The sequence below is a fragment of the Cohnella sp. GbtcB17 genome, from assembly GCF_019091135.1.
In the GTDB taxonomy this organism is placed as follows: Bacteria; Bacillota; Bacilli; order Paenibacillales; family Paenibacillaceae; genus Cohnella.
Genome location: NZ_JAGXJW010000043.1, coordinates 1 through 56,925, shown reverse-complemented (window position 1 = coordinate 56,925; position 56,925 = coordinate 1). Strand labels below are relative to the sequence as shown.

Here is a 56,925-nt window from a genome sequence, read left to right as displayed (position 1 = left end):
CACGGCGTAACGGAGAGCCGACACGCTGAAAATCGGAGCTCCGTGCGCACGGGCGAGCGCCTCGATCTCGGCAGCATCCCGCACGGAAATGGCCAGCGGCTTGTCGATAAAGACGGGTTTGCCGTAAGGCACGATACGCCCGAACAGCTCCGTGCGCGCCCGGCCGTCGATCGACAGCAGCATCAGCGCGTCGCAGGATGCCGCAACCTCCTCCGGCGACGTTGCGCGAACGACGCCATGCTCGGTCTCGAGCCGTCCCATGATCGTCTCGACGCGCGACGCGCTGAGCGGAAAATCCGGCGAACCGCCCGGCCATGCGGTCACGATGCGGTAACCGGGCACATGCAGCGGGTAATTCGGATCGTTCAGCAGTCCGGCGAACGTCGTCGCATGGGAAGAATCGGTACCGATCAGCCCGATCGTTCGAAGCTTCACTTGGCGCCGCCCCCTTCCGCAGGGGCGTCCGACGCCAGCGGGCCTTCCTCGAGCCTGCGCGCCGCGATGCCCGCGAGCAGCGCCGCGCCGAGCGGCAGGCAAGCTTCGTTCAGCTCGAAGCGGGGATGGTGCAGGCCGAACGCTTGCTCGGCATGTTCGGCCGGGCCCGAGCCCAGCCAGAAAAAGCAGCCGGGCACATGCTTCAGGTACTCGGAAAAATCCTCGCCGGCAAGCGTCGGGGCCGCTTCCAGCCTTCGGCCCGGCCCCGCCACCGCGTCGATCGCCTCTCCGACACGGCGGGCCGCTTCCGGATGGTTCACGAGCACCTGCATTTGGCGAATATAGTTCACGCTCGCGCGGCAGCGGTAGCCGTCCGCGATCCGCGTCACGATCCGTTCGATGCCTTCGGGCAAGCGATCCCGCACGACGGGATCGAACGCCCGGACGGTGCCGGTCATGCTGCATACGGACGGAATGACGTTGTTCGCGTCTCCGCCGCGGATGCTGCCGATCGTCACAACGACCGGATCGAACGGCGACGTCTCGCGGGAGACAAGGCTCTGCAGCGACATGACGATTGCGCTCGCGCATACAATCGGATCGATGCCCTGATCTGGAATGGCGCCATGTGCGCCCTTGCCCACGACCTCGATCTCGATGCGGTCGACCGAGCCCATCAGCGGTCCCGGTCGGACGGACGCAAGGCCTGCCGACAGCGTCGGCAGATTGTGCAGGCCGTAAATCTCGTCGACACCGTCCAGCACGCCTTCGCGTATCATCGCCTTGGCGCCTTCGTTGATCTCTTCCGCCGATTGAAAAATGAGCCTGACCGTACCCTTAAGCGACGATCGGTTCTGGACCAGCAGCTCTGCTGCTCCGAGCAGCATCGCCGTGGGCGCGTCATGGCCGCAGGCATGCATCGCACCGGGACGCCCGGAGGCGAACGGCAAGCCGGTCTCTTCGGCGATCGGCAGCGCGCCCATGTCGGCGCGAAGCGCAATCGTCGGACCCGCGGCAGCGCCGACAATATCGGCGACGACCCCGTGTCCGCCGAAGCCCGTGCGGCACGTCAAGCCGAGCCGGGTCAGCCGATCGGCGACAAGACGCGCCGTCTCGCGTTCCTCGAAGCTGAGCTCGGGAAAGCGATGCAGCTGCCGTCTGACGGCGATCAGGTCATCGCCCAGTAGCGCGGCCCTGTCGCTCCAAGCGACCGCGCTCCCGCTCATGAGCGGCCGCCTTTCTTGCGAAGGTCGCTCAAGATCGCTTTGCCCGTAGGCGTCTGGGCAAGGCCGCCCTTCGCCGTTTCCCGGTGCGCCTCTGGCATAGCTGCGCCGATGTCCTTCATGACACCGATGACTTCGTCCGACGGGATGACGCTGCGCACGCCGGCGAGCGCCATATCGGCCGCCGCGAGCGCCGTCACCGCACCGAAGCCGTTGCGCACGATGCAGGGGATCTCGACGAGACCGCCGACCGGATCGCAGATCAGGCCGAGCGAGTTTTTGAGCGCGAGTCCGACCGCGTGGACGGCCTGCTCCGGCGTGCCGCCGCGCAGCTCCGTCAGCGCACCGGCAGCCATGCCGACCGCCGAGCCGACTTCGGCCTGGCAGCCGCCCTCGGCCCCGGAGATGAACGACTGGTTGGCGATGACGTAGCCGATGGCGCCGGCCGCGAACAGCGCTTCGACCATCCGCTCGTCGGTCCAGCCGAAGCGCTCCTGCGTGCTGACGAACACGCCCGGAATGATGCCGCACGAGCCGGCGGTCGGCGTCGCGATGATGCGGCCCATCGAGGCGTTAACCTCGGACACGCCGAGCGCGTAAGCCAGCGCTGCGCTCGCTTCGCCGCCGAGCGCAGTCTCCCCGTGCTCGCGGTACGCCATCACCCGCTTCGCGTCTCCGCCCGTCAGTCCGCTCCGCGACTTCGTCTCCTCCGTCGTGCCTTTGCGCACCGCTTCCTTCATGATCTGATAGTAGCCGGCCATCTGGCCGAATACCGCTTCCTCCGTTTGATCCGACTCCCGGACCTGCTCCTCGATCATGTAGCGTCCGATCGTCATATTCGCTGCCCGGCATTGCGCCGACAGCTCCGCGAGCGTGGCGAATCTCATGCTAGCTCCTCCTCCTCATTCAGATCGATGAGGCGAACCCGCTCGACCTGCGGGAGCGCCTGAAGCTCGCGCCTCACCTCCGGCGGCACTGCCTGGTCCATCTCCATGACGGTCAAGGCACGGCCGCTTCTGCTCTGGCGGTCCACCTCCATCGCCCTGATGTTCAGGTCGACCCGCCCGACGATCAAAGCCATCGCGGCGACGGTGCCCGCCATATCCTGGTGATTGACGAGCAGCGTCGGGCAGTCCGCTCCGAACCTGACGTCGAAGCCGTCCACGTTCACGATCTCGACGTTGCCTCCGCCGATCGAGCATCCGATCATCGTCGTTTCCCGTTCTCCCTTGCGCAGCGCGAACCGAACCGTATTCGGATGGCCGCCGGGCCGAAGCTCCGTGCCGAACCGCAGCCGCATGCCGGCCGCCTCGGCCAGCGCGATCGACTCGCGAATCCGCACGTCGTCCGGCGCACAGCCGAGGAGGCCGGCGGTCACGGCAAGATCGGTGCCGTGACCGCTATACGTTTCCGCGAACGAACCCGAAAAAATAATTTCCGCTTCGTCCGGCTGGCCCCCGAGCGCCTGGCGCGCCGCAAGCCCAAGCCTCGCGGCGCCAGCCGTATGCGAGCTGGAGGGGCCGATCATGCTCGGGCCCATAATGGAAAATACGTCTTTAAAGCGCATGCCCGCCCCTCTCCCTTCGCACGATAAATCGGCAAATTAACGTTCCTGCAGCCATTCTTCCAGATGCGCCGCGACGAAGTCGTCGTCGTTCAGATCCGGATATTGCGCGTACACGCGGTCGATCTCCTCGGATTGGCCCGACGACAGCTCCTCGTGCGGATTGAGGCACCAGGTTCCCTCCAGCAAGCCTTGGCGGCGCAGCACCTCATGGATACCCGGAATGCAGCCTGCGAATTGGTGCGACGGATCGAAGAAAGCGGCATTGGAATCGGTCATCTGAATGTTGCGGACGAGCCATTCCTTCGAGATCGCAGGCTCTCTTCTTGCCGTCTTGATCTCTTCGAGCAGCGCGACCGCCTTCTGGGTCCATACCGCCCAGTGGCCGAGCAAGCCGCCGACGACCGGCTTCTCGACCGTCTGACCGTCGATCGTAAAGCGGTACGTCGTGAACAGGTCCGCGACGATATTGTCGTCGTTGCCGGTGTAGAGCGCGATCTCGTCCCTGCGGGACGAGTGGCAGACGGCGCGGGCGACGTCCAGCGTCTGGTACCGGTTGAACGGCGCCATCTTGATCGCGACGACATTCGGAATGTCGGCGAACGCGCGCCAAAATTCGTAGGTAAAAATTCGTCCGCCGACCGAAGGCTGCAGGTAGAAGCCGATGACCGGCATCACAGCGGCAACCTGCCTCGTTCGCTCGAGCAGCGCTTCCTCCGTCAGCTGTCCGAGTCCGCCCATGCTGAGCAGCACCGCATCGTAGCCCAGCTTAAGCGCCGTCGCCGTCTCTCCGAGCGCCTGCTCTACAGGACCGCACACGCCTGCGACCTTGATGAACGGACGGGACGGCGCGGCCTTGTCGACCTCCTCCGCGGCCATGCGCAGCACGGTCTCGTACAGATTGTGCTCGGGATCGCGAATCTCGAACTGCGTCGAATGAACGCCGACGGCGACGCCGCCCGCGCCTGAAGCGATGTAATAGCGCGTCAGCGCCCGCTGACGCCGCTCGTCGAGCTTGCGGTCTGCGTTCAGCGCAAGCGGGTGCGCGGGAATAACCAGGCCGTCCTGCAGCGCCGCGTTCAGCGCGTCCGGCAAATATACGGTCGCCATCAGAATTTCCCCTTTCGTTCCTGGAAGTGCGTCGGCTTGTTCCAAGTCGCGCCGCCCTGCAGCACCCATTCCGCCGTCCAATCGATCATCTGCAGCAACGAGACGCTCGGATAACCGAACAGCTGATGGGACTTCGAAGCGTTGTTCAGCAGCGCCGTCTCGGATTCCTTGCCCTCGAACGTCGCTTCCTTGCCGATGCGCTTGGACAGCTGGCCTGCCGCCCATCTGATCGACATCGTCTCCGGTCCGGTCACGTTCAGAAGCGCCGGCGGACTCGAAGCGATGGAAAGGCTCTTCAAGGCCATCGCGTTGGCGTCGCCTTGCCAGATGACGTTCGCATAGCCGGTCGTCAGGTCGATCGGACGCTCTTCGTTGATTGCCCGCGCCAGCTCCAGCAGCACGCCGTACCGCATGTCTATCGCGTAGTTGAGTCTGAACATCGTCATCGGCGTGCCGTACTTATGCGAGTGATACTCGAAAATCCGCTCTCTGCCGAGCGTCGATTGAGCGTATTCGCCGAGCGGCTCCGGCGCGACGGATTCGTCCGCGCCCCCGCCGCCGACCGGCACGAACGGATAAATGTTGCCCGAAGAAAAGACGACGATTCGCGAATCCTTGTATTTTTCGGCGACGCGCCCGGGCAAGTAAGTATTCATCGCCCAGGTGAAGTGCTCGCGGCCCGTCGTGCCGAACTTGTTGCCCGCCATATAAATGACGTTCGCGGCATGCGGCAGCGCCTTCAGCGCTTCATCGTCGAGCAGCTCGCACGAGATCGTCTCGACCCCTGCGTCCTCCAGCTCCTGCCGCGTCTCGCTGCTGCTGAAGCGGGATACGCCGATGACGCGCTTGTTAAGTCCCCCGGCCCGTACGGCATTGGCGGCGAGCCTGGCCAGGCTCGGGCCCATTTTGCCGCCGACGCCGAGCACGACGATATCCCCGTCGATCGCCGACAGCGTCTTGACAAGCGCCTCCGACGGTTCGGCCAGCTTTGCTTCCAGTTGTTCGATCGTATGCATGAGACCAGTCTCCTCTCGACTTGTACCTGATCCCATCATACGTGCGATCGTTATATAAAGACAGGTCCATTTATCGTCTTTAAATAAACGCTAAAATGGTTCGGTTGCCGAAGCTGACAAAAGCGCGGTTATAAATAATGGTCCGCCAAAAAGGAGAAACGATAGACCTGGCGCGGTCTGCCCTTCGGCATCTTTTCCATGCCGGCGATGCCGACCAACCCTGCGTCCGCCCATTGGAGCAGCAGACGATGCGCGCTGCGAACCGTCACGTTCAGCATCGCCGCCAGCTCGTGAACCTGGTAGTCGTATTTGCCGTGGCGAGACATGTAGGCGAGCAGCTTGCTCAAATAGGCGCCCGTCATTCCCGCCTCCTCGGCCCGGCGCAGCAGCTGCGGATCGAGCGGTGCCATGATCGACGCGACCGGGTCGGCCATCTCCAGCGGCCCGATGAGCGTTCGATCCTCGCGCACGATAAAGCAGGCATTGCCTCCCGCGGCGACCGATTTGCGAAGCGCGCTTCGCGCGTTCGAGCCGGCCTCGCTGGCCGTGGCGCCGAAGCCGATGCCGATGCTGAGCGAGAGTCCGTAGGACAAATTTGCGTCCTTGGCGAGCGGGATCGTCTTGTAGCCGCCCGTTTCCCGTTCGAAAATGCCGCGGGTGGTGAAAAACAAATATTCGTCGCCGCCGACGGACGTTAAATATCCGTCCAGCGATTCGACGTAATCGAGCACCATCCGGTGAATGTCCAGCTTCAGCTTTTGAATCTCGTGCTCGCTCGCGCTACGCTGGACGAGCTTGCCGAATTCGTCGACCGTGACCATGCCGACGACGATCTGCGACTCCTTGCCTTTGCGGGACTCGGTCGACAGCAGCGCGCGCTCGAGCGTGACGATGATGTCCTCGTCCGAAGGCAGCAGCAGCGCATGCGGAATGTCCGATCGCGCCAACTCTTCCGCGACCCGCTCCACGCCGGTGAAGGTGAATACGCAATCGTGCGCGGCGGCCACCTTGCGATGGTGGGCGACGAGCTTGTCCGGCGAAGCGTACGAAGGGCCTTCATAGACGGCAACCGTCAACTCATCGAGCGACAGGTCACGCAGCGTACGCACCGCCATCGTCCGGGTCAGCGAATCGACGGACAGGACGGCCTCCGGCCCGAGCCGCCCCGCGCGCTGCGCTTCGAACAGCGCTCTGTACAGGCCCGCTCCCGTCAGCGGAACGTGATGCACCGGCACGGCCACCGGCTTCTTCTCCTTAAGCAGCCGCTGCGGCGCAGGACCGGACAGCAGCAGCACCTCAACCTCGTCCTCAAGCGCCGCTGCGGCGTCGGGCGCCTCCCGTTCCTGTCCGACCACCCGAACGACCGGCTCGAACGATGGGAACGCATTCAAAACTCTTAATACTCGCGAAACGACCGTCTCGGTCCCCACGACCCCGATCTTGATGTGCATTGCGGTATTCCTCCTGTGTGAAAAAAGACCCCCGAAGCGGCGCTGTCGGGAGTCCGTGGTTGTTGTTGGCCGGCCAATCGAACTTAGTACGCTCTTGCGAATACGACCGTATGCGCAGCGGGCTTGCCGCAGCACAGGCACGTTGTCTTCGTCGTCTGCGGCTCGAACGGAATGTTGCGGCTCGTCGCGCCGGTCTCTTCCTTCACCTTGCTCTCGCAAGCGTCGTCGCCGCACCAGCCGGCATAGGCGAAGCCGCGCTTCTCCTCGAAAGCGGCCTTGAGCTGGTCGAGCGTCTCGACGTCGAACAGATGCGACTCGCGGAATTCGAGCGCGCGTTCGTACATCTGCGCGTGCACCTCATCGAGCATCTCGGCGACGGAAGCCGCCAGGTTATCGAGCGGCACCTGCTTTTTGTCGCCCGTCACGCGGGAGACGAGCACGCAGACGCCGTTTTCCAGGTCGCGCGGCCCGAGCTCGAGGCGAATCGGGATGCCGCGCATCTCGTATTCGTTGAACTTCCAGCCCGGCGACACGTCGGAGCGATCGTCCACGCGGACGCGGATGCCGGCTTGTTTAAGCTCGGCGAACAGCTCGTCCGTCTTGGCGATGACCGTCTCGCGCGTCTTGGGCGGGCCGATCGGAATCATGATGACCTGGGTCGGCGCCACCTTCGGCGGCAGAACGAGGCCGCGGTCGTCGCCGTGAACCATGATCAGCGCGCCGATCAGTCGCGTGCTCACGCCCCAGGAGGTGGTGTGGCAATATTCCTGCGTGTTTTCCCGGCTCAAATACTTGATGTCGAACGCCACCGCGAACTTCGTCCCGAGATAATGCGAGGTGCCTGCCTGCACGGCGCGGCCGTCCTTCATCATCGCCTCGATCGAATACGTGTCGACGGCGCCCGCGAAGCGCTCCGAAGGCGTCTTCTGGCCCTTGATGACCGGAATCGCCAGCATTCTCTCCACGAAGTCCGTATAGACGTCGAGCATCTGCATCGTCTCGCGGCGGGCGTCCGCCTCGTCCTCGTGCGCCGTATGCCCTTCCTGCCACAGAAATTCGCTCGTCCGCAGGAACGGCATCGTCCGCTTCTCCCAGCGGAAAACGTTCGCCCATTGGTTGATAAGCAGCGGCAAATCGCGGTACGAATTAATCCACTTGGCGTACATATGTCCGAACATCGTCTCCGACGTCGGCCGTACGGCCAGCCGCTCCTCCAAAATCTCGCCGCCCGCTTCCGTCACCATCGGCAGCTCCGGATTAAAGCCTTCGACATGCTCCTTTTCCTTCTGGAAAAAGCTCTCCGGAATGAGAAGCGGGAAGTATGCGTTGCGGTGGCCGGTCTCCTTGAAGCGACGGTCGAGATCGCGCTGGATGTTCTCCCACAGCTCGTAGCCTTCCGGGCGGAACACGATGCAGCCGCGCACCGGCGAATAATCCATGAGCTCGGCCTTTTTGATGACGTCGATATACCAGCGGCTGAAGTCCTCGGCCTGCGGCGTTATTTCCGTTACGAATCCTTTATCCTTGGACATAAGCTCCCCTACCCCTGACAACCTGATATTTAGCCTTTAACCAACCTGAGTATATCGTTGTACGTGACGACGACCATGAGCAGCATCAAGGCGGCGAAGCCGATAAAGTGCACGAGGCTCTCGCGGTTCGGATCGACCGGGCGTCCGCGGATCGCCTCGATGCCGATGAACAGCAGGCGGCTGCCGTCGAGCGCCGGAATCGGCAGCAGGTTAAAGATGCCGAGGTAGAGGCTGAGGATCGCGCCCCACCACGTCAGCTGCGTGACGCCCTGCTTGGCGATCTCGACGGTTACCTGCGCCGTTCCGACCGGTCCGTTGAGCTCTTCGAGCTTGACCTCGCCGAAGATGATCTTGCGGAAGCCGTCGAAAATTTTCTTCGTACTGTCCACCATCGCATGGCCCGCGAGCGAAAACGTCTCCCCGAAGCCCGGGTGGCGCATCTCCGGCGCCATGACGATGCCGACCTTGCCCGTATCCGCGTTCGGCGTTACCGTTAATTTCACTTCTTGCCCGTCCCGGTTCACGATCCATTCCATCGGCTTGCCGGCGCTGCCCGTGATTGCCTGGGACAGCTTCTGGCTGTCTCCTTCGACGGCGATGCCGTTAACGGAGACGACCAGATCGCCCTTTTGAAGGCCGGCAGCTTTGGCCGCGCCGTCGGCGGTCACTTCGTTAATAAAAATTTTCGTATTCGGTTCGACCGCGACGCCGTACGATTGGAAAAAGACGGCGAACAGCACAAATGCCAAAATAAAGTTCATCAGCGGTCCGGCGAAAATGGTCATCGCCTTCTTGCCGGTCGATGCGCTGCCGAACTGACGGTCCAGCGGCGCGATCTGCGTGTCTCTGCCTTTGGCAACGATCAGCGCCTGCGGGTGTACGTCGAACCGCTGCACGTCGCCGTCCACGTCGAGCGTCAGGTACAGATGACGCTCGAGATCGAGCGCGGTCACTTCGCCCCGCAAAATCTGGGTGCGCTCGTCAAGCCGATCCAAGTAGATGCGGGTGATCTTGTCGTCCTTGACTCGGACGCCTACCGTATGCCCCGCTTGCACGTCGACGACCTCCGGATCTTCGCCCGCCATCCGCACGAAGCCACCGATCGGGAGCAGGCGCAGCGTGAACCGGCTCTCCCCGCGCTTGATCGAGAACAGCTTCGGGCCGAACCCGATCGCAAACTCCCGCACGAGCACCCCGGCCCGCTTGGCAAAATAAAAGTGTCCGAACTCGTGTATCGAGACGAGCACGAAAAAGACGAGAACCGTTAAAAAAACAACCTGTACCATCTCCATGCAAGCAACCCTCCGTCCGCCTAACGGCTGTCCTTAGATTAACATTATTCGCCGAGGCGATACAAGAGAATACGGGCGCCAAGAAAGGTCGGTTGCTACCTGCGCCACCGAGCCGCCGCTTCCCGCGCCCGACCGTCCGCGAATGCAATCTCCTCAAGATCGGGATCCGCGGTCGCCTCGTGCGCCGCAAGTGCCGATGCGATGATGTCCTCGATCGCGAGAAACGGAATCTCGCGATTCAAGAAGCGCGCCACGGCGACTTCGTTCGCCGCGTTGAAGACGGTCGGCGCGATCCCTCCGGCTCTCCCCGCCTCGTAGGCCATCTTCAGGCAAGGATACCGCGCGAAGTCCATGTCTTTAAAATGCAGCGTGCCCGCGCGAAGCAGATCGAGCGGAGACGCGGGCGACGGACGGCGCTCCGGGTAGGTGAGCGCGTACTGGATCGGCACGCGCATGTCGGGATTGCCGAGCTGCGCCATGACGCTCGTATCGACGAATTCGACCATCGAATGCACGATGCTCTCCGGATGCAGCATGACGTCGATCCGGTCGTACGGAAGATCGAACAGCCAGTGCGCCTCGATCACCTCGAGCCCTTTGTTCGCCATCGTCGCCGAGTCGATCGTAATCTTCGCGCCCATCGACCAGTTCGGATGCTTCAGCGCATCCTCCACCGTCACGCCGGCCAGCTCGTCCCGGCCACGGTCGCGAAAGCTTCCGCCCGAAGCGGTAATGACCAGCCGCCGGATCGTGCCCCGATCTTCACCGTTCAGGCACTGAAAAAGCGCGGAATGCTCGCTGTCGATCGGAAGCAGCGGCACGCCGCGCGCCGCCGCTCTGCCCATAACGATGTGACCGGCCGTGACCAGCGTCTCTTTATTCGCCAGGCCGATCGTCGCGCCGGCATCGATCGCCGCCAGCGTCGACTTTAAGCCAAGGCTGCCGAGGAGCGCGCAGACGACATAGTCCGCATCGACGCCTGCCGCGGCTTCGATCAAGCCTTCTTCGCCCCAGACGAGCTTCGTGCCGGCAGGCAGGTGCGCCTTGATCTTGTCGGCCAGCGCCTTCGAGCCGATCGAGACGAGCTTCGGCCGGAAGCGATGCGCTTGTTCGAGCAACTGCTCGCAGCGCGTTCCGGCGGCCAGGCTGACGACCTCGTAGGCGTCCGGATCCCGCGAGACGACGTCCAGCGTCTGGGTCCCGATCGAGCCGGTGCTGCCGAGCACCGCTACTTTCTTTTTCAAGCCGTTCCCTCCGTTATGTATGGCTAGGATGCATGAATTAAATGAGCCCGAGCAGATGGACGAGCGGAAACACGATGAGCCAGCTGTCCGTGCGATCGAGCACGCCGCCGTGTCCGGGCAGCAGGCTGCCGGAGTCCTTCACGCCGCGAAGCCGCTTGTAGGCGGATTGGATCAAATCGCCGAGCTGTCCGGCAACCGCCGCGGCGAGCGCGACCGCAAGCGCGGTTCCGAAATCGACCCAGTCCGGCCATACGAAGGCAAACACGAGCGATACGAGCAACGCGATAACGAGGCCGCCCAGCGCTCCCTCGACCGTCTTGTTCGGACTGATCGACGGCCACAGCTTCGTCCTGCCGATCGCCTTGCCGACAAAGTAAGCGCCGGCGTCCGAAGCCCAAATGCAAAAAAAGACGAGCAGCGGCCAGAACATGCCGTGCGGCATCTCGCGGGTCAGCGCCATGTAGCGAAAGCCGAGTCCGATATAAAAAGCGCCGACGAACAACAGCGCCGATTGATCGAGCGTAATCTTGTTTTTGCTGAAAACGGTCGCCGCCAGCAGCGCGAACATAAGCGCCCAAGAGACCGCCTCGGCACTCGGCGTCGTCCAGCCGAACGGCAGGCGCGGCAAGGCAAGCACGAGCGTCGCCGCGAAGCCGCAGAGCACGTCCAGACGGCTCGCCGGCAGCTTGTTGAGCTTGACGAATTCATGATAACCGATAAGCGCGAGCGCAGCGAGCATAAGCGAATAGTACCAGCCGCCCAGTCCAAGCAAAGCCAGAAACGCGGCGCCGGCGACCACGCCCGTCACGATCCGTTGCCCCATCGCCTTAGATCCCTCCGTAGCGGCGCGCGCGCCGTTGATACTCGCGAATCGCCTCGTGAAAATGCGCTTCGGAAAATTCCGGCCAATACACGTCCGTAAACCAAAACTCGCTGTAGGCCAGCTGCCAGAGCATAAAATTGCTGAGCCGAAGCTCGCCGCTGGTGCGTATGAGCAAATCCGGGTCCGGAAGCTCTCCGCTGAGCAGAGACTGCTGGAACGTCTGCTCGTCGATCTCATCCGGCGTCAGCTCGCCTGCCGCGGCGCGTTTCGCGATCGTTCTGGCCGCCTCCACGATCTCCATCCGGCTCCCGTAGTTCAGCGCGAAGTTCAGGACGAGCCCGGTGTTGTCGGCCGTCCGACGAACCGCCTCTTCGATCGCGTCAAGCGTGAAGTCCGGCAGCAGATCGCGGACGCCCATCATTTTGACCTGCACGTTGTTGCGGATCAGATCCTCGAGCTCGATCGACAGAAACTCCTGCGGAAGCTTCATCAGAAAATCGACTTCGGCTTTGGGCCGCTTCCAATTTTCCGTCGAAAACGCGTACATCGTCAAAAATTCCACGCCGAGACGGTCCGCGGCCTGGGTGATGCGCTTGACGGCTTTCATACCGCTATGGTGTCCCGCCACTCGCGGCAGTCCGCGGGCTTTGGCCCAGCGTCCGTTGCCGGCCATGATGATGGCCACGTGCCGGGGAATTCGGCCTTCCTTCAGCAAATCTTCGGACATCTCGGACTGCGAGCTTCCCGCTCGCCCTTGCCCGCCGTCCTCCCGTTTGCCGAACAGACCGCCTAAGAATCGATTGCTCATGGCTGTTCCCCCTGGATTTAGCGACCATTAAATAGCCCCACCGAGTGGGGCTGCGCGTCTGGGCTTGACAGAAGTTCATAGGGGAGGATCCCCAAAATTCAAACGAACCCCACCTTTCGGAGGGGCCGGTCGAAAACTTAAACTTCCATGATCTCTTTTTCTTTGGCGGCCAATATTTTGTCCACCTCGGCGACGAAACGGTCCGTCGATTTCTGGATATCGTCCTGATGGCGGCGGGATTCGTCTTCGGAGATCTCGCCTTTTTCCTTCTTCTTGATGTCGTCGTTCGCGTCGCGGCGAATGTTGCGGATGGCAACTTTCGCTTCTTCGCCGAATTTTTTGGTCGACTTGACGAGGTCCGCGCGGCGCTCTTCGGTCAACGGCGGGATGTTCAGCCGAATGATCGTGCCGTCGTTCGCCGGGGTCAGCCCGACGTCCGACTTGAGTATCGCTTTTTCGATCGCGGCCAGCGCCGACTTGTCCCACGGCTGAATGATCAGCGTGCGGGAATCCGGCGTGTTGATCGTGCCGAGCTGGTTAACCGGCGTGAGCGCGCCGTAGTACTCTGCTTGCACGCGGTCGAGCATCGCTGCGGATGCGCGTCCGGCACGCAGCGTAGACAAGTCGCGGCGCAGGGCGGCCAGCGCTTTTTCCATCCGTTCTTCGGCGTTCTTCTTGATCGTTTGAGGCACTTAGTTCACGCTCCCCTTGACGATTGTTCCGATTTTCTCGCCCAGCACCGCGCGCTTGATGTTGCCCGGCTCGGTAATCGCGAAGACGAGAAGCGGAATGTTGTTGTCCATGCACAGCGAGGACGCCGTCGAATCCATGACGCCCAAATTTTTGTTAAGTACGTCGAGATACGTCAGCTGCTCGTACTTCTCCGCCGTCGGGTCCTTGAACGGATCGGCGCTGTAGACGCCGTCGACTTTGTTTTTGGCCATCAAGATGACTTCGGCTTCGATCTCCGCGGCCCGCAGCGCGGCCGTCGTATCGGTCGAGAAAAACGGGTTGCCCGTGCCCGATGCGAAAATGACGACGCGGCCCTTCTCCAGATGTCGAATCGCCCGGCGGCGAATGTACGGCTCTGCGATTTGCTGCATGGCAATGGAGGATTGTACGCGAGTCGGCACATCGATCTGTTCCAGCGCGTCCTGCAAGGCAAGCGAATTCATCACTGTCGCCAGCATTCCCATGTAGTCGGCCGTCGCGCGATCAATGCCCTTCTGGCTGCCCGAGATGCCGCGCCAGATGTTGCCGCCTCCGCATACGATGGCGACTTCTACGCCAAGCGCCACGACTTCCTTGATTTGTTCGGCGATCGAGACGATCGTCGTTGCGTCGATCCCGTAACCGGTCGATCCGGACAACGACTCTCCGCTTACCTTCAACACCACGCGTTTGTAGACGGGTCGATTCAACGTTAGTACCTCCACCTGGTCGATTTCTGTGCGGGAAGCGCGCTTCCCGGCGAACCTGATCGTTAAGCGCTCTTTAAAAAAGGGAACACCGCGTGTCCCCCTGACATTCCGATTAAACTTTGACTTGCGCCATAACTTCTTCGACGAAGTTGTCTTGCTTCTTCTCGAGACCTTCGCCGAGCTCGAAGCGAACGAAGCGGCGGATCGAGATTTGCTCGCCGATCGTGGAGATCTTCTCGTTGAGCAGCGTTTGGATCGTCTTGTCCGGATCTTTAACGAACGCTTGCTCAAGCAGTACGTTTTCTTCGTAGTACTTGTTCAGACGGCCTTCGACGATCTTTTCGACGATCTTCTCCGGCTTGCCTTCGTTCAGCGCCTGGTTGCGAAGAATCTCGGCTTCCTTGTCCAGGTCGGCTTGTTGAACTTCTTCGCGGCGAACGACCAGCGGGTTGGCAGCTGCGATATGCATCGCGATGTCGCGCACCAGTTCCTTGAACTGATCGGTCATGGCGACGAAGTCGGTCTCGCAGTTGACTTCGACGAGCACGCCGATGCGGCCTGCGCCGTGGATGTAAGATTCTACGCGGCCCTCGGTAGCGACGCGGTCGCCCTTCTTCGCCGCTGCGGCAAGACCCTTCTCGCGGAGCAGGTCGGCTGCCTTCGCGATGTCGCCGCCGGCTTCCTCAAGCGCCTTTTTGCAATCCAACATGCCCGCTCCCGTTCTTTCGCGGAGCGCTTTTACGTCTGCTGCGTTAACTGCCATGGGATTCCCTCCTGGTATGTGGCCGCCGGACGCTTGTCGCGCGGACGGCTGTCGATTGGTTTATGTTTTTTCAAAAAAAGGGCGGTGAGAAGGTTCTCTTCTGACCACCCTTGAGCTCGCATTGCTGTAAAAACGGCTGGCTTAGGCGGTCGTTTCTTCGCCTTGGCGGGATTCGACGATGGCGTCGGCCATCTTGCTCGTCAGCAGCTTAACGGCGCGGATCGCGTCGTCGTTGCCGGGAATGACGTAGTCGATCTCGTCCGGATCGCAGTTCGTGTCGACGATGCCGACGATGGGGATACCCAGCTTGCGCGCTTCGGCAACGGCGATGCGCTCCTTGCGCGGGTCGATGATGAACAGCGCGTCAGGCAGTCTGCGCATATGCTTGATGCCGCCGAGGAACTTCTCGAGGCGCTCTTTTTCCTTGCGAAGGATGATGACTTCCTTCTTCGGCAACACTTCGAACGTGCCGTCCTGCTCCCACTTGTCGAGCTGGTGCAGACGATCCGTACGCTTTTGAATCGTGGAGAAGTTGGTCAGCGTGCCGCCGAGCCAACGTTGGTTGATGTAGAACTGGCCGCTGCGCTCCGCTTCTTCCTTGACGGAATCCTGCGCTTGCTTCTTCGTGCCGACGAACAGCATCGTGCCGCCTTGCTCGCCGAGCTGGCGAACGAAGTTGTACGCTTCGTCGACTTTCTTGACCGTCTTTTGCAGGTCGATGATGTAGATGCCGTTCCGTTCGGTAAAGATGTACTTGTCCATCTTCGGGTTCCAGCGACGCGTTTGGTGACCGAAGTGTACGCCAGCTTCGAGAAGCTGCTTCATCGAAATAACTGCCATTTTAACTTGCACCTCCGTATGGTTTTGGATCGTGAATCTCCTCCGCCGGTTCGCGCTTCCCGCCAGAACTTCGCGTTTGCGAAGCACCGCTGACGGAATTGAACGGCGTGCGTTTTTTCACACCGTTTAACAATATAACATACGGATGGCCGGCTTGCAACACAAGCCGGCCATCCGTTCGGCCGCCGCCTTGCGGGCAGGCGCGGCCGTCTTATTTGTTTTTGTCACGAAGCAGCTCCGCGACGATCTCGTCGTACGTTGCTTGTCCTTCGAACACGCTCAGGCCGACCCGCATTTTGCCGCTGTATGGCTTGGCTGCCTTGATAAAGGCCGCTTTGTCCCGAATGACGCCGAGCGCCTTCAGGCCGGTCGCGACCTTCTCAAGCGAATCGCCGGCCGCGACGTAAAGCCCGAGCCGCTCTTTGACGGCGGGCGCCGTCTCGGCAGGCGCGGGTGATGCGGATGCGCTCGGCGCAGGCGTGCTTGAAGGCGAAGACACGCTCGATGGCGCAGGTGTGTCGCCGGTAGCTTGCCCGGACTTCGCGGCCGCGGCAGCCAGCGCATCCTCCTTGGCCTTCGCGGCCGCCGCATCGAGCTGCGCCTGCGTATACATCGGCTCGCTCAGTTTGTACATCGCGAAGCCCTTTCCTTCGGCCTGCTTCTGAAGCTGGTCGACCGTGAGCTCTACGGGCATCGTCGTGCCTTCGCTTAAATCTTGTCCGTAATTCATCAGTTGCAGCAAGGCCGAGCCGGCCATCAGGCCGACGCCGAGGCCGACCAGCAGCGCGCGGCGCGTGTTCATGGCCGGTTCGCCTCCCGCTTGGCGAGCTGCAAAATAAGCTGCACTTCGCCCTTGTTCATGTTCATCGCCTTCGCGATTTGCTCCACCGAACGTCCCCGCTCGTGCAGCTCAAGCAGCTCCGCATAGCGATCGCGGATGGCTGCCGGCCTGCCGGTCGCGCCGTCGCCGTTGTCCGCCGACGCTTCGATAGCGGCCGCTTTGCCGCTGTGAAGCGAGCCGTCGCCCGCGCCCGCACTCCCCGCTGCCGAAGCCTTGCCTGCTTGCGCAGGGAGGGCGCTCTCCGCCTGCGAGGAAGAATTCGCCACGTCCGCGTAGCCGCCTCCGGGCGAATCCGTCTTGGTCCCGTTATCCGGTGCCTCCTGTCGCAGCGCTGCGGAAGCGGACCGCGCCGTCAGTCCCTGCCCCGCGATCTCTTTCGCCGCGGCAAGCTCATCTCGACCGAAGGCGTCCGCCCTTCTGAATGCGGCAGCATCCTCCATCTGTCGCTCGAGCTCCCGAATGCGCCGGCCGAGACGGCTCACCGTATCGTCCTGCTCCCGCTTGAAGGCCGCCACCGCGTCCACAAGCTCGCGATTTTCCGTCTCCAGGTCTTCGAGCAGCCGGTCATACGCTTCTTCGTTGACGATCGAGGCTGCCTGCGCCTTCGGTTCGGGCTTTAGCCAGCCGTAACCCGCGATCGCGGCCCCGGCGATTACGAGCGTAACCCACGGATCCATTTCCATGCACTCTCACTTTCGATGCTATAGCGACAGGTCGATATGATGTCCTTTGTAAGGGTGTTCGGCCGTATGCGTCTCGTTCGGCTCGTGCTCGCCCGCCCGCTTTTTTTTCGCGGAAGCTCGCCTTTGGCGGCTTTCCTTCGGATCATCTTCGTCCGAGATCGACTTATGCCCGGTGCCCTCCGACTTGGCGTTGCGCTTGGCGTCGCGCTCGGCCAGCTTCTGGGCCTGCGCGCCGAGCGCGGCCTGGTCGACAGCCTGACGAAGCTGCTGGGAAGCCTGCAGGGGCGTTAATTCGATCGAACGGGGAATCGAGGTTTGCACGTCGAGCGGCTTGTAGCTCATGGCCGTTCGCCTCCTATCGCATTATAGCAGCGTCGCCATCGCGATCTCGCCGTCTTCGTAGCGGAAGGTTACTCGCTTGGCGCTGTCCTTGACAAAACGCGTGTAGCGTCCGATGACGATTTTCGTGCCGCCGTAAACCGTATGTAAAACGTTAACCTTCGCCTGATCCGTATCCTCGAGCGTGCGTTCGATCTCGAGAATATTCGCCTTGGCGGCCTTTAGCTCCTCGGTCACCTGTCTGCGCGTCGAGTTCAGCTTGATCCGCATCGCCAACCGATCGGCGGACAGCTGACCCGCCGCGGCGAGCTGATCCAATAGCACAAGCGCCTTTTCCGTCTTATCCAAATTTTCGGACATTTGACGCACTTGCTGCCTGAGATCCGTCAGCTCCTGCCGCAGCTCGGGCTTAAGCCCCACCTCGATGGAGGTGACCGTGGACATCGAATTGCCGATCGTGCGCGCTACGACGAGGTCTCCGGCCTGGAGCAGGCCGCCGACGATCAAGCCTTTGGCGCCTTCGCAGCGAATGCTCCGAACCGCCCGGACGTTCGAATGCATGATGCTCTGCGATACGAGTACGTCCTGTCCCGCCGTCACGTTGCTCTCCTGCACGAACGAGCACTTGACGTCTACCCCGGCTTTGACGTGGCCTTTGCCCGAGCCGATGATGCCGCCGGAAATCTCGATCGAGCCGTCCGACTCCATTTCCGCGCCTTCCACGCCTCCGGTGACCCGAATATCGCCCGATGCGCGGACGCGAAATCCGGTCAGCACGTTGCCGCGAATGACGACGGTGCCCACGAAGTCGATGTTGCCCGTATGATAATCGACGTCGCCGTTGATTTCGAAGACGGGAAAAACGTTCAGCTTTTCCTTGTCCGTCCACGTGACGAGTCCGTCCATCGCCGCATACATGGCCGTCTTGTCCGGATTAACGACGACGTTTTTCCCCACCTTAAAGTTCGCTTCCTTGCCTTCCTTGGGCGCGACCGTTTCTCCCGTCACCGTCGTTCCCGCCGTGCCGGGGAGCGGAGGCACCCGCGTCGCGATCAGCTGGCCCGTCTTGACGTTGGCGAGCTGCCTCATCTCCCTGTAATCGACGCTGCCGTCTTCGCGCTCCGCCGGCCTCTTCCGCTCCTGATCCTCGAACAACACTTTGACGTAGCCATTGACGCCCGGCGTCGGCTGCAGACCGACCGCAACGACATTGTCGGTATAAAAATACGCTTGCGGATTTTCGGCGATTTGAGCCAGCAGCTCCTGCCGAATGCCGTAGCGGACGCCTGCGGACGCGAGCAGCGCCTCAAGCTGCAAGACGGTCGCCCCTTTCGCGTCCTCGATCGGCTTAATCATCAGACTGGCCGTCATGCGGTCTTCCGAAATTTTGACCTGGAAGAGCTGATCGATCGCAAACGCCTCTTTCCCCTGCATAATAAATCCTCCTCTCCGGTTTCATTTTTGGAGCAATTGGTCTCTTTGCTTGCCGAGAGCGCCGCGCAGCCGCAGGATCGCTTTGGAATGAAGCTGCGAGATCCGGGAAGGCGACAAGGACATCACCTCGGCGATCTCGCTAAGGGACAGATCCTCGTAGTAAAACAGCGAGACGACCGTTCGCTCCTTCGGCGTGAGCTTGTCGATGCCGGCCGCGAGAGAGTCTCGCAAATACGTTTCGTGCACCTTGGACTCCGGGCTCTGCGCCTTGTCGTCCACGAGCAGCGACATGCGCGTCTCGGCGTCCTCCTCGCGAATGGGCTCTTCGAGCGAACCGATCGTCGCGACGGCGACCTCCTGAAGCATTTGCTGGAATTCTCTGTCCGTTATATTTAAATAGCTGCATATCTCTTCGTCGGTGGCGGAGCGCAAGTTCCGCTGCTCGAGGACGGCGTATGCATCTTCCATTTTTTTCGCTTTGTCCCGGACGGACCGCGGCACCCAATCGCCCTGCCGAAGCCCGTCGATGATCGATCCGCGAATGCGCCAGGAAGCGTACGTTTCGAACTGCAGCCCCCGCAGATGATCGAATTTTTCGATTGCGTCGATCAGACCCATCGAACCGTTGCTGACCAGATCGTCCTTGGATACGTTTTTGGGCAATCCGGCCGCCATGCGGCTGGATACGTAATCGACGAGCGGAATGTACTTTTCGATCAAGTCTTTTTTAGCTTCGGTGTCGCCTTCCTCTTTCCAGCGGCACCACAGGTCGTAATGGGACAGCTTTGAACTTTTGGGTTCTGCCATCGCTGCATCACCTTCCTTAATCGTCGTTCAGGCGCCGGATCGCCTGTGCGACTTGTTCCGGATTCGGGTCGTCGATCGACACGAGCCTTGGGGGCTTAAGCGGCTCGAAGCCGGCAGATTGCGGCTCTTCGCTGCCCGTCCATTGCTCCCGCATAAGCCGGGAGAGAGATTCGTCGTCTTCGGTAGGCGTCGTCACGTCCAAAACGATTCCTCGCTCCTCTTCCGCTCGCTCCTTGTCTCCGCCAAGCGTCTTGGCGGGCTGCAGCAGCTGCTGAAGAACGATGCGGGCGAACAGGCCGAGCAAGCCGAACGCAAGGAAGGCGTACAGGCCCCGCACGAGCGAAGTGAGCGGCGGATTGCTGGACGATGAGATCAAGAACACCAGGACGGCTCCGAAAATTGCGAACCCCAAATTCCATCGCCATGGCACGCTCATTTTAAATCTCCTTTACCCCATTCTGCACGCTGCGGATCGTCAAGATTCCGCTTGCGCTGCTGAATTCGATCGTTCTGCCGAAATTGCCTCCCGTATCCTCTGCGACGACGGGAATGTCGTACGCCGCGAGCGCCAGCTTCGTCGACTCCACATTGCGCGGGCCGATGCGCATGCTGTCGCTGCCGCTGGCGAACGCGAACATCTGCGCGCCTCCGGCCAGCTTCGCCACGAGCCTTCTCACATTGGCGCCGCCGGCTTTGAGCCTGGACAGCAGTTCGGGAACGGCCGTATCCGCGTACTTCGCGATATTGAGCTGTCCTTCCCGCGCGATCTCCGAGCTCGGAAGCATAATGTGCGCCATCCCCGCGATGCCGAGGGCCGCGTCGTGCAGCGTCAGTCCGACGCAGGAGCCGAGTCCGGTCGTCTTGAGCGAATCTCCGCCCGAGGCGACGTTCAAGTCCGCCATTCCGATTTTCACGATAATGACTTCTTTCATTAGATAGGCACTCCTAGCGCGCGGAACAAGCGCTCGAACGATTCGGGATCGGGAATAAAGAAAAAGTGGCCCTCCGCCCGCCGATCGTCCTCCAAAAATGTCGTATCGATGAGCAGCGCTTCGTCGCCCATCGTGCCGAATTGAACGAGCCCGTAGCTTAAGATAGCGCCCGCCATATCGACGGCGATCGCCGGGACGGTCGGCGACAGCGGCAAGCCCGTCAAATCCGCGAGCGACGACAGGTACGAGCCGGCCAAAATATTGCCGATCTCGCTCAGGGCGGACAGCTCCATCTCCGAATACTCGGGGCCCTCCGACAGCTCGAAATGCAATAGACCCTGAAGCAGCGCGCGCGCCTGATTCTGGCTCATCAGAAAAAACATGTTGCCCGGCGCCTCGCCTTCCACGCGAAGGAAAATGGCGACGACGACCTCCTCGCCGCCGCCGACGCGGTCGGCGATATCCTCAAAAGGAATGAAGCTTACTTTGGGGACGGCCATGTCGACCGGCCTGTCGAGCAAGCGGGAAAGCGCGGTGGCCGCATGTCCCGCCCCGATGTTGCCGACCTCGCGCAGCACGTCCATTTTGAACTCGGCGTTGTGGCTGAACAGTTCCATGCCGTCAGGCTCCGAATTGTTCGAGCTGGATAATCTCCGATCGGTTAAGAACTTCGGACAGATTCAGCAGAATCAGCAGCCTGCTCTCGCCGAACTTTGCCACACCGCTCAAATATTTGGCTTTGATGCCGCCGACGACTTCAGGCGGATTCTCCACCATATCCGTGTTCAGATCGATGACGTCGTTCGCCGAATCGACGATAAATCCGACCTCGAGCTCGTTCGCCGCGACAATGATGATTCGCGAGTTTTCCGTCGGCTCGGATTCGGGAAGTCCGAACCGGCTGCGCAGGTCGATGACCGGCACGACGACGCCGCGCAGGTTGATGACGCCTTTTACGAAGGCCGGCGTCTTCGGGACGCGGGTAACCGGCGTCATGCGCTCGATCGTCCGCACATGGTCGACCTCGATGCCGTATTCTTCGTGAGCGAGCGTAAACACGATAACCTTGAAATCTTCTGCCATGACAGCATCCTCCTCGAATAGGAACGATTATTTGATAAGTGCGTTCGGATCTACGATGAGCGCCACTTGACCATCGCCCAAAATCGTCGCGCCCGAGATGACGTCCAGGTTCGTGAGATACTTGCCGAGCGTCTTGAGTACGATCTCGCTTTGTCCGATCAGCTCGTCGACGAGCACGGCGGCAAGCTTTTCGCCTTTGCGAATAACGAGCATCTCCGTCTCCTGCTCGTTCTCCTCCGTGTAGTCGGGCGAATCCAGCACGGCCGCCAGCGACAGTACCGGAACGATTGAATTGCGGTATTCGATGACCTTCGATCCGTGCAAGTCGCGAATCGCGCTGCGCTTGACGATACCCGTCTCGACGATAGAAGACAGCGGAATCGCGAACTTTTCCGAACCGAGCTTGACCAGCATGGCCGTAATGATCGACAGCGTGAGCGGCAGCTGAATCGACCACTTCGAGCCTTGTCCCGACTTGGACGTGACCGATACGACGCCGCCGAGCGACTCGATCTTCGACTTGACGACGTCGAGGCCGACGCCGCGCCCCGAGATGTCCGAGATTTTGTCCGCCGTGCTGAAGCCCGGCGCGAACAGCAGCATGTTGATCTCGTCGTCGCTCAGCTTTTTGGCTTCCTCCGGCGAGACGATGCCCTTCTTGACGGCGATGTCGAGCACCTTCGGCTGGTTGATGCCCCGTCCGTCGTCCTCGATCTCGATGAACACGTGGTTGCCGCTGTGGAACGCCCTAAGGTTAACGACGCCCGTCTCAGGCTTGCCCGCCTCGCGGCGTCCTTCGATCGTCTCGACGCCGTGGTCGACGGAATTGCGGATCAGGTGCACGAGCGGATCGCCGATCTCGTCGATGACCGTTCGGTCGAGCTCGGTCTCGGCGCCGGTGATGACCAGGTCCAGCTTTTTGCCGAGCGACTTGGCCAGATCCCGCACCATCCGCGGGAACCGGTTGAACACGCTGTCCACCGGCACCATGCGCAGCTTCAGCACGATGTTTTGCAGATCGCTGCTCACGCGCGCCATATGTTCGACCGTCTCGGTCAGATCGTTGCGGCGCACTTCGCTTGCGAGCTGCTCGAGCCTGACGCGGTCGATGAGCAGCTCGCTGAACAAATTCATGAGCGAATCGAGCCGCTCGATGTCGACGCGGATCGTTTTGTTCGCCACGGGCGCTGCAGCGGGCGCTCTTGCAGGCGGTGCGTCGGCCGCAGCCGGCTTATTTGGCTTGTCCGTGGTGGCCGACGCAGGAGAAGGCGCCGCAGCCGTAGCCGCTACTTGCTGAACGGCCTCCTGGATTTGCTGCTCTGAGGCGCGCGACTCGTCAAGCTCGCTTAAGCTCTCGAGGTCGAGCGGAACGATGCTTACCGATTCAAGCTCGGAAATTTTGTCGAGCGTGTCCTGCAGCTCTTGCTGCGGAATGCGAGAAATATAATATACGGAAAATTGATGGCCGAACTGCTCCTGCTCGATGTCCTGCACAGACGGATGCGACTTGACGAGCTCGCCGTTGCGATCGAGCGCGTCAAACACCATGTAAGCGCGGACGCCCTTCAGCAGGCAATCCTCGCGTATGACCACTTCGATATGGAAAGCGGGGCTGCCGTTTTCGATCGACTGTCTAAGCACGGATAGTTGATATTGGTCGAGCAGCAAATGCGTCGCGACCATCGCAAGCTCGGAGGCGCCAGGTGCGGCAGCCGCTTGTCCGGCGGCTGCGGGCGCGGCCGGCTCGCCCTTGACAATCTGCTTGAGCTGGGAGACAAGCTCCTTGACGTCCGCGCTTCCGGTGCCGCCGCCTACGACGTCCTGAACCATGCCTTCAAGCGAGTCGAGGCATTTGAAAAGCGTATCGAAAATATGGCCGTTCATTTTCAGCTTGTCGTTGCGCACCAAGTCGAGCACGTTTTCCATCTCGTGCGTGAGCGAGGCCAGATCCTCGAAGCCCATCGAGGCGGACATGCCTTTAAGCGTATGGGCGGACCGGAAGATAATCTGAACGATGCTGATATCTTCCGGCTGCTGCTCGAGACGCAGCATGTTTTCGTTAAGCGACTGCAGATGCTCGTTCGCTTCGTCGATAAAAATGGACAAGTACTGATTCATTTCCACTGGGCGTCACCTCCTGAATGGCACATCTGCATTAAAGCTGCTTCGCTTTCGGCTTTTCGACCGATCTGACCAGCTCGGGCGCGATGCGCTGCAGCGGCAGCGCCGTCTGCGCCGCGCCGTTTTCCATCGCCGAGCGCGGCATGCCGTACACGACGCATGTTTCCTCCGCTTCGGCGATGAGCGTCGCCGCTCCATCCTCTCGCAGCGCCTTCATGGCCTTCGCCCCGTCGCTGCCCATGCCGGTCATGAGAACCGCATGGCGCCTCAGCTCCCGCCGTCCGACGAGCGAGCCGAACATGACGTCGACCGACGGCCGGTGGCCGCTGACCGGGTCCTCTTCGGTAAGACTGATCCTGTAGCCGCCGGCTTCCTTGATCAGTTTCAGATGCTTGCCTCCAGGCGCAAGGTATGCTTGTCCGGGCAGCACCCGATCGCCGTCCGCCGCCTCGCGTACCTCGATCGCAGAGCAAGAATCGAGACGCTGCGCAAGCGAGTGCGTGAACTTCGGCGGCATATGCTGCACGATCAGAATCGGTGCCGGAAACGAAGCGGGAATCGACGACAGCACTTCATGCAGCGCCCGCGGACCGCCCGTCGACGTACCGATCGCTACGATATCGGTGAACGAATCGGTTTGGCGCGGCGGCGCGGCGGAAGCCGTCTTCGGCAGCGTGTCCGGCTGGGACGCTTTGGACGCTTGCTCCGACGGCAGCCGCTTGGTCGGCTTGGACGCCTCCCCCGCTTTTTCGCTCTGCGCAGGTGCGGCTTTTCCGGCCGCCTCCGGTTTGTGAAGCAGTCGTTTTTTTACTTCGTCCTGGCTCGCCGATGAAGATAACGGCGGACGCGGTGGCGCAGTCTTCCTCGCCGGCAGCAGCTCCTGCAGAGGCTTGCCCGGCATGCTGGACCGATCGATGGCGGCAGCCGTTTCCTGCCGGGCGGCCGTCTCGTTCGCAGGGCGGCGCGCGGACTCAACGCCCTCGCGCCTTGCCGAGGATGCCGGCGGCCTGGGGTCAAGGATGTGAGACGGCGAAAGCGCCGCTGCCTCGTTCCCGGGCGGCGACGGCTCCGGCGGTTCGGTCTTGGCCTGCCGCTGCGCCGGCGGCTCGGCCATCGCCTGCTGCTGCGCGGCCTCTTCCTTGTCGGCCTTTTCGGAAGCAGCCTCGGCATCGGCCAGCATGACCGTCGCTTCGGCGTTTTCCTCGGTCATTCGCCTTAATCTTAGCTCTCCGGAAGTCAGCAGCTCTTTAACGATATGCAATTTTTCGATCAACGTCTCGCCCATGTACGATACATCAAGCTTTAGAGCGCCGTCCGGCTTGCGCACGAAATCGAACGCGCCGTATTGGAGCGCGCGGATCGTGTCCCGCGTTCCCCGGTCCGTCACCGCCGACATCATGATGACCGGCGTAGGGCATTCGGACATGATCCGCTTGAGCGCCTCCAGCCCGTTTACCTCCGGCATCTCGAGGTCCATGACCGCGATATCCGGCCTCAGCTTGCGCACCTGCTTCAAGGCGTCGGCCCCGTCGGCAGCCGTCCCTACGACCTCGAATGCGGCGTCGCCGGCCACCAGGTCTCCGACCAATTTCCTCATGAAAGGGGAATCGTCAACGACCAGCACCGTAAATGCCTTCATCCTTTCCCGTCCCCTTTCGCTCTTGTCGTTCGGTCCGTCAGCTCCACAGCTTGCGAACGCGCTGGAGGAAGCCTTTGATGCTCGTTTGAACGGATGTTTTTCGGCTTTCGTTTAAATATTCGGCGGCAATGCCGTCAATTCCTTTGGACGCAGGACAATCGGGGTATAAATATGACAACGCCGTCTGTTTTTTGACGGCTTTCGACACATGCGCATCGTCCGGAACGAAGCCGAGCAGCGGGACTTCTAGCGACAAGTAGGTTCTCGCGACCTGCCGAATGTTATCGGAGGTCTGAAGTCCCTCCCGGTCGTCGCCGACCCGATTGACCACCAGCCGGAACTGGGCCTCTTGTCCCATCGTCTTCACCATTTTCATGAGGGCGTACGCATCGGTGATGGAAGTCGGCTCGGGCGTCGTCACGACGATCGTTTCGTCGGCCGCCTGGATGAACCGAAGCGTTTCCTTGGACAGTCCTGCGCCCGTATCGAACAGGACGTAATCGACTTCGCCGTACAGCTTGGCGATCTCCGAGGCGAAATACTCGAGCTCCTCGTCGCTCAGCCGGATCAAATCCTTGAAGCCGGAGCCGCCTGCGATGAACCGCAGTCCCCCGGGGCCTTCCTGAATGATTTCCCAGATCGACTTGTCCCGCTTCAATAAATGAAACAGGCTGTATGCCGCCGGCGTGCCAAGCAGCACGTCGATGTTCCCCATCCCGATGTCGGCGTCGAATAGCAATACGCTATGGCCTCTTTTTTGCAGCGCCAGCGCGAAGTTCAAGCTGAAGTTCGATTTTCCGACGCCTCCTTTGCCGCTCGTCACCGTCAAAATCCGCGTTTGCTTCGCCTCGTCCGCTTCGCGCGACAGAACCATATGCCGGAGCGCCTCCGCCTGATCAAGCATGGGCCTGCGCTCCTTCCAGCAGCTTGTCCGCCAGCCATGCCGGATCGAACGACCGGATGTCGTCCGGAACCGTCTGTCCGAACGTCACGTATGGAATGCTGAATCCGAACTCGCGCACCAGATTCAGAATCGCCCCATACGAATCCGTCTCGTCCATCTTCGTGAGCAGCAGGCGGGATACGCCGTACTTGACGAATTGGGCGGACACCTGCCTCATGTCCTGGTATTTATGAGTCAGGCTGAGGACAAGGATTTTCTCCGCCTCTTGACCCGGCGACAGCAAGCTGTTCACTTCGGAAACGTACAGCTCATTGCGGTAGTTTCTTCCCGCCGTGTCCATCAGCAGCAGATCTCTGTCCTCCAGCTTTTTGTAGGCTCTGGCGAGCTCCGATGGCGAAAAGACGACCTCGAGCGGCACATTTAAAATGTCCGCGTACGTACGCAGCTGATCGACCGCGGCGATTCTGTACGTATCGGCCGTGATGAATCCGACGGCGCGCCGCCGCGACAGCGCTAGCTCCGCTCCCAGCATGGCGACCACCGTCGACTAGCCCACGCCGGTCGGGCCGACGAAATGCACGATGCGCGTATCCGGCGCGATGCCGGCATCCTTGGCGGGCGCGAGCCAAGCTTGAAGCAGCTCGCGCGCCTCCTCGTTAGCGATCCGGTCGAGCTCGGCGTCGCCGGCATCCCCTTCCTCTTCTTCACGCGCTTTCAGCTTAGCAGTTAAAGCGCCGGCGAATTCCTCGATGTGCGCCGGCTCCACGCCTTGCTGTGCAAGCAGGCGGCTTAAGCGCAGCACGGGCTCGGGCATGCGCTGCGGGGCCGGCTCGCGGACCGATTGCTGGCGAAGAAGATCCTTCATCGCCCTAAGTTCAGCCAGCAGCTCCGCCGTTTCGCCAGTCGCGACCGGCGGCGAGGTTGCTTGTGACGCTTGCGCTTGTGTTTGAGTCTGAGTCTGCAATTGCGTTTGCGGTATATCGCCAGCCGCAGGCTGATCGCTTCGGGCATCCAGCTCGGCATCGTATGCGATACGATCTGTCGCAACACGGGCGCGCGCAGACGCGAGCGCGCGGCTCATCGCTTCGTCGAAGCTCGCTTGCGACGTTGAACGCGACTCCAACAGCGCTTCTGGCCGGAGGGATCGGCCTGCGTCTTCGCCGGCTTCGCGACTGAATCCGTTCGGACGGCCAGCCGGAGGCTGCGAATCCGTATTCGCTGCGGGACCTCCGGAGGCAGCGCCTCCATACTTTTGCCGAATGGCGCTCGCGGGGAGCGGCTGAGCTGCAGGTTCGGTGACGCCGCGGTCCGTTTCCCGATCCAATGCCGGTTCAATGGCGGCCGGCGCGACCGGCTGCTTTTTGTCGGGCTCCGGCTGCTGACGCAAGATCGGCTTTGCCGAAGGACGCGCTTGCGGTTTGGCGGACTCGTCGACTGCGGCGATCACTTCCATCCGTTTTTTGCGGAACATGCCAAGAAACCCGCCGGTGCGGATTTCTTTGGTGTTCAGGATGACGGCATCGGAGCCGAGCTCGCTTCGGATTTGCTGGACGGCCTGCGGCAGATCGTCGACCAAGTAACGTTTTACCTTCATGCGTTCACCACCCCGACGCTTTGTACTTCGATATTCGGTTCAAGCTCGCTGTAGGAGAGCACGGGAATGTCTTGCAGACTGCGTTCGATCAGCTGGCGCATGTACATCCGAATGTTCGGAGACGTGAGAATAATCGGCTGCTGTCCGGCTTGCAGCGTCTTGTTGATCTGCTCGCTGAGCCGGTTGTATATCGCCTGCGTCGACGAAGGTTCCATCGCCAGATAGCTGCCCTGCTCCGATTGCTGAACGGATTCGGCGATCCTTTTTTCGACGCCCGGGCTGATCGTAATGACCCGCAGCGGTTCGCTTGGATTGGCGTATTGCTGGGTGATTTGCCTGGACAGCGCTTGTCTGACGTACTCGGTCAGCACGTCCGGATCCTTCGTGTACTTGCCGTAGTCGGCAAGCGTTTCGAAGATCGTGACGAGATCCCGAATCGAAATTTTTTCCTTCAGCAGCTTCGCGAGCACCTTCTGAATGTCCCCGATCGTGAGGATATTCGGCACGAGCTCTTCCACGAGCGTCGCATAGCTCTCCCGCACGCTGTCGACGAGCGACTTCGTCTCCTGACGACCGAGCAGCTCGTGCGCATAACGCTTGATAACCTCGGTCAGATGCGTCGCGACGACCGACGGCGGATCGACGACGGTATAGCCGGACAGCTCCGCGCGCTCCTTCGTCGCTTCGTCGATCCAGAGCGCCGGCAGTCCGAACGCCGGCTCCTTGGTCGCGATGCCCGTGATCGAATCGTCCTCGAAGCCGGGGCTCATGGCCAGATAATGATGCAGCAGCAGCTCGCCGCGCGCCACCGTATTGCCTTTCATTTTGATGACGTATTCGTTCGGCTTCAGTTGGATGTTGTCCCGAATCCGGATGACCGGCACGATGAGCCCAAGCTCAAGCGCGCACTGACGCCGGATCAGAATAATCCGGTCGAGCAGATCCCCTCCCTGCGACGTATCCGCGAGCGGAATGAGACCGTAGCCGAACTCGAATTCGATCGGGTCGACCTGCAGCAGACTGATGACGCTCTCCGGGCTGCGCACTTCCTCGATTTCCTTTTCCTCGACGAGCTGCTCTTCGGCTTTTTGACGCTTCGCGACGTTCAGCTGCATACGGTAGCCGGCAATGACGAGGATGACCGCGTACGGAAGCGTGGCAATCGGGCCGATCGGAGTTGCGATGCCAAGCAGCACGATTGTACCGGCGACGATATACAGCAGCTTCGGATAACGGAACAGCTGCTTGGTGAGATCCTCCGCCATGTTGCCTTCGGAAGCCGCGCGGGTGACAATGATGCCTGTCGCGGTACTGATGAGCAGCGCCGGGATCTGGCTGACGAGTCCATCGCCGATGCTGAGAATCGAATACGTGCTGAGCGCCTCGTTGATGCTCATGCCGTGTACGGCCATTCCGATGATAAAGCCGCCGATCAAGTTGATCGTTACGATGATGATGCTGGCGATCGCGTCGCCCTTGACGATCTTGCTCGCGCCGTCCATCGCTCCGTAAAAGTCGGCTTCATTTTGGATTTTTTCGCGCCGTTCTTTAGCCTGCGTCTCGCTGATCATGCCGGCGTTGAGGTCGGCGTCGATACTCATTTGCTTGCCGGGCATCGCGTCCAGCGTAAAGCGCGCCGCTACTTCCGCTACGCGCTCGGAGCCTTTGGTGATGACGATAAACTGCACGACAACGAGAATGAGAAAGACGATAAATCCGATCGCGAGCTGTCCGCCGGCGACAAAGCTGCCGAACGTGGCGACGACCTTCCCCGCTTCGTGCTCCGACAAAATGAGGCGCGTCGTCGAAACGTTAAGCGCCAACCTGAACAAAGTCGTAATCAGCAGAAGCGTCGGAAATATCGAAAAGTGCAGCGCATCGGTCGTATTCATCGCGATCAGGATGATCATGAGCGCCGCCGAAATATTGACGATCAGCAGCAAATCGAGCAAATGCGTCGGGATCGGGACGACCATCATCAGGACAATGCCGATGATGCCGACCAAAATGCTAATGTCCCGAATTTTCACCGGTCTTCCCCTCCCGCATATTTATATTTACTTAACCTTGGCCATCGACTAAACATGACGTCGGCCTTTAAGTCTATATACGTAAGCCAGCACTTCTGCTACCGCCTGGAACAAATCCGCGGGAACCGCGTCCCCGATGTCTGTTCGCTGGTATAGCGCGCGCGCGAGCGGCTTGTTTTCCATCGTCATGACGCCATTTTCTTTGGCGATCTGCCGAATCCGGAGCGCCATGTAGTCCTGGCCTTTTGCGATCACTCGCGGCGCGTCCATTTTGGATGCATCGTATTGGAGCGCGACCGCGAAGTGCGTCGGGTTCGTGATGATGACGTCGGCCTTCGGCACTTCCTGCATCATCCGCATCAGCGCCAGTCGACGCTGCTTCTCTTTGATCTTGCCTTTGATGAGCGGATCGCCGTCCGCGTTCTTGTGCTCGTCCTTGATATCCTGTTTGCTCATCTTAAGACTCTTGTCGTGCTCGTATTTGTGATAGTAATAATCTCCGATCGCCAGTACAAACAACGTAATGCCGACCAGCAACCCGAGTCTCACCGTCAAACTCGCCGCATATGAAAACATTTCTGCTACGGGTACATATGCAAGCGACATGATCTTGTCGTGCTCCGCCCAGATCGTAATATAAACGATTGTGCCGACCGCCAACAGCTTCAATGAACTCTTTAGGAATTCGATGATCGAACGAAGCCCGAATAAATTTTTAAGGCCGTTAAGCGGATTAAGCTTGCCGAACTTGGGCTGCAAAGGCTGCAGCGTGAACAGCCAGCCGATCTGCGCATAATTCGTGCCAAGCGCGATGATGATCGTAACGATAAGAATCGGTGCCAGAATCAACAGCAATTGCAATACGTAGTTAGCGAACAAGCCCATGACATTGGCGTCGGTCACTTCCATCGACAGCTGTCTTCTGAAAATATCGCCGAACAAAGCGAACACGCGCTCATGAAAAAACGGCCCTAACGCCATCAGGATGCTAACGGTCCCGACTAATATAATCGAACTGGCGAGCTCGGCGCTTTTGGCGACCTGCCCCTTTTGCCTCGCATCGTTATATTTTTTCGGCGTCCCTTTTTCCGTTTTTTCTCCGGCAAAAAGCTGCAAATTCATCCGCAAACGATTGGCAGTCAACGATTTCTCTCCCCTTCGCGGCGGTGCCTGGCATTTTTAACCGGATCAAGTGGCCTTCATGATCACGAACATCTTCTCTAGTGCATTAAACATGCGGTCGAACACGATCTGGAACAGCGTGCTGAATCCCGGCATCAACAAAATTAATAGTGCGAACCCTATTAAAAGTTTGATCGGAACGCCGATAACAAACACATTGTACTGCGGTGCCGTTCGCGCCAACAGTCCGAGTCCGATGTCAGTAATAAACATGGCGACGACCAAGGGAGCGGCAACTTGAAGCGACAGCATGAACGTATCCGCGAACGTACGAACCAAAAATTCGGTTAAACGTCCTTCGTAAACGGTCTGAAACATGCGGTTGTCGAGCGGGAGCCATTTATAGCTGTTCATGATCGCGCCAAGCAAATAATGGTGACCGTTCATCGACAGAAACACCAGCATCATCAGCATGAACTTCAGATTGCCGAACAGCGGTGCCGAGACGCCCGATATCGGATCGAGGATATTCGCCATGCCAAGTCCGATCTGCATATCGATAAAGGTGCCGGCCGTTTGAATTAGACTGAAAAACAGCGAAGCTGTATATCCGATGAACAGACCTGCTATAATCTCCTTCAGCACAGCTAAAATGTACGTGGCGTCGGTCGGTACCGGATTATCGAAGCCAACGGTCAAAAATACAAGCAGAGCCAGAAACACGCTTATTCCTGCCTTGAAGGGGCGTGGCAGCGAACGAGACGAAAAGATCGGCGCCACGACAACAAAGGAAGAAATTCGACAAAGAACGAGCATGTAGGCAGGCAAAAGCTGCATCACTTGATCGGTCGTCATATCAGCCGATGTAGCTCGACAGATTGCCGAGCAAATGTGTCGTGAAGTCAACCATCGTGTTTAACATCCAAGGACCGAACACCAGAATGGCTACAAACACGGCGACGATCTTGGGTATGAATGCAAGCGTCTGTTCCTGGATCTGCGTCGTCGCCTGAAAAATGCTGACGAGCAGGCCCACGACCAGACCGATGACCAGCATAGGCGCGCTCACTTTAAGGACGGTGAACAGCGCTTGTCCGGCCAACCCGATTACAAATTCCGCGCTCACTATCAATCTCCCCCTCTTGCTTCGTCAAGTTTGAAAACTCGTCAAGAGCGATTTGACGATCAGATACCATCCGTCCACGAGCACGAACAGCGGGATCTTGAACGGCAGTGAGATCATGACGGGGGGCAGCATCATCATCCCGTTGGCCATCAGCGTACTGGCGACGTCCATCTCGATTACGAGGAAGGGAATAAAGATCTTCAATCCCATTTGAAACGCGGTCTTGAGTTCGCTGATCGCATAGGCGGGCACGAGCACCGTGATCGGAATATCCTGATAGGATGCCGGCTTCGCCGTCTTGGTGTAGTTCAAAAACAACAGCAGGTCCTTCTCGCGCGTATGCTTGTACATAAAAGCCTTCATCGGCACCGAAGCCTTCTCGAGAGCGACCGTCTGGGTAATCTCGCCTTTGAGATAAGGCTGTACCGCCTGTTCGTTCACCTGCGAGATCGTAGGAGCCATAATAAAAAAGGTCAAAAACAACGCAAGGCCGATCAGCACCTGATTGGGCGGCGTCGTCTGCGTGCCGAGCGAGGTGCGGACGAAGCCCAGCACGATGACGATTCGAGTAAAGCTCGTCATCAGCACGAGAATCGAAGGCGCCAGGCTGAGCACGGACAACATCAACAGCAGCGACAACGACGAAGCGCCTACGGGTTGGCTGCCGTCGCCGACCGAGATGTCGATGATCGGCTCGGCATAAACGGACGAAGCCGCCGCCAGCAGCGCGCCGGCGCTCACAACGAAACTAAATATAAATTTGCGCTTCATGGCTCTTCCGTCCGATCCGCTGGCCGGCTGTCCGACAGCAGGCGATCGACCTGCTGCTTGCGCTCGGACAGCTGACGCAGGCGTTTTTCCAACGTTTGTTCAAAGCTGCTCTCATCGGTTCCGCCCTCGGTGACGCCGGAGGATCCGGCATGTCCGTTCTTGCGGTTCATCCATTTCTTGAGCCATGGCGGAACCGGAGATTTGGCGGACGCATCGGCATGATCATATTGGGCGATAAGCGCCGCCACGACGTCGGGGTCGGTGATAGACTCCAGCAGCTGTACATTTTCCCCTACGCCCAGCACGTAGATGCGATTGTTCCACTCTACGATCTGCATCGATTTGTTCGTGCCAAGCGTCAATCCGCCGAGCGAGCGCATCGATCGGTTGATCCACCACCCGCGATTGCGTCTGCCGACGAATCGAAGCAGCATCACGATACCGCCGATCATGAGCAGCAGCACGAGCAGCACCCACAACATGTCCCAAGATGAAGTCATGCCGTTCGTTTGCCGATCAACCCAGCGTTTTTTTGATCGCTTCGATAACGCGGTCCGCTTGGAAAGGTTTTACGATAAAATCTTTGGCGCCCGCTTGGATCGCGTCGATGACCATCGCTTGCTGACCCATTGCGGAGCACATGATGACTTTGGCGTTGGAATCCATCTTGCGAATTTCCTTCAGCGCCGCGATCCCGTCCATTTCGGGCATCGTAATGTCCATCGTGATGAGGTCCGGGGACAATTCCTTGAATTTTTCGATCGCCTGCGATCCGTCTTGCGCCTCGCCGACGACCTCATAGCCGTTTTTCGTCAAGATGTCTCGGATCATCATACGCATGAATGCTGCGTCGTCCACGACCAAAATACGATTTGCCATAACGATTTCCTCCCAGAATACTGATTATTGGATTTTTTGAACGCGATCCCACTGACTGACGATGTCCGTCACCCGAACGCCGAAGTTTTCGTCGATGACGACGACTTCGCCTTTGGCGATGAGCTTGTTGTTGACCAGAATATCCACCGGCTCGCCGGCCAGCTTGTCCAGCTCGATGATCGAGCCTTGGGACAGCTCCAGAATATCCTTAATTTGTTTGTGCGTCCGGCCCAACTCTACTGTGACTCGCAGCGGTATGTCAAGCAAAAGATTCAAGTTGGTCTCATCCGCATGCGCGCCGCCGCCCGCGGGGAACCCCGCAAATTGTACGGGCTGCACGTTGACGTTGCGTCCGGCCGGTCCGCCAAGCGTTTGCGGCTGCTGCGGCGGCATGGCGTATGGCGGCTGCGCGTACTGCGGTTGAGCGTACTGCGGCTGCGCATACATCGGCTGCTGCGGCGGATAGCCCGGAGGCGGATAGGCGCCCGGAGGCGGGTAGTCGTACGCAGGCTGAGCCGGCTGCTGCGGCGCTGCAGCTTGCGGAGGCGGTGCGTACTGCGGCGCTTGCTGGGGCGGCGCGCTAGCTGCGCTAGGCTGCGGCGCAGGCGCTTGCGCTGCCTGAGCTGGCGCAGTAGCCGGAGCCGGCGATTCGTCGATGCTGCCGATCAAGGAGTGCACAAGCTCCTTGGCGAACGTTACCGTCAGCAGCTGCATAATGGTCGAATCGATCAAGTCGCCGATTTTCAGACGGAACGAGATTTTCACGAACACTTCGTCGGGCGGTATTTTTTCGATGCCGGTGTTTTTTTGTACGTCCATCACGTCGACCGCCGGCGGCGAGATGTTAACGAAGCGATTGAAAATCGTAGACATCGACGTCGCCGACGAGCCCATCATCTGATTCATCGCTTCCTGAACGGCGCTGATATGAATCTCGTTCAGCTCTTCCGTTTGCACGTTGCCTTCGCCGCCAAGCATCAGGTCGGCGATGACCTGGGCATCGTGCGTCTTAATGACAAGCGAGTTAATGCCTTCGAAGCCGTCTACATAATCCACGTGAACGGCCACATGCGGTCTTGGAAACTCGCTGACGAATTTGTCCCGGGAGATCATGGACACTTTGGGCGTCGTAATATCGACCTTCCTGCTCAGCAGCGTCGATAATGCGGTCGCTGCGCTGCCGAACGTGATGTTGCCGATCTCCCCGAGCGCGTCCTGTTCCAGCGGTGTGAGGAAGTCGTCGATATGCATCTCCGCCTTGGCGGCGGGCGCTTCTTCCTGATCGCCGGCGGACTGTCTCAGCAGGGCGTCAATCTCCTCCTGGGACAAGTAATCCTTACTCGTCATGGGCTTCTTCCACTCCTTCGTCGATGATCTCGAGGATCTGGACCGCGATCTTGTCTCGAACCGTGCCAGGACTGCCGATGTACTTCAGCTTGTCCCCGACTTTGATATCCAGGCCGCTGTCGACGCTCTTGCCGAGCGTAATGACATCGCCGACGCCAAGATTCAAAAACTCGTGGATCGAGATTTGAGAGGTTCCGAGCTCCGCCGTGATCGGCAGCTTCGCTTTCGTGACCCGCTGCTCCAACTGTTTAAACTCTTCGGGTGCGCGCGATTTCTTTTGCGATACGAACCAGTGATGTACCGAAAGCTTGGACATGATCGGCTCGATAACGACATGCGGTATGCACAAATTGATCATGCCCGTCGTATCGCCGATCTTGGTGCTGAGCGAGATCAAAGCGATGGTCTCGTTCGGGGAGACGATCTGCATGAACTGCGGGTTCGTCTCCAGCGCCTCTAGCCTCGGCTCGATATCGATGACGGTTTTCCAAGCTTCCTGCAGCGTCTCGAGCGCGCGGCTGAATATTTTCTCCATGATGATGTTCTCGATCTCCGTCAAGCTGCCGATCTTGGTCGGCGCAGTCCCCGTACCGCCCAGCAGCCTGTCTAGCATGGCGAATGCGACATTGGGGTGTACCTCCAGCACCATTCGTCCCTCGAGCGGCTCCGCTTCGAAAATGTTCAATATCGTCATCTTCGGAATGGATCGGATGAATTCGTCGTAAGGCAGCTGTTCGACCTGCACGACATTGATCTGAACGAACGTCCGCAGCTGAGCCGAAAAATAGGTCGTCAAAAACCTCGCAAAGTTTTCATGGATACGCGTCAAGCTTCGGATGTGGTCTTTGGAGAATCGCGTCGCACGTTTAAAATCGTACGCTCTGACCTTCTTCTGGGTATCTTCCTTGCGCAGCTCCTCCGCGTCCATCTCGCCTGAGGACAGCGCGGCCAGCAAGGCGTCGATCTCGTTTTGCGACAGAACGTCAACCAATGTTGTTCACCCCTTTCCCGTATCCGGCTCGACTCACAGCTCTTGCATTAAAAAGTTCGTAATACCGATCTTGACGACTTTGCCTTTGGTAAGCACCGGGTTGATCTCGTTCAAAAGCTCCGCCACCAGCTCGTCCTTGCCCTTCGTGCCCTGCATGTCGTCCGGCGTCGTATTCCAGAGCGCACGATTGATGATGGGCTTGATGACGCTCTCTTTGATCTCGTCGAATTCGGCTTTAGCTTTGGCGTTGTCTAGCTGAAAGGTAAACCCGAAGATGACGATGAAGTTCGTGTCGGACAGATTCGTTTTTATATCGTTTAAATCGGATGTGACCTTGCTCCGTTCTTCCGCGGAGAGCGCTTCGGCCTCTACGTGCTTCACGCTCTCCTGCACCGCCGCTTCCGTGTCGCCGGCGTCTTTCTTGCCGAAGAAGGTGGACCAGGAATAGAGCCCGGCAATCACTATTAACGTGATCGCCAGAAGCAGAGATACAAGCCAAGGCAACATTTTTTTCATGAAGAAGCTCCCTCCGTTTGCGTATCGGACGGACTCGTGAGCGCAGCCATGATGCCAATGCTTCTCAAGTAATGGCGAACGGAGCGGATCACATCCGAACTATTTTCGACGACGATGTATTTTTTGCCGGTCGTCAGCGTGACCAGCGTATCCGGCGTCTGCTCGATCGACTCGATCAACAGCGCATTGATAAAAAATTGCGTGCCGTTAAGCCGCGTGACGGCGATCATGGGAATCCCTCCGTGATTGGGGAGGGATTCCCCCTCCCGCGGTCATTCTAGCCGTGCGTAAATTCATATGAATCCGAATATTAAAGATTAACGCTTCAGGTTGACGACTTCTTCGAGGATCGAGTCGGACGTCGTGATGATGCGCGAGTTCGCCTGGAATCCGCGGTGCGCGACGATCATTTCCGTAAATTCGCTGGTCAGGTCCACGTTGGACATTTCCAGTTGTCCGGCGACGATCGTGCCCGTTCCTCGTTCTGCGTCCTGCGCAGCGCCAAGGTTCAGCTCGCCTTCCGGATTCGCGTTCGGCGTGACGCGGTACAGATTGCCGCCGATCTTCTCCAGGCCGCTCGGATTGACGACCTTGGCGACGCCGATCTGAATGCCTGTGTCCGTCTGGTTGCCGTCCTGGTCGATCGAGACGATGCTGCCGTTCTGCGAGATAGAGAACGAGGTTACGCCCTCATCCAGCGTGATCGGAGCGTCTCCGTCGGCGGATACGACGAACATGCCGTCGCCGTTAACCAATTGACGGTTCGCATCAAGCGTGAAGTTGCCCGCGCGCGTCAGATAAGTCGCATCGGAGTCGCCGCTCGGCTTGACTGCGAAAAATCCGTCGCCGTCGATCCGCAGGTCGGTCGGCACGTTTGTGGTCATCGCGCTTCCCGCCGTATGGATGTTGTCGATCGAAGCGACCGAGACGCCAAGGCCGATCTGCTTGGCGTTAACGCCGCCCGACGTTCCCTCGACCGGCGACGTGACGCCCGACATCGACTGGCTCAGGATGTCCTTGAACATCACGCGGCCCGCCTTGAAGCCGACCGTATTGACATTCGCAATGTTGTTGCCGATAACGTCGAGCTTGGTTTGGAATCCCCGCATGCCGGATACGCCCGAATACATGGAACGCAACATTAATCTTCACTCTCCATTTAAGTTTCCTTGGCAGACGAACCGCTTCCGTCATTCCACGGTTCAGGCCTCCTCGGGAGGTCCGGCCTTTATCTGCTTGGCTATTTTACGAAGACGGCGCTATCGATGTTGGTGAACACGTGCTGCTGCATCGATTTGTCGTCCATGGCCGTTACGACGGTGCGGCTCGGTACGTTAACGATCATCGCCACGTTCCGGTATAGCACGAGCGAGTCTTTGGCGCCCTTCGCGGACGCTTGATCCACGGCCGTTGCGATCGCGCTAAGCTGTTCGGGACCGAGCTTGATGCCCCGCTGGGACAGGCGCTGCTCGGCGTGATGGCTGAATTTCAGCGTTTCCGCCGCAAGCATCGTTTTAAAAGCATTGCCGCCGCTCGGCTTCGTTTCTTCAGCGTTGTGCAACCTTTGATGCGTCACAGCCGTCAAAGGAACGACGGATCTGCTCGGGTGTCCGACGTTCAGACCGGACAGCGGATCACTCACCAGTCTCCGCCTCGCCCTCCTGCGCGGCGATCGTCACGGACGTTAAGTCCTTTATCGCCACTTCGTCTTTACCGATAACGGCGAACTGGTCTCCGTTTTTCATTTTGATCGAATCGACGATGCCCGATTTCGTTACCGTTGCGCCGTCGTTCGTCTTGCCGAGCCATTCGACCTGTCTGCCGATGAGATTCGAGGCGAGCGCCGCGGACTGGCTCAGGCTATGCAACTCGGTAGCCATGTTCATCGTCTGTTCTAGCGAGGAGAAGGTCGCCATTTGCGCAATGAAGTCCTTGTCCTGCATCGGCTGCATCGGATCTTGATTTTGGAGCTGCGTCAGCAGGATTTTCATGAACTGATCCTTGCCCAGCTCCGCTCCCGCGCCGGTTGGTTCCGTTTTATTGTAGGTCGAATAGTTCGACCACACCGTTTTCGAGATCGTCGCCATCTTGTTGGGTCACCTCCCTGGTTCGCTTTAAGCCTTGACGTTAAGGGAACCGCCGAAGCCAGCTTCTCTTAATGTGGCGGATCGCTCAAGCTCTTCTTCGAATTCCTCCAACGTCTCCACGCCGTCCCGCGAACGCTTGGCTTCGCCGCCGCCCTGGGAGTTCTGTCTTCGCTGCTCCTGGTTCATGAACGAAGGGCTTTCCGCGGTCGGCTGCTGCTGCTGAACGACCTCGACCCGCTCTACCTGGATGCCTTGATTCTGGAGCGTCCCTCTAAGCTGGGCCATTTGGTTCTCGAGCAATTCCTTGGCGGCTTCATTGTGAGCAACGAACTGTGCGTTCAGGACGCCGTTCTGAATCGTCAGGCGGATCTGGACTTCGCCGAGATGCTCCGGATGCAAATTGATGTTTGCTTCGGAGATGCCGTTTCCGCTTGTCAGCTTAAACTGCTTGACAAGGAACTTGTCCATCTGTTCCGCGAACTGGCTGGCCGGCACCGTAACCTGCGCCTGCTGCTTCGCGCCGCTAGCTCCATCCGGTTGTACGCCTGTATCCGAGGCGATCGGCTGCCAATTAAGCGTGACCGGTTGCTCCGCCGTTTCTGCGGCTGCGTCAACAACCGTCGCTTGTTCGGTAGATAAGACACCGCCTTGGGCCGCCGAAGCTTGCAGGTTCCAATAGACGACCGGCTCCTTAAAAACCGGGAAGGATCGTTTAACCTCGTTCTGCGAGGCTCCGGCATCCGCCTTGTTAGCGTTCGGTTCGGCGGACTGGACGGCAGTCGATCCTTGCGTCGATCCGACGGACTTGCGATCGGTTTTGTTAATGGGAAGAACTGGCTGCTCTGTTTGCAAAACTTGCTGAATTCCCGCTCCGGCTTCAGCTGCCGCAGCCGTCGAGAGCTGACCGTTCTGCAGCATCGTTCGCAGCGTTTGGATGACGTCGCGCAGCGCTGGCATGATGACAGAAGCTTGAGCCTGCTCTGCGAGCGGCGCATTCGTCGCGGCTCCGCTATGCCCTTCATCGGACGCAGCATTCCCCGCAGCCGCTTGCCCCGCATTTTGCTGCAGCATCGATTGCAGGCTGGCCAGCAGTTCCGCCATTTTTTGAAGCAGCGAATCAGATGGCTGAATCTCCTGCTCAACCTGGGAGAGCTTGTTCTCCAATCCGTTAAGCAGCTGAGAAAGCTCGTTTTCCCCATCCGTTGCATTTTCGCTATCGGCATTTGCGGGAGATGCGCCAAGCACGGCCGTCAACATACCGAGCAAGCCGGCCATCGGATTGGACGGAGCATTTTCCGTGCTGCCGGCCGTTACGGCCGAATCGATCTTTTGCACAAGCACGCCTTGAAAGATGCCGGTAGCTGCTGCGTTTTTGGACGCGCCCGTGCCGCCTCCATTCGCGGTTGCAGTCGCATTCGTCGATTGAACATTCATTGTTTTCACCTCCCTTCCCATGCACTAAGGCAGGCAAACATCAAGGATTCGCCGGCACAAGCTTGCCTACGAGCTTCGCCGTCTTCTCCGCATCCTTATTCGACATGGCCGTGAGCACGCCGGATCTGGCCGTATTGTCCATCGCGCTCAGAATTCGCAGCGTTTTTGTCTGCTCGGACGATGCCATTTGCAGCAGGAGCTCAGCCGCGCTGGTCGCGTCCATCGAAGAAAACGTGCTTGCGAGCGCCGAGCTGTCCAACGAGCTCGATGCCGTCTTCGTCTGGCTTTCCAACTGCTTGATTCTCGCCTGGAGCGCCGCGATCTGCTGGTTGGTCACGCCGTCCGAATCCTTCAGGCGCATCGTAATGTCCGCGGCCACCGCCGGCGTCATCTTTTCGAGAATGCGGCCTCTTGAGGCATCGTTCATCGCGCCCATGACGAGCGCCGCCTCTTCCGCAGTCAGACTCTCCATAATCGGCGCCGCTTTGCCAGGCGTCATCTTGCCGTACATATCCGCCAGCGAACGAATCTTGGCCTGGTAGGCATCCTGATTGATCTGATGATCGCTCGACTGCTTGTCGAGCGCGGCGATTTTTTCCTGAAGGTCGGCGATCGTCTTTTGCTGCGTGACGCTTTTGGCATCCGCCGCTTTGAGCGCCGCGTCGCGCTGATTCAGCAACGCCTGAAGCTCGGCCAGCTTCGACCGCGCTTCGCTCACCGATTCGACTTCCGATTGCTGGGCGGGATCCGCAGTGCTCTTCACGTCGGGCACGAGCGAATCGATGACCGGTATTTGATTGCCGATCTTTTGCGCCTTCTCTCGCAGGGACGGATTAAAGATGATGAGAAGCACGAGCAGCAGTATCGCCGTAAAAACGATCGGCGTTATAAAAAAGAGAAAACGTTCAAAGCCGGAATAGCCGCTTTTTTCCGCACTGGCATCCGCCACGGCCTTCCCCTCCATTCAACAAGCTGACTAAGCTACCTTCTGGCCGAAGCTCTCCGCAGCGCAATCTCGTCCAGTTCGTTCTGTTCGCGAAGGAGCGCTTCCTGCCGGTACTTTTGCAGCGATTTGGAGCGTGCGTTTTGCCATACCTTCTCGTCCATCATCTTGTCGGTGAGGAAAACCTGACGCTGCTGGACATGCTCTTCGGCCGCTCGCACGCCTTGTCTTTGTTGCCTGATCCTGTCGTCCAAAAAAGAGATGTAATCTTGCAGCAGGTGAAGCTCCGCGAGCGCCGTCGGCCTGGACGAGCGTTCGGTCAGCTCCTGTTCGTAAGCGCCGCGTTCCTGCCGGAGCTGATCGAGCTGTTCTTCTTCGCTTCTAAGGCGTCCGAGCGACGCAGCATACTCCCATTCCGCCATCGATTTCTCGCTTCCCTTAAGATCTACGATCTTTTGCAATGGATATCGGAATCGCAAGAACACTCAGCCTCATCTCTTGTAGAAGTCAATGACCAACCGTTCCTGCGCCTGCTGCAGCGTCATCTTTTCCGTTGTTCGCTGCCTGCAGTAATCGTTGATGGCGTCGATAAATTGAATGGCTTTGTCGATCTGCGGGTTGGTCCCCCGCTGATAAGCGCCGATATTGATCAAATCCTCCGAGTCCCGGTACACCGACAGCAGACGCTTTAATTGTTCTGCGGCCTCCTGCTGCTCGCTGGCGACGATATCCTTCATAACCCGGCTGATGCTGGCCAGCACGTCGATAGCCGGGAAGTGTCCTTTGTGGGCCAGATGCCTGCTCAAAACGATGTGGCCGTCCAAAATGCCTCGTACGGCATCCGCGATCGGTTCGTTCATATCGTCGCCGTCCACCAGCACGGTATAGAACGCGGTAATCGATCCCGTAGGTCCCGTTCCCGCACGTTCGAGCAGCTTGGGCAGCGCCGCAAAAACCGACGGCGTATATCCGCGCGTCGCCGGCGGCTCCCCGATGGCAAGTCCGACCTCGCGGAGCGCCATTGCGTACCGCGTGACCGAGTCCATCATCATCATGACGTTCATGCCCCGGTCCCGGAAGTACTCTGCGATCGACGTGGCAATGAGCGCCCCTTTGATCCGGATCAAAGCGGGCTGATCGGAAGTCGCCACGATGACGACGGAACGGGCGAGCCCTTCGGGCCCGAGGTCGCGCTCGATAAATTCGAGCACCTCCCGCCCCCGCTCTCCGATCAGTGCGATGACGTTGACGTCCGCGGATGTGTTGCGCGCGATCATGCCGAGCAGCGTGCTCTTGCCGACACCGGAGCCTGCGAAAATGCCCATTCGCTGGCCTTGCCCGACGGTCAGCAGGCCGTCGATGCAGCGTACGCCCGTACCCAACGGATCGGTCACGCGTGGACGCTTGAGCGGGTTGCTCGGTACGCTCTGGGTCGAATACCTCGGCATTCGGGCCGGCAGTCTCCCGCCGTCGAGCGGTCTGCCGAGTCCGTCCAGCACTTGTCCGAGCAATTCGGATCCGACCTGCACGGTAAGCGGCCTGCCGGTCGCAACGACGTCGCAGCCCGGTCCGATCGCCTGAAGTTCGCCGAGCGGCATCAGTAGCACGCGATTGTCGCGAAAGCCGACGACCTCCGCCTCGATCGGCGAGCCGCCGCGAACCGGATAGATCAGGCAAACTTCGCCGATCGCCGCATCCGGGCCTTCGGACTCTACGGTGAGGCCGATAATCTGGGCCACTTTTCCGTTTACGCGAACCGGATCGATATGCTTGAGCGCTTCGGCGTATTTTGCGAGATCAAGCCCCATCCGGGTTCGCCCCTTCTTCGGAAGAATGAGCCGCGATCTGCAGCAGCTCCTCGCGAATCGTCTCCAGCTGCGTGTCGACTCTTGCATCGATGCTGCCGTAAGCCGAGCGGATCACGCAGCCTCCGCCCCGAACCGTCGGGTCCGGGACGATTTGAAGCTCCGCTTGCGAATCGACGGACAGCGCGAGCTCATCCTTGGCCGCTTCGACGAATTCGAACTGCTCCGGCGCAACGCATAAAGTGATCGTCCCCTGCTCCTTGCGCCGCGCCAAAGTCTGCTTCATGAGATCCAGCGCCGTCTCCGGCGCACTCTCCAGCGCGCCGCGAACGATTTTCCCGGCAATGTCGCAGCTTAGCTCGACGACGAACCGCTCCGCCTCGGCGATGATTCTCGCCTTGGCCTCGTACGCTTGCGACACGACGCGCTGCGCTTCCTGCATCATCTGATCCAATCTGGCCAGCGTCTGATGCTCGGCCTGCTCGGCGCCGCTCGCGAAGCCTTCCTCATACCCTCTGCGCTTGGCTTCCTCTACGAACTCGGCATCCTCGGCACGCCGCTCCTCCCACCAGGCCGCCGCTCCCGCTTCGGCTTCGGCTTGAATTCGGCTCGCTTGCTCGGACGCGTCCTGAAGGATGCTCTTCGCCGTCTCCTCGGCATCCGCCAATATTCGGTCTTTCAGCTGAAGCGTCTCTTCGTCGACCGCTTCTCCATCGTCCGCTTGCGTGCCGCCCGCCTTCATCGACTGTGCGACGAACCGAATTTGCTCCAGTTGCTTCAGCTGTTCGACCGAAATGACATGAGAGGATTTGATCAGATTAGACAATGATATCGTCTCCTCCGCCGCGAGCGATGATAATCTCGCCGGACTCTTCGAGTCTGCGGATCGTCGCTACGATGCGTGTCTGCGCTTCTTCGACGTCGCGCAGCCGGACGGGGCCCATATATTCCATTTCTTCGCGGAACGTCTCTGCCATGCGCTTCGACATGTTGCGGAAAATCGCGTCCCGCACTTCCTCGCTCGCGACCTTGAGCGCCAACTGCAGATCGGGGCTTTCGACGTCGCGAATGATCCGCTGGATCGAACGATTGTCGAGATTGACGATATCCTCGAACACGAACATGCGTTTCTTGATCTCTTCGGCGAGCTCCGGATCCTGAATTTCGAGCGAATCGAGAATCGTCCGTTCCGTACCGCGGTCTACGCCGTTCAAAATCTGAACGATCGCTTCGATACCGCCGGCATTCGTGTAATCCTGGGTGACGGTCGAGGAAAGCTTCTGCTCGAGCACCCGCTCCACTTGCGCGATGACATCGGGCGAAGTGCTGTCCATTAACGCGATTCTTCTCGCAACGTCGGCTTGCTTTTCGGTCGGCAGCGAAGACAGGACCGCCGAAGATTGCTCGGGCGCAAGATAAGAGAGCACAAGCGCGATCGTTTGCGAGTTTTCGTTTTGAATGAAGTTGAGAATTTGCGTCGGTTCCGCCTTGCGAGCGAAGTCGAAAGGCCTGACCTGAAGCGTCGCCGTCAGACGGTTCAGAATGTCGTTCGCCTTTTGCGAACCGAGCGCTTTCTCGAGTATTTCCTTGGCGTACGTAATGCCGCCCTGCGTCAAGTATTCCTGCGCCACACATATTTGATGGAACTCGCTGAGGATCGATTCCTTCTCGATGTGATCGACCTTGCGGACGTTGGCGATTTCGAGCGTGAGCTGCTCGATCTCTTCTTCCCGGAGATGCTTAAAAACTTGAGCCGACACTTCCGGTCCGAGCGTGATGAGCAGAATTGCCGCCTTTTGCCGGCCGCTGAGCTGCATTTGCGTTCCTTTAGCCATGTATGCCACCTCTATTCATCCACCAGCCATGTGCGCAAAAGATTGACGAATTCGTCCGGCTTGCGCTTCGCGAGCCCTTCAAGCTGCTTGCGGACCTGGCTCTCGTTCGTGACGCTCTCGATGTCGATCGTCGGCAGTTCGGCGCGAGGCGCGTCGAGTTGCTCCTGTGCGGCTGCGGCTTCGGCGGCTTCCCTTGCGTTTTTGCGTCTGCGATAGACGAGATATCCGGCACCGCCCAGCAGCGCAAGCGCCGCGACGCCGATGCCCGCGAGCCAAAGCGACGATGCGGATACGCCTCCGCTCCCGACCGCATCATCGGAGAACTCCTGCGAGACGACCGATACGCGATTCGCAAGGTCAGCGTCCGACAGCGTTTGTCCGGAATCGGCAAGCAAGATCCGAACGTTGTTGCGAAGCATCTGCTCAAGCTGCGTTTGCCTCTCCGGCGTCATGACCGTCGAATCGACGGCGACGCTGATCGCGAGATCCTTGACCTGGTAAGGTGCGTATGCGATGTTCGTCGTTTCGCGACTCGGTTCGTAGTTTGTCGTGCTACTCGAACTCTCTGAGCTCGCAGTGCCAGTCGTACCGCCAGATGGATAGTTCGGGACGTCGGTCGAACCGGTGCCAGCGACTCCGCCAGCCGTGCCCGTACCGCCGGTCGTCGATTCGCTTTGCGTTTGCTCAGTTATGATGATACCTTTGTTGTCGTTGTTGTCGAGCGGCTTGACCAGATTAAGCTGCGTAGACCTCTGATCGAAGTTTAAAGTCGATACGACGCTGACGACAAAGTTGTCCATGCCGACTGTCTTGGCCAATATCGATTGAATGTTCGTCTTCACGCCGCTCTCGTATTGCTTCTGAATCGCAAACTGCTCGTCGAGCGCGCTGCCTCCGACCGCCCCCGTCCCGCCAAGCTTGGCAGACGGCGCGAGGTCTCCTGTCGTGCTCGTAATGGTGATCCCGTCGTATTCGAGGTTAGGTACCGAAGTCTTCACCAGCTTGTAGTAGCTGTCGATCTCTTCTTGCTTCGGCCGGTATCCGGGCTTGAAGGTGATCTGCACGGAAGCCGTGGCCAGCTCCTTGTCCGAATCGTTCAGAAACACGGACTCTTCGGGAAGGTTGATCAGCACCTTCGCTTTCTTTACGCCCTGCATGCCTTGGAGCAGCTGCTGCACTTCGCCGTTCAGCGCGTTGCGGTACTTCACCTTGAATTCCTGATCGGTCGTGCCGATCGTCGAGGAAGACTTGCTCAGCTCCTCGAAGCCGATGCTGCCGTTCTGTACGAGACCTTGCGAGCCGACATCCACTCTCACTTTGTCGGCCGATGCGCTCGGAACGGATATGCTCGTGCCGCCTTCTCCGAGCTTGTATGGAATGCCGCTGCCGTTCAAATATTCCATGATGGCCGCGGCGTCGCCGCTGTCGAGATCCTGAAAGGCCAGCTCGTATTCCGTACGCGTCAGCAAATACGAGATAAAGATGATAAAAATCAGGATAAATGCTGCGGAAGAAGCTAAAATCCACTTTTGCTTTTTACTGTATTGATTCCAAAAGCCGATCAGTCTGTCTCTGAAGCGGGCCCATCTTTCGTTCACAATTTCACCTCATCTGCGGACTTTGGATGCTCGTCTAACCCAAGTTACATCTGCATCCGCATGACTTCTTGGTAGGCCTCGACCACTTTGTTGCGAACCTGGGCGGTCAACTCGAGACTGAGCTCGGCTTTGGTGGATGCGATCATCACGTCGCTCACATCCGCATTCCCCACTATAAATTGATCGGTTACGGCATGAGAATTTTGCTCTTGGGCGGCGACGCTATCTACGGCCTTTTTGAGGAAATCTGCAAAGCTTGCCGTCGCCTCGGACGGCGTCGTCCCGGCCTGCGCGTTTTGAAGCTGGGTCATCGGCGCGGCAGATATGCCGGAGGCGCCCAAAAGATTATTAATAATCATGTTTCAATCCATCCTCGCGTGGGTAATGATGTTCAGGTAAACCGGATTCCATACATAAAATTAAGTATTTCTGCCGATTTCAAGCGTTTTGGAAAACATCGATTTGCTTGCGTTGAGGGCCGTGACGCTGGCTTCGTAGGAGCGCGTGGCCGAGATCATATCGACCATTTCCTTAAGCACGTCGACGTTGGGCATGCTGACCATGCCATTCGCGTCGGCGTCCGGATGCGTAGGATTGTAGACTTGCTTGAATGGCGTCTGATCGTCGGTGATCGCCGTCACCTTTACCCCTTGGGCGCCGGTAGCGTCCAGCTTGTCGTTCAGTAAGTTCTGGAACGTCGTGTCGACCGGGGCGACCTCTACCATTTTTCGTCTGTAGGGAACGAACTTGCCGTCGACGTACGAAGCGCGCGTCGTCTCCGCATTCGCGATGTTCGACGAGATGACGTCCATGCGCAGCCTTTGCGCAGTTAAGGCGGAAGCGCTGATATCGAAGCTTCCTAAAATCATTAATGCCCCTCCTCGTGCGGGTCTTTGGTCGATTCAAAACGAACGCTTATTTGCCCAAGCCGATACGCATCATTTTGACGTCGTGATTCAGCTGCTGGACATAGAGGGAATACCGCAGTTGATTTTCCGCAAGCTTGGTCATCTCGCTGTCGATATCCACGTTGTTGCCGCTGTTGTTGAATGCCGTCGTCTTGTCCGACGTCACCTTTGCGTCCGGAAGCGATCCCAAAGCGCCGATTGCAATATGTCTCGGATCTGTCCGCTTCCCGATCAGTGTCGGTTGCCCGCTGTTGTCCATCGCCTGGCTCAGCAGTTGCTCGAATTGAACGTCCGACCTTTTAAAATTAGGCGTATCGACATTGGCCACATTGTTTTGCAGAACGCTCTGCCTTAACGAAGCCGCATGCAATGCGCCCTCGAGCCGCTGGTAGCTCACGCCGCTCAGCAAATCCATGTCTCTATCCCCTTTATTAAAATTCTGTAACTTCTCTAATAATAACTTCGTCCTCAAAATCCAAATTCCTCTTTTTTTTCGACAAAGTATTCATAGGAAGTGGAAAAACGTCGATATATAGGAGATTAAAAAATTCTAAAGATATCATCTATTAGCGGGCCTAATATGACAATAAGAAAAAAGCCCTAATCTTCAAAATGAGATTAGGGCTTTCGATTTGGGGATGTCAGGTTTTTCTGGACGCCAATTCCGGGAGCAGCTTCGGATTCATAATTCGAATGTAAGTGCCCTTCATGCCGAGAGAGCGAGTCTCGATGACCCCGGCGCTCTCCAATTTTCGCAGCGCGTTTACGATAACCGAACGCGTGATGCCGGCTCGATCGGCGACCTTCGAAGCGACGAGCAGCCCTTCTTTTCCTTCTAATTCTTCGAAGATCTGGTCGACCGCCTCCAATTCGCTGAACGATAACGAGCTCACCGCAATCGCGACTACCGTCTTGCTGCGGGACTCGAGCTCGGCTTCCTCGGCGCGTTCCCTTAAAATTTCCATCCCAATAATTGTCGAACCGTACTCCGCGAGGATGAGATGATCGTCTCCGAAATGGCCGCCTTCACGGGCAAGGACTATAGTCCCTAATCGATCCCCGCCTCCAATAATTGGCACTATTGTGACATTTGTTCCGACGAACGCCGCTTCCACTGGTGCTAGGTACTCATATACATCAATGTCTACCGCCGTCGCCTCAACTCGCAATAGCCGCGCGTTCGTTTCGTTCGGAAAGCGGTACTCGGCCTGCCCCTCTTGCTTCAGCATCCAATCCTGAAAATGCGAAGGCAATGCGGCCCCCAATATTTTTCCGCGCCTGCTGACGACGAATACGCCGCCCGTAAGCGTTCCCCGCAAGCCTTCCGCCATTTCGCGAAAGCTTAGCGACTTCCCGGCGGCCTTCTGCAGCAGCGCGTTCAGCGAGCGGGTTTTTTCCAACAGCGTCATGACGGCTTCCTCCTGCCTGACTTAAGCAACGGTTTTACAATATATATTGGCTTAAATCGCGATTGCTCGCAATCGTACCGAGCTTTTCCCGCACGTATTCCGGCGTAATCTCGAGACGTTCGAGCTGAAGCTCCGGCGCCTCGAAGGACAAATCCTCCAGCAGCTTTTCCAAAAGCGTATGCAGCCGGCGCGCGCCGATGTTCTCGGTATTGCGGTTCACGTCCTGCGCCATGTTCGCCAGCTCGGATATCGCCTCCCGCGTGAATTCAACCTCGATGCCTTCGGTACTTAGCAATGCCGCGTATTGCTTCGTCAGCGCGTTCTCGGGCTCGGTCAAGATTCGAACGAAGTCTTCGTCCGTCAAACTGCTGAGCTCGACACGAATAGGGAAGCGGCCCTGGAGCACGGGAATCAAATCCGACGGCTTCGCGACGTGAAAAGCGCCCGCGGCAATAAACAGAATATAATCCGTCTTGACGGGACCGTACTTGGTGACGACGGTCGAGCCTTCCACGATGGGCAAGATGTCGCGCTGAACGCCCTCACGCGACACGTCGGGCCCTTGCCCGCGGCCGTTGCTGGCAATCTTGTCGATCTCGTCGAGAAAGATGATGCCCGATTGCTCGGCGCGCCGCACCGACTCGGAGACGACCTCGTCCATATCGATCAGCTTGCTCGCCTCTTCCTGTACGAGCACCTTGCGGGCGTCCCGAACGGGCAGCTTGCGCTTTTTACGCTTTTTGGGCATGAACTGGCTCAGCATTTCCTGCATGTTTTGGCCCATCTGCTCCTGGCCGGGTCCGGAAAACAGATCCATCATCGACGGCGTCTGGTCTTCGACCTCGACCTCGACAAGCTCGTTCTCGAGTTTGCCGCTCTCTAGCTTGTTCAACAGGTCTGCGCGCTTGGAGACAAGATCAGGATCCACGGGATCGGGTTCTTCGGCCTGGGCGTTCGAATTGCCGCCGAACAGCATCTCCAGCGGATTGCGCTGCGACTTCGCCTTGACCGGAGAAGGCGCGAGCAGCGCAGCCAAACGCTCGTTGGCCGCACGGACGGCCTTGTCCTTGACCTTTTCCGTCCGCTCTTCCTTAACCATGCGGATCGAAGTTTCGACGAGATCCCGGATCATCGATTCGACATCGCGTCCTACGTAGCCGACCTCCGTAAACTTCGTCGCTTCAAGCTTGATAAAAGGCGCATGGACGAGCTTCGCAAGCCGGCGGGCGATCTCCGTCTTGCCGACGCCGGTCGGTCCGATCATCAAAATGTTTTTGGGCACGACTTCATCCCGAAGCTCGTCGGGAAGTCTGCTGCGGCGATACCGATTGCGCAGCGCGACGGCTACCGAACGCTTGGCGGGTTTTTGACCTACGATATATTTGTCCAGCTCGGCCACGATCTGCCGCGGGGTAAGTTGGTCGTTCATCGCTATCCCTCCATTTGTCCGATTCAAATCTCTTCGACGACCAGATTGTCGTTCGTAAATACGCAAATCTCGGAAGCGATCTGCAGCGAGTTTCTTGCGATCTCTGCAGCCGTCAGCTGCGGCGCGTGGCGCTTAAGCGCTCGGGCCGCGGACAAGGCGAAGCTGCCGCCGGAGCCGATCGCCAGAATGCCGTCGTCGGGCTCGATCACTTCACCGTTTCCGGACAGGAGCAGCATGCCCGAAGCGTCAACGACAAGCAGCATCGCTTCAAGGCGACGCAGCACGCGATCCGAGCGCCAATCCTTGGCTAGCTCTACGGCCGCCCGTTGCAGGTTGCCATGATGCTCCTCCAGTTTGCCTTCGAACTTTTCGAACAACGTAATCGCGTCTGCGACCGAGCCGGCAAAACCGGCAAGCACCTGGCCGCGGTACAGCCGGCGAACCTTTTTGGCGGAAGCCTTCATGACCATGCTATTGCCGAACGTGACCTGGCCGTCCCCCGCGATCGCGCCTTTTCCGTTGTGTCTGACCGCGCAGATCGTCGTCGCGTGAAAAGTTGCGTCCATGCTTGTTCCTCCCTCTCGTATCTCTTTGAAATCATGCATCGCTCATTGTCTAACATTGACTTGAAAATGGAAGACGACAGGCATTGCGCCAAAGAAGCGGTCAGCTCATCGCACGCTGCCGCCGCCTCGACTGCCTATAGCTCTATGAGCCCACCAACCGCGACTCTTCGGCAAATGACCGGACCGCCTCAAGCGCGCGTTCCGCGATCGCCTCGTTTTTCTCTTTTTTGCTCTTCACCTTTCTGCCGAGCGGCGGGAACAAACCGAAGTTCGCGTTCATCGGCTGGAAATGGCGGAAATCGGCCGTCGTAATATAATGCGCCATACTGCCAAGCGTCGTGTGCTCGGGGAGCGTGACCGGCTCCAGCCCTCGCGCGAGTCTGCCCGCATTTAAGCCGGCGATCATGCCGGAGGCCGCCGATTCGACGTAACCCTCAACGCCGGTCATTTGTCCTGCGAAAAAGAGCGTCTCTCTTTCGCGGTATTGATATGTAGGCTTCAGCAGCTTAGGAGAATTAATGAACGTGTTCCGATGCATGACGCCATAACGGACGAACTCGGCGTTTTCAAGGCCGGGAATCAACGAAAAGACCCGCTTCTGCTCGCCCCATTTGAGATGGGTCTGGAAGCCGACGAGGTTGAACAGCGTGCCCGCGGCATTGTCCTGCCGCAACTGAATGACGGCGTGCGGCAGCTTGCCCGTTCGGGGATCGACCAGCCCGACCGGCTTCATCGGACCGAACAGCACCGTCTGTTTGCCGCGGCTTGCCATCACTTCGATTGGCATGCAGCCCTCGAAGTACATTTCCTTCTCAAAATCTTTGATTTCGGCCGTCTCGGCCGTGGTGAGCGCTTCGTAAAACGCGTCGAATTGCTCCTCGGTCATCGGGCAGTTCAAATAGGCCGCTTCGCCTTTGTCGTAGCGCGAAGCCAAAAATACTTTATCCATGTCGATCGAATCTTTTTCGACGATCGGCGCCGCTGCGTCGTAGAAGTAAAAATACTCTTCGCCGAACAATTCCTTGATTTGCGCGGACAGCTCGGGAGAGGTCAACGGACCGGTCGCGATCACGACGATTCCGTCTTGCGGAATGTCGGACAGCTCTTCGTTGACGACAGTGACGAGCGGATGCTCGCGCAAGCGGCTCGTCACTTCGCCGGAGAAGCCTTCCCGATCGACGGCCAGAGCGCCGCCGGCAGGCACCGCATGACGATCGGCCGCCGAAAGGATCAGCGAACCCATCAATCTCATTTCTTCTTTAAGTACCCCGACCGCATTGGTCAGGCCGTTGGCTCTTAAGCTATTGCTGCACACGAGCTCGGCGAACCGGTCGGTATGATGCGCCGGCGTCTTGCGAACCGGCCTCATCTCATACAGCTTGACCGGCACGCCTTGCGAAGCGATCTGCCAGGCCGCTTCGCTGCCGGCAAGTCCCGCTCCTACTACCGTCACGACTGGAAATGAATTCACGATCAGTTACCTCCTGCCCTGCAAATGCATTCGGCTCTCACGACCTGCAAGACGCGCTTGCGATCTGGAGAGCCGCCTTGTTTAGTCAAGCGCTTCTTCGAGTTCCGCCGCTTCCTCCTGATGCGTGCAGGCGGTGCAGTGCCATTCTGTCTGACCCCGCACGCGTTTTTCCACCATCATGCCGCCGCAATCGGGACATGGCTTCGGCACCGGCTTATCCCACGAGACGAAGTCGCATTCCGGATACTTGTCGCAGCCGTAAAACATGCGTCCTTTTTTGCTGCGCCGCTCGACGACTTGCCCGCTCTTGCATTTCGGACATGTGACGCCGGTGGCCTTGACGATCGGCTTCGTATTGCGGCATTCGGGAAAGCCCGAACAAGCGAGAAACTTGCCGAACCTTCCCATCTTGTAAACCATCTGGCTTCCGCATTTTTCGCAAATCTCGTCGGAAGGCTCGTCTTTGATTTCGATTTCCTTCATTTCTTCTTCGGCGACTTCAAGCCGCTTCTCGAACGACTTGTAAAACTCGCCGATGACGTCGACCCAATCTTCCTTGCCGTCTTCGACATGGTCGAGGTCGTCTTCCATATGCGCCGTAAACTCGGCATCGAGTATTTCCGGGAAAAACTCCTCCATGAGCTGAATGACCAACTCGCCCAGCTCCGTCGGGAAAAACTTCTTTTCCTCGATGGCGACATAGTTGCGCTTTTGGATCGTCTCCAGCGTCGGCGCATAAGTACTCGGACGGCCGATGCCAAGCTCTTCGAGCGATCTGACCAGACGCGCTTCGGTGTACCGCGGCGGCGGCTGCGTAAAATGCTGCTTCGGCTCGACGGACTCGGTGAGCACCTTGTCGCCGGTCGTCAGGGCCGGCAGCAGCCTTTCTTCATCGGGCGTATCGTCATCGCTGCCTTCGACGTACACCTTCATAAAGCCGGCAAACTTCAGCTTGGAGCCCGCCGCGCGGAATGTCGCTTCCCCGCTCAGCAGGTCGACCGTCATCGTGTCGAGCACGGCGGAAGACATTTGACTTGCGACGAAGCGCTCCCACACGAGCTTGTACAGGCGGAGCTGATCGCGCGACAGAAACTGCTTGACCTCTTCGGGCGTGCGCAGCACCGAGGTCGGTCTGATCGCCTCGTGCGCGTCTTGGGCGTTGGCGTTCTTTTTTAAATAGACGCGGGGCGTCTCCGGATAAAAGCTCGCGCCGTATTTTTCCACGATATAATCTTTGGCTTCCTCTTGGGCGATCGGAGAGATACGCGTCGAGTCCGTACGCATGTACGTGATAAGACCTACCGTGCCTTCTGCGCCGAGATCGACGCCTTCGTACAGCTGCTGGGCGACCTGCATCGTCTTGGAGGCGCGGAAGTTCAGCTTGCGCGCCGCTTCCTGCTGCAGGGAGCTCGTAATAAACGGCGGCGAAGGGTTGCGCTGCCTTTCCTTTTCCTTAATCTCGCCGACGGTAAAGGGATTGTCGCCGATCTTCTCCAGCACCTTGTTGACGTCGGCTTCCGTGTGCAGCTCGCTTTTGTCGCCGGCCAGCGAATGGAACTTCGCTTCAAACGCCGACGCGCCCTGCTTCAAGTGGGCGGTGATGCTCCAATATTCGACAGGCTCGAACGCTTTGATCTCGTTTTCCCGGTCCATGACCAGCTTCACCGCGACGGATTGAACGCGGCCCGCGCTCAATCCCTTCTTCACCTTTTTCCAAAGAAGCGGGCTGATCTTGTAGCCGACCAGACGATCGAGCACGCGCCTGGCTTGCTGTGCATTCACGAGATCCATATTGATCGGACGAGGCGTCTTGAACGCGTCCTTGACCGCCTGCTTCGTTATTTCATTAAATACGACGCGGCAAGCGTCCTTTTCGTTCAACTCCAAATAATGGGCGAGATGCCATGCGATCGCTTCGCCTTCGCGATCGGGGTCGGCCGCGAGATAGACGCGCTTCACCCGCTTGCTGGCGTCCTTCAGCTCTTTGAGGACGCTTCCCTTGCCTCTGATCGTTATATATTTCGGTTGAAAATCGTTTTCCACTTCCACGCCGATCTGGCTTTTCGGCAAATCGCGGATGTGCCCCATGGATGCCTTGACGATAAACTTGCTGCCTAAGTACTTGCCTATCGTCTTGGCCTTGGCCGGGGATTCTACGATGACGAGTGAATCCGCCACGTCAAAACCTCCTCTCCTACGGTCAACGGGCCCCTGGCTGGACCGTCGTCCGCTGAAAATTCGGAATCGACGGGCCGGCTCAAAGGGCTATATATACGGAACCGGGCTGCTGGTGTATTCGTTGCTTTATTTGTAAAGATATCAGAACCGCGTGTAAAAGTCCAAACGTGAGGCCGCTGCGATGACTTAATTCCTCGGCGGAAGCCGGTCCGTCGGACAACAAACGGTAGATGCGCGCCTCCTGCTCCGTCAGCTCGGGTTCGCTGTACGAAGGCATTTCGGGAATTCGAACGCCGCCCAGATAGCGCCGGTAATGCTTGATCACATCCTCGGCTTCGAGCACTTGTGCCGCCGCTCCGTCCCGAAGCAGTTCAAGCGTGCCGCGGCTTCTCGGCGAATTGATCGGACCGGGCACCGCGAACACGTCGCGGTTCTCCTTGATCGCTTCGTTCGCCGTAAGCAAAGCCCCGCTGCGCGACGCCGCTTCCACGACGACTACCCCGAGCGACAATCCCGCGATGATTCGATTGCGCATCGGAAACATGCCCGGATGAATCGGGACGTCCGGCGGCGTCATCGAGACGATCAGGCCCTCTTCCGCAATACGCTTGTAGAGCATGCGGTTTTCCGGCGGGTAGACGACATCGGCCGGCGAGCCGAGCACCGCCACCGTCCCGCCTTTGCCGCGAAGAGCGCCGACATGCGCGGCGGCATCGATCCCTTTGGCCATTCCGCTCGTCACCGCGAGTCCCGCATGGCTGAAGGCGGCGGATAAATCCTCGGCTGCGCGCTTGCCGTATATCGTCGCTTGCCGCGTGCCGACGACGGCGACTTGCGGCCTAGCAAGCAATTCCAATCGACCAATATAATAGAGCACCCAGGGCGGCCTGTAAATATGCCGAAGCAAATCCGGATAATCCGGATCCATCTCCGTCACGACGGATAGTCCTGATCTCTCCCATCTGGCGCGACGCTGCTCCATTCGGCAATCGTCCAAACTGGCGGCGATCGCCTCCGCGCGACGAGCGGACAGGCCTAATTCCCGCCAGTCGCCCGGCCTTCGCAGAGCGGCGTCCCTCAAACCGTCTTTTGCCATAATCGTATTGATCGTTTCCCAGCCGACGCCTTCCGTCTCATGAAGCGCCGCCAGCGTATCGCGCATCTGATCGAACAATCCGGACACAACCTTTCCGCTTTTCAAAAAAACAAACAGCCCTCCACGCTCCGATGGGAGCGCGGAAGGCTGCCTGCCGTCCGAAAAATCAAATATAGGATCTAAAAATCAGCTTTTGCACTTTTCCAGCATGCCGCGCTCTTCGAGCACTGCGACCAAAGTCGCGCCCATGTCGGAAGGCGTCGGCGCAACGCGAATGCCGCATTCCTCGAGCACTTTGATCTTCTCGGCCGCGGTGCCTTTGCCGCCGGAAATGATCGCGCCGGCATGGCCCATGCGCTTGCCGGCAGGCGCCGTCGCGCCGCCGATGAAGCCGACGACAGGCTTAGTCATATTAGCCTTGACCCACTCTGCCGCTTCTTCTTCGGCCGTTCCGCCGATTTCGCCGATCATGATGACCGCATACGTATCCGGGTCTTCGTTGAACAGGTTCAAAATGTCGATGAACTCGGAGCCTTTGACGGGGTCGCCGCCGATGCCGACCGCGGACGATTGGCCGATGCCGCGCGTCGTCAATTGATGAACGGCTTCGTACGTCAGCGTGCCCGAACGGGATACGACGCCGACGTGGCCCTTCTTGTGAATATATCCCGGCATGATGCCGATCTTGATCTCGTCCGGCGTGATGACGCCCGGGCAGTTCGGTCCGATCAGACGCGTCTTCTTGCCTTCCATGTAGCGCTTGACCTTGACCATGTCCAGCACCGGAATGCCTTCGGTGATGCAGATGACAAGATCAAGCTCGGCGTCGACCGCTTCGATAATCGAATCGGCGGCGAACGGAGGCGCGACGTAAATGACGGACGCGGTCGCGCCGGTCTCGGCGACGGCTTCGCGAACCGTGTTGAAGATCGGCAGCGTTACCTTTGTGCCGTTCTCCAGATCGAAATCGATCGTTTGGCCGCCCTTGCCCGGCGTAACGCCGCCGACCATTTGCGTGCCGTATTCGAGCGCGCCTTTGGCGTGAAACGCGCCCGTCGCCCCCGTGATGCCTTGGGTAATGACCTTCGTATTTTTATCGATCAAGATGCTCATGACTTCACACTCCCCGGTTCTCCCTGATTATTTCACCAGCGCGACGATCTTCTGGGCGCCGTCCGACATCGAATCCGCGGCCACGATATTAAGGCCGGAGTTGTTCAAAATTTCCTTGCCGAGCTTGACGTTCGTGCCTTCGAGACGAACGACGAGCGGCTTGTCGAGGCCCAGCTCGCGCGCAGCCGCGACGACGCCCTCGGCAATGTTGTCGCACTTCATGATGCCGCCGAAGATATTGACGAAGATGCCCTTCACGTTCGCGTCGGACAGGATGATCTTGAACGCTTCGGTGACTTTCTCCTTCGTCGCGCCGCCGCCGACGTCGGGGAAGTTGGCCGGCTCGCCGCCGGAATATTTGGTAATGTCCAT

61 protein-coding genes and 1 pseudogene (1 of these 62 only partly in view) are annotated in these 56,925 nt (G+C 59.0%); all 62 read right to left on the bottom strand.

Features of this window, described 5'->3' with window-relative positions; all coding sequences use genetic code 11:
* A protein-coding gene (locus KVT38_RS22360) for a Gfo/Idh/MocA family protein (protein WP_217595961.1) crosses the window boundary here: on the bottom strand, positions 1-435 show its start. It extends 495 nt beyond the left edge of the window; the window shows 435 of its 930 coding nt (coding positions 1-435); it begins with the start codon at positions 433-435; its stop codon lies off the left edge, out of view.
* Positions 432-1,661 (bottom strand): M20 metallopeptidase family protein, encoded by a 1,230-nt coding sequence (locus KVT38_RS22355; protein ID WP_217595960.1) that lies wholly within the window; start codon positions 1,659-1,661, stop codon positions 432-434. The genes KVT38_RS22360 and KVT38_RS22355 overlap by 4 nt, the downstream gene beginning before the upstream one ends.
* Positions 1,658-2,545: an L-serine ammonia-lyase, iron-sulfur-dependent, subunit alpha gene (gene sdaAA, locus KVT38_RS22350; protein ID WP_217595959.1), complete on the bottom strand. Its 888-nt coding sequence runs from the start codon at positions 2,543-2,545 to the stop codon at positions 1,658-1,660. The genes KVT38_RS22355 and sdaAA overlap by 4 nt, the downstream gene beginning before the upstream one ends.
* Positions 2,542-3,225 carry an L-serine ammonia-lyase, iron-sulfur-dependent subunit beta gene (sdaAB, locus tag KVT38_RS22345; protein ID WP_217595958.1) on the bottom strand — a complete coding sequence of 228 codons (684 nt, stop codon included), beginning with the start codon at positions 3,223-3,225 and terminating at the stop codon, positions 2,542-2,544. The genes sdaAA and sdaAB overlap by 4 nt, the downstream gene beginning before the upstream one ends.
* Before the next feature lie 36 nt (positions 3,226-3,261).
* Positions 3,262-4,332 carry a dihydrodipicolinate synthase family protein gene (locus tag KVT38_RS22340; RefSeq protein ID WP_217595957.1) on the bottom strand — a complete coding sequence of 357 codons (1,071 nt, stop codon included), beginning with the start codon at positions 4,330-4,332 and terminating at the stop codon, positions 3,262-3,264.
* Positions 4,332-5,348, bottom strand: coding sequence for an NAD-dependent epimerase/dehydratase family protein (locus KVT38_RS22335; RefSeq protein WP_217595956.1), 1,017 nt, complete (start codon positions 5,346-5,348; stop codon positions 4,332-4,334). The genes KVT38_RS22340 and KVT38_RS22335 overlap by 1 nt, the downstream gene beginning before the upstream one ends.
* Before the next feature lie 128 nt (positions 5,349-5,476).
* Positions 5,477-6,799: a hypothetical protein gene (locus KVT38_RS22330; RefSeq protein WP_217595955.1), complete on the bottom strand. Its 1,323-nt coding sequence runs from the start codon at positions 6,797-6,799 to the stop codon at positions 5,477-5,479.
* 83 nt (positions 6,800-6,882) lie between these two features.
* Positions 6,883-8,331 carry a proline--tRNA ligase gene (gene proS, locus KVT38_RS22325; RefSeq protein ID WP_217595954.1) on the bottom strand — a complete coding sequence of 483 codons (1,449 nt, stop codon included), beginning with the start codon at positions 8,329-8,331 and terminating at the stop codon, positions 6,883-6,885.
* Between the two features lie 29 nt (positions 8,332-8,360).
* Positions 8,361-9,623, bottom strand: coding sequence for an RIP metalloprotease RseP (rseP, locus tag KVT38_RS22320; RefSeq protein ID WP_217595953.1), 1,263 nt, complete (start codon positions 9,621-9,623; stop codon positions 8,361-8,363).
* Positions 9,624-9,718: 95 nt separating this feature from the next.
* A complete protein-coding gene (locus tag KVT38_RS22315; RefSeq protein WP_217595952.1) occupies positions 9,719-10,867 on the bottom strand; it encodes a 1-deoxy-D-xylulose-5-phosphate reductoisomerase in 1,149 nt (382 codons plus the stop codon).
* A gap of 37 nt (positions 10,868-10,904) precedes the next feature.
* On the bottom strand, positions 10,905-11,690 hold the full coding sequence (locus tag KVT38_RS22310; protein ID WP_217595951.1) for a phosphatidate cytidylyltransferase: 786 nt from the start codon (positions 11,688-11,690) through the stop codon (positions 10,905-10,907).
* Positions 11,691-11,694: 4 nt separating this feature from the next.
* Complete coding sequence (locus KVT38_RS22305) at positions 11,695-12,498, bottom strand: undecaprenyl pyrophosphate synthase (RefSeq protein ID WP_217595950.1); 804 nt, start codon at positions 12,496-12,498, stop codon at positions 11,695-11,697.
* A gap of 137 nt (positions 12,499-12,635) precedes the next feature.
* Positions 12,636-13,190 (bottom strand): ribosome recycling factor, encoded by a 555-nt coding sequence (gene frr, locus KVT38_RS22300; protein WP_217595949.1) that lies wholly within the window; start codon positions 13,188-13,190, stop codon positions 12,636-12,638.
* Positions 13,191-13,919 (bottom strand): UMP kinase, encoded by a 729-nt coding sequence (gene pyrH / locus KVT38_RS22295; RefSeq protein WP_217595948.1) that lies wholly within the window; start codon positions 13,917-13,919, stop codon positions 13,191-13,193.
* A gap of 112 nt (positions 13,920-14,031) precedes the next feature.
* Positions 14,032-14,682 (bottom strand): translation elongation factor Ts, encoded by a 651-nt coding sequence (tsf, locus tag KVT38_RS22290; RefSeq protein WP_217595947.1) that lies wholly within the window; start codon positions 14,680-14,682, stop codon positions 14,032-14,034.
* 141 nt (positions 14,683-14,823) lie between these two features.
* On the bottom strand, positions 14,824-15,522 hold the full coding sequence (gene rpsB, locus KVT38_RS22285; protein ID WP_090117358.1) for a 30S ribosomal protein S2: 699 nt from the start codon (positions 15,520-15,522) through the stop codon (positions 14,824-14,826).
* Between the two features lie 211 nt (positions 15,523-15,733).
* Entirely contained in the window at positions 15,734-16,324 is a 591-nt protein-coding gene (locus tag KVT38_RS22280) for an endolytic transglycosylase MltG (protein WP_217595946.1), read from the bottom strand.
* Positions 16,321-17,040, bottom strand: coding sequence for a hypothetical protein (locus tag KVT38_RS22275; RefSeq protein WP_217595945.1), 720 nt, complete (start codon positions 17,038-17,040; stop codon positions 16,321-16,323). Before KVT38_RS22275 ends, KVT38_RS22280 begins: the two co-directional genes overlap by 4 nt.
* Positions 17,041-17,064: 24 nt before the next feature.
* The gene (locus KVT38_RS22270) at positions 17,065-17,388 is read right to left on the bottom strand and encodes a hypothetical protein (RefSeq protein WP_217595944.1); all 324 of its coding nucleotides are present in this window, start codon (positions 17,386-17,388) and stop codon (positions 17,065-17,067) included.
* Positions 17,389-17,409: 21 nt separating this feature from the next.
* A complete protein-coding gene (locus KVT38_RS22265) occupies positions 17,410-18,819 on the bottom strand; it encodes a FapA family protein (protein WP_217595943.1) in 1,410 nt (469 codons plus the stop codon).
* Between the two features lie 21 nt (positions 18,820-18,840).
* Positions 18,841-19,626: a FliA/WhiG family RNA polymerase sigma factor gene (locus tag KVT38_RS22260; RefSeq protein ID WP_217595942.1), complete on the bottom strand. Its 786-nt coding sequence runs from the start codon at positions 19,624-19,626 to the stop codon at positions 18,841-18,843.
* 16 nt (positions 19,627-19,642) lie between these two features.
* Positions 19,643-20,062, bottom strand: coding sequence for a hypothetical protein (locus tag KVT38_RS22255; RefSeq protein WP_217595941.1), 420 nt, complete (start codon positions 20,060-20,062; stop codon positions 19,643-19,645).
* A 1-nt stretch (position 20,063) separates the two neighbouring features.
* Positions 20,064-20,558: a chemotaxis protein CheD gene (locus tag KVT38_RS22250; RefSeq protein ID WP_217595940.1), complete on the bottom strand. Its 495-nt coding sequence runs from the start codon at positions 20,556-20,558 to the stop codon at positions 20,064-20,066.
* Positions 20,558-21,175 (bottom strand): chemotaxis protein CheC, encoded by a 618-nt coding sequence (locus KVT38_RS22245; protein WP_217595939.1) that lies wholly within the window; start codon positions 21,173-21,175, stop codon positions 20,558-20,560. The genes KVT38_RS22250 and KVT38_RS22245 overlap by 1 nt, the downstream gene beginning before the upstream one ends.
* 4 nt (positions 21,176-21,179) lie before the next feature.
* On the bottom strand, positions 21,180-21,641 hold the full coding sequence (locus tag KVT38_RS22240; RefSeq protein WP_217595938.1) for a chemotaxis protein CheW: 462 nt from the start codon (positions 21,639-21,641) through the stop codon (positions 21,180-21,182).
* A gap of 27 nt (positions 21,642-21,668) precedes the next feature.
* A complete protein-coding gene (locus tag KVT38_RS22235; RefSeq protein ID WP_217595937.1) occupies positions 21,669-23,765 on the bottom strand; it encodes a chemotaxis protein CheW in 2,097 nt (698 codons plus the stop codon).
* Between the two features lie 31 nt (positions 23,766-23,796).
* Complete coding sequence (locus tag KVT38_RS22230) at positions 23,797-25,401, bottom strand: chemotaxis protein CheB (protein WP_217595936.1); 1,605 nt, start codon at positions 25,399-25,401, stop codon at positions 23,797-23,799.
* Between the two features lie 37 nt (positions 25,402-25,438).
* Entirely contained in the window at positions 25,439-26,305 is an 867-nt protein-coding gene (locus KVT38_RS22225; RefSeq protein WP_217595935.1) for a MinD/ParA family protein, read from the bottom strand.
* Entirely contained in the window at positions 26,298-26,837 is a 540-nt protein-coding gene (locus KVT38_RS22220; protein ID WP_217595934.1) for a flagellar biosynthesis protein FlhF, read from the bottom strand. The genes KVT38_RS22225 and KVT38_RS22220 overlap by 8 nt, the downstream gene beginning before the upstream one ends.
* A 15-nt stretch (positions 26,838-26,852) precedes the next feature.
* Positions 26,853-27,899, bottom strand: a complete 1,047-nt coding sequence (locus KVT38_RS22215; RefSeq protein ID WP_217595933.1) for a flagellar biosynthesis protein FlhF — start codon at positions 27,897-27,899, stop codon at positions 26,853-26,855.
* Positions 27,896-29,929, bottom strand: a complete 2,034-nt coding sequence (flhA, locus tag KVT38_RS22210) for a flagellar biosynthesis protein FlhA (RefSeq protein ID WP_217595932.1) — start codon at positions 29,927-29,929, stop codon at positions 27,896-27,898. Before flhA ends, KVT38_RS22215 begins: the two co-directional genes overlap by 4 nt.
* Positions 29,930-29,977: 48 nt before the next feature.
* Positions 29,978-31,051, bottom strand: coding sequence for a flagellar biosynthesis protein FlhB (gene flhB, locus KVT38_RS22205; RefSeq protein ID WP_217595975.1), 1,074 nt, complete (start codon positions 31,049-31,051; stop codon positions 29,978-29,980).
* Between the two features lie 66 nt (positions 31,052-31,117).
* On the bottom strand, positions 31,118-31,906 hold the full coding sequence (gene fliR, locus KVT38_RS22200) for a flagellar biosynthetic protein FliR (RefSeq protein ID WP_217595931.1): 789 nt from the start codon (positions 31,904-31,906) through the stop codon (positions 31,118-31,120).
* A 1-nt stretch (position 31,907) separates the two neighbouring features.
* Positions 31,908-32,177, bottom strand: a complete 270-nt coding sequence (gene fliQ / locus KVT38_RS22195) for a flagellar biosynthesis protein FliQ (RefSeq protein ID WP_217595930.1) — start codon at positions 32,175-32,177, stop codon at positions 31,908-31,910.
* Between the two features lie 24 nt (positions 32,178-32,201).
* Complete coding sequence (gene fliP, locus KVT38_RS22190) at positions 32,202-32,948, bottom strand: flagellar type III secretion system pore protein FliP (protein WP_217595929.1); 747 nt, start codon at positions 32,946-32,948, stop codon at positions 32,202-32,204.
* On the bottom strand, positions 32,945-33,448 hold the full coding sequence (locus KVT38_RS22185; protein WP_217595928.1) for a flagellar biosynthetic protein FliO: 504 nt from the start codon (positions 33,446-33,448) through the stop codon (positions 32,945-32,947). The genes fliP and KVT38_RS22185 overlap by 4 nt, the downstream gene beginning before the upstream one ends.
* A gap of 16 nt (positions 33,449-33,464) precedes the next feature.
* Complete coding sequence (locus tag KVT38_RS22180) at positions 33,465-33,827, bottom strand: response regulator (RefSeq protein ID WP_090117377.1); 363 nt, start codon at positions 33,825-33,827, stop codon at positions 33,465-33,467.
* A 24-nt stretch (positions 33,828-33,851) separates the two neighbouring features.
* On the bottom strand, positions 33,852-35,174 hold the full coding sequence (gene fliY, locus KVT38_RS22175; RefSeq protein ID WP_217595927.1) for a flagellar motor switch phosphatase FliY: 1,323 nt from the start codon (positions 35,172-35,174) through the stop codon (positions 33,852-33,854).
* The gene (gene fliM / locus KVT38_RS22170) at positions 35,164-36,165 is read right to left on the bottom strand and encodes a flagellar motor switch protein FliM (protein WP_217595926.1); all 1,002 of its coding nucleotides are present in this window, start codon (positions 36,163-36,165) and stop codon (positions 35,164-35,166) included. Before fliM ends, fliY begins: the two co-directional genes overlap by 11 nt.
* Positions 36,166-36,198: 33 nt before the next feature.
* A complete protein-coding gene (locus KVT38_RS22165) occupies positions 36,199-36,681 on the bottom strand; it encodes a flagellar basal body-associated FliL family protein (protein ID WP_217595925.1) in 483 nt (160 codons plus the stop codon).
* On the bottom strand, positions 36,678-36,911 hold the full coding sequence (locus tag KVT38_RS22160) for a flagellar FlbD family protein (protein ID WP_217595924.1): 234 nt from the start codon (positions 36,909-36,911) through the stop codon (positions 36,678-36,680). The genes KVT38_RS22165 and KVT38_RS22160 overlap by 4 nt, the downstream gene beginning before the upstream one ends.
* Positions 36,912-36,998: 87 nt before the next feature.
* Positions 36,999-37,823 carry a flagellar basal body rod protein FlgG gene (flgG, locus tag KVT38_RS22155; RefSeq protein WP_217595923.1) on the bottom strand — a complete coding sequence of 275 codons (825 nt, stop codon included), beginning with the start codon at positions 37,821-37,823 and terminating at the stop codon, positions 36,999-37,001.
* A gap of 98 nt (positions 37,824-37,921) precedes the next feature.
* Positions 37,922-38,323 carry a TIGR02530 family flagellar biosynthesis protein gene (locus KVT38_RS22150; protein ID WP_368859150.1) on the bottom strand — a complete coding sequence of 134 codons (402 nt, stop codon included), beginning with the start codon at positions 38,321-38,323 and terminating at the stop codon, positions 37,922-37,924.
* Positions 38,316-38,768 (bottom strand): flagellar hook assembly protein FlgD, encoded by a 453-nt coding sequence (gene flgD / locus KVT38_RS22145; protein WP_217595922.1) that lies wholly within the window; start codon positions 38,766-38,768, stop codon positions 38,316-38,318. Before flgD ends, KVT38_RS22150 begins: the two co-directional genes overlap by 8 nt.
* Before the next feature lie 27 nt (positions 38,769-38,795).
* Positions 38,796-40,202, bottom strand: a complete 1,407-nt coding sequence (locus KVT38_RS22140; protein ID WP_217595921.1) for a flagellar hook-length control protein FliK — start codon at positions 40,200-40,202, stop codon at positions 38,796-38,798.
* A 40-nt stretch (positions 40,203-40,242) separates the two neighbouring features.
* The gene (locus KVT38_RS22135; RefSeq protein WP_217595920.1) at positions 40,243-41,151 is read right to left on the bottom strand and encodes a MotE family protein; all 909 of its coding nucleotides are present in this window, start codon (positions 41,149-41,151) and stop codon (positions 40,243-40,245) included.
* A 32-nt stretch (positions 41,152-41,183) separates the two neighbouring features.
* A complete protein-coding gene (fliJ, locus tag KVT38_RS22130) occupies positions 41,184-41,630 on the bottom strand; it encodes a flagellar export protein FliJ (RefSeq protein WP_368859149.1) in 447 nt (148 codons plus the stop codon).
* A 6-nt stretch (positions 41,631-41,636) separates the two neighbouring features.
* On the bottom strand, positions 41,637-42,953 hold the full coding sequence (fliI, locus tag KVT38_RS22125) for a flagellar protein export ATPase FliI (protein WP_217595918.1): 1,317 nt from the start codon (positions 42,951-42,953) through the stop codon (positions 41,637-41,639).
* On the bottom strand, positions 42,943-43,776 hold the full coding sequence (locus tag KVT38_RS22120; RefSeq protein ID WP_217595917.1) for a FliH/SctL family protein: 834 nt from the start codon (positions 43,774-43,776) through the stop codon (positions 42,943-42,945). The genes fliI and KVT38_RS22120 overlap by 11 nt, the downstream gene beginning before the upstream one ends.
* Complete coding sequence (fliG, locus tag KVT38_RS22115) at positions 43,769-44,785, bottom strand: flagellar motor switch protein FliG (protein ID WP_217595916.1); 1,017 nt, start codon at positions 44,783-44,785, stop codon at positions 43,769-43,771. Before fliG ends, KVT38_RS22120 begins: the two co-directional genes overlap by 8 nt.
* 11 nt (positions 44,786-44,796) lie before the next feature.
* On the bottom strand, positions 44,797-46,383 hold the full coding sequence (gene fliF / locus KVT38_RS22110) for a flagellar basal-body MS-ring/collar protein FliF (protein ID WP_217595915.1): 1,587 nt from the start codon (positions 46,381-46,383) through the stop codon (positions 44,797-44,799).
* Positions 46,384-46,427: 44 nt separating this feature from the next.
* A complete protein-coding gene (fliE, locus tag KVT38_RS22105) occupies positions 46,428-46,742 on the bottom strand; it encodes a flagellar hook-basal body complex protein FliE (protein ID WP_217595914.1) in 315 nt (104 codons plus the stop codon).
* Positions 46,743-46,802: 60 nt separating this feature from the next.
* Positions 46,803-47,252 (bottom strand): flagellar basal body rod protein FlgC, encoded by a 450-nt coding sequence (gene flgC / locus KVT38_RS22100; RefSeq protein ID WP_217595913.1) that lies wholly within the window; start codon positions 47,250-47,252, stop codon positions 46,803-46,805.
* Positions 47,253-47,298: 46 nt separating this feature from the next.
* Entirely contained in the window at positions 47,299-47,706 is a 408-nt protein-coding gene (flgB, locus tag KVT38_RS22095) for a flagellar basal body rod protein FlgB (RefSeq protein WP_217595912.1), read from the bottom strand.
* A 226-nt stretch (positions 47,707-47,932) separates the two neighbouring features.
* Positions 47,933-48,700, bottom strand: coding sequence for a GTP-sensing pleiotropic transcriptional regulator CodY (gene codY / locus KVT38_RS22090; RefSeq protein ID WP_217595911.1), 768 nt, complete (start codon positions 48,698-48,700; stop codon positions 47,933-47,935).
* 34 nt (positions 48,701-48,734) lie between these two features.
* Complete coding sequence (gene hslU, locus KVT38_RS22085; RefSeq protein ID WP_217595910.1) at positions 48,735-50,129, bottom strand: ATP-dependent protease ATPase subunit HslU; 1,395 nt, start codon at positions 50,127-50,129, stop codon at positions 48,735-48,737.
* A gap of 23 nt (positions 50,130-50,152) precedes the next feature.
* On the bottom strand, positions 50,153-50,695 hold the full coding sequence (gene hslV / locus KVT38_RS22080; protein WP_217595909.1) for an ATP-dependent protease subunit HslV: 543 nt from the start codon (positions 50,693-50,695) through the stop codon (positions 50,153-50,155).
* A gap of 142 nt (positions 50,696-50,837) precedes the next feature.
* Entirely contained in the window at positions 50,838-52,166 is a 1,329-nt protein-coding gene (gene trmFO / locus KVT38_RS22075; protein WP_217595908.1) for an FADH(2)-oxidizing methylenetetrahydrofolate--tRNA-(uracil(54)-C(5))-methyltransferase TrmFO, read from the bottom strand.
* Positions 52,167-52,247: 81 nt separating this feature from the next.
* Positions 52,248-54,344, bottom strand: a complete 2,097-nt coding sequence (topA, locus tag KVT38_RS22070) for a type I DNA topoisomerase (RefSeq protein WP_217595907.1) — start codon at positions 54,342-54,344, stop codon at positions 52,248-52,250.
* 79 nt (positions 54,345-54,423) lie between these two features.
* Positions 54,424-55,545, bottom strand: a complete 1,122-nt coding sequence (gene dprA / locus KVT38_RS22065) for a DNA-processing protein DprA (RefSeq protein ID WP_254639443.1) — start codon at positions 55,543-55,545, stop codon at positions 54,424-54,426.
* 81 nt (positions 55,546-55,626) lie between these two features.
* Positions 55,627-56,553: a succinate--CoA ligase subunit alpha gene (gene sucD / locus KVT38_RS22060; RefSeq protein WP_217595906.1), complete on the bottom strand. Its 927-nt coding sequence runs from the start codon at positions 56,551-56,553 to the stop codon at positions 55,627-55,629.
* A gap of 27 nt (positions 56,554-56,580) precedes the next feature.
* Positions 56,581-56,925, bottom strand: a pseudogene (gene sucC, locus KVT38_RS22055) (succinate--CoA ligase subunit beta); the annotation flags it as partial.

Bases quoted from the DNA above. Each gene is read 5' to 3' on its own strand.
- KVT38_RS22355 (WP_217595960.1), bottom strand. From the start codon at position 1,661: ATGAGCGGGAGCGCGGTCGCTTGGAGCGACAGGGCCGCGCTACTGGGC.
- sdaAA (WP_217595959.1), bottom strand. From the start codon at position 2,545: ATGAGATTCGCCACGCTCGCGGAGCTGTCGGCGCAATGCCGGGCAGCG.
- sdaAB (WP_217595958.1), bottom strand. From the start codon at position 3,225: ATGCGCTTTAAAGACGTATTTTCCATTATGGGCCCGAGCATGATCGGC.
- KVT38_RS22340 (WP_217595957.1), bottom strand. From the start codon at position 4,332: ATGGCGACCGTATATTTGCCGGACGCGCTGAACGCGGCGCTGCAGGAC.
- KVT38_RS22335 (WP_217595956.1), bottom strand. From the start codon at position 5,348: ATGCATACGATCGAACAACTGGAAGCAAAGCTGGCCGAACCGTCGGAG.
- KVT38_RS22330 (WP_217595955.1), bottom strand. From the start codon at position 6,799: ATGCACATCAAGATCGGGGTCGTGGGGACCGAGACGGTCGTTTCGCGA.
- proS (WP_217595954.1), bottom strand. From the start codon at position 8,331: ATGTCCAAGGATAAAGGATTCGTAACGGAAATAACGCCGCAGGCCGAG.
- rseP (WP_217595953.1), bottom strand. From the start codon at position 9,623: ATGGAGATGGTACAGGTTGTTTTTTTAACGGTTCTCGTCTTTTTCGTG.
- KVT38_RS22310 (WP_217595951.1), bottom strand. From the start codon at position 11,690: ATGGGGCAACGGATCGTGACGGGCGTGGTCGCCGGCGCCGCGTTTCTG.
- KVT38_RS22305 (WP_217595950.1), bottom strand. From the start codon at position 12,498: ATGAGCAATCGATTCTTAGGCGGTCTGTTCGGCAAACGGGAGGACGGC.
- tsf (WP_217595947.1), bottom strand. From the start codon at position 14,682: ATGGCAGTTAACGCAGCAGACGTAAAAGCGCTCCGCGAAAGAACGGGA.
- rpsB (WP_090117358.1), bottom strand. From the start codon at position 15,522: ATGGCAGTTATTTCGATGAAGCAGCTTCTCGAAGCTGGCGTACACTTC.
- KVT38_RS22280 (WP_217595946.1), bottom strand. From the start codon at position 16,324: ATGAACACGCGCCGCGCGCTGCTGGTCGGCCTCGGCGTCGGCCTGATG.
- KVT38_RS22275 (WP_217595945.1), bottom strand. From the start codon at position 17,040: ATGGATCCGTGGGTTACGCTCGTAATCGCCGGGGCCGCGATCGCGGGT.
- KVT38_RS22270 (WP_217595944.1), bottom strand. From the start codon at position 17,388: ATGAGCTACAAGCCGCTCGACGTGCAAACCTCGATTCCCCGTTCGATC.
- KVT38_RS22265 (WP_217595943.1), bottom strand. From the start codon at position 18,819: ATGCAGGGGAAAGAGGCGTTTGCGATCGATCAGCTCTTCCAGGTCAAA.
- KVT38_RS22260 (WP_217595942.1), bottom strand. From the start codon at position 19,626: ATGGCAGAACCCAAAAGTTCAAAGCTGTCCCATTACGACCTGTGGTGC.
- KVT38_RS22255 (WP_217595941.1), bottom strand. From the start codon at position 20,062: ATGAGCGTGCCATGGCGATGGAATTTGGGGTTCGCAATTTTCGGAGCC.
- KVT38_RS22250 (WP_217595940.1), bottom strand. From the start codon at position 20,558: ATGAAAGAAGTCATTATCGTGAAAATCGGAATGGCGGACTTGAACGTC.
- KVT38_RS22245 (WP_217595939.1), bottom strand. From the start codon at position 21,175: ATGGAACTGTTCAGCCACAACGCCGAGTTCAAAATGGACGTGCTGCGC.
- KVT38_RS22240 (WP_217595938.1), bottom strand. From the start codon at position 21,641: ATGGCAGAAGATTTCAAGGTTATCGTGTTTACGCTCGCTCACGAAGAA.
- KVT38_RS22230 (WP_217595936.1), bottom strand. From the start codon at position 25,401: ATGAAGGCATTTACGGTGCTGGTCGTTGACGATTCCCCTTTCATGAGG.
- KVT38_RS22225 (WP_217595935.1), bottom strand. From the start codon at position 26,305: ATGCTTGATCAGGCGGAGGCGCTCCGGCATATGGTTCTGTCGCGCGAA.
- KVT38_RS22220 (WP_217595934.1), bottom strand. From the start codon at position 26,837: ATGCTGGGAGCGGAGCTAGCGCTGTCGCGGCGGCGCGCCGTCGGATTC.
- KVT38_RS22215 (WP_217595933.1), bottom strand. From the start codon at position 27,899: ATGAAGGTAAAACGTTACTTGGTCGACGATCTGCCGCAGGCCGTCCAG.
- flhB (WP_217595975.1), bottom strand. From the start codon at position 31,051: ATGAATTTGCAGCTTTTTGCCGGAGAAAAAACGGAAAAAGGGACGCCG.
- fliR (WP_217595931.1), bottom strand. From the start codon at position 31,906: ATGACGACCGATCAAGTGATGCAGCTTTTGCCTGCCTACATGCTCGTT.
- fliP (WP_217595929.1), bottom strand. From the start codon at position 32,948: ATGAAGCGCAAATTTATATTTAGTTTCGTTGTGAGCGCCGGCGCGCTG.
- KVT38_RS22185 (WP_217595928.1), bottom strand. From the start codon at position 33,448: ATGACTTCATCTTGGGACATGTTGTGGGTGCTGCTCGTGCTGCTGCTC.
- KVT38_RS22180 (WP_090117377.1), bottom strand. From the start codon at position 33,827: ATGGCAAATCGTATTTTGGTCGTGGACGACGCAGCATTCATGCGTATG.
- fliY (WP_217595927.1), bottom strand. From the start codon at position 35,174: ATGACGAGTAAGGATTACTTGTCCCAGGAGGAGATTGACGCCCTGCTG.
- KVT38_RS22165 (WP_217595925.1), bottom strand. From the start codon at position 36,681: ATGAAAAAAATGTTGCCTTGGCTTGTATCTCTGCTTCTGGCGATCACG.
- KVT38_RS22160 (WP_217595924.1), bottom strand. From the start codon at position 36,911: ATGATCGCCGTCACGCGGCTTAACGGCACGCAATTTTTTATCAATGCG.
- flgG (WP_217595923.1), bottom strand. From the start codon at position 37,823: ATGTTGCGTTCCATGTATTCGGGCGTATCCGGCATGCGGGGATTCCAA.
- flgD (WP_217595922.1), bottom strand. From the start codon at position 38,768: ATGGCGACGATCTCGAAAACGGTGTGGTCGAACTATTCGACCTACAAT.
- KVT38_RS22140 (WP_217595921.1), bottom strand. From the start codon at position 40,202: ATGAATGTTCAATCGACGAATGCGACTGCAACCGCGAATGGAGGCGGC.
- fliI (WP_217595918.1), bottom strand. From the start codon at position 42,953: ATGGGGCTTGATCTCGCAAAATACGCCGAAGCGCTCAAGCATATCGAT.
- fliG (WP_217595916.1), bottom strand. From the start codon at position 44,785: ATGGCTAAAGGAACGCAAATGCAGCTCAGCGGCCGGCAAAAGGCGGCA.
- fliE (WP_217595914.1), bottom strand. From the start codon at position 46,742: ATGATTATTAATAATCTTTTGGGCGCCTCCGGCATATCTGCCGCGCCG.
- flgC (WP_217595913.1), bottom strand. From the start codon at position 47,252: ATGATTTTAGGAAGCTTCGATATCAGCGCTTCCGCCTTAACTGCGCAA.
- flgB (WP_217595912.1), bottom strand. From the start codon at position 47,706: ATGGATTTGCTGAGCGGCGTGAGCTACCAGCGGCTCGAGGGCGCATTG.
- codY (WP_217595911.1), bottom strand. From the start codon at position 48,700: ATGACGCTGTTGGAAAAAACCCGCTCGCTGAACGCGCTGCTGCAGAAG.
- hslU (WP_217595910.1), bottom strand. From the start codon at position 50,129: ATGAACGACCAACTTACCCCGCGGCAGATCGTGGCCGAGCTGGACAAA.
- hslV (WP_217595909.1), bottom strand. From the start codon at position 50,695: ATGGACGCAACTTTTCACGCGACGACGATCTGCGCGGTCAGACACAAC.
- sucD (WP_217595906.1), bottom strand. From the start codon at position 56,553: ATGAGCATCTTGATCGATAAAAATACGAAGGTCATTACCCAAGGCATC.